We start from the raw sequence: 55,554 nt of genomic DNA, 5'->3' as shown, positions 1-55,554 counted from the left end.
ATCGTCCACGGCGGGAACTCCTCGGCTCCCCTGCCAGGGGGAGACCGTCTCGGTTGGTTTCACCGAGGAGCTTCCCTCTTTCACGCTCATCCCTGCTCGCCGACTACACACTTATAGGGACACGACCTCAGCTCGCTCGCCTCGAACTCCTCCACCAACTGCGTCCACTCATCCTGATTGGGTCGTCGCATGCCGGAGTGAACCGGCGAATCCACCCCGGTTCAGGACGCCCGCTGTCGGTCGGTTACGGACGCCCGACGTCGGTCGGTTACGACGAATCCACCCCGGTTCAGGACGCCGGCCGTCGGTCGCTTACCTCGGCTCCCTCCCATCAACCCGCTCACGCCCAGGCTTGCGACCACCGCCAAGCCCAGCTCCTGGCCGCCCTCAACCAGGACGGCAGGGCGTTCACCGGACGGATACCGAAATAATGGGGAGCCACGAAAACGTGGCCTCTCACTCAAGGGAAATAGTGATGACGCTACAGAATGCCCAGTACTTCAGAAAAATTCTGTATTGTCCGATCAGGGCGCACTTGGCGCGCATCGCGCCGCAGTTGCGTGTCTCGCGCAATATCCTCATTCGTCCAGTGCGTAATCTTGACGAGTGTACTCCACAGACTGGGACTGTAGCGCGTGCCGTATTCCGCCCAAACCGCAGTCACTCCTGCTGACTTTGCCATGAGAATGTCGCGACTGAGGCTGTCACCAACGTAGAGCACCTCAGAGGGTGGCACACCCTCGCGCTCGCAGATATCTACCAGCAGCCGAGGGTTAGGTTTTCGTTCACTGCGCGGAATCGACTGCACAACTCCGCTGGACTCCAAGACCAACATTTCTCTAGTGGGCGGCAGCGGGATTGCGGGCTCAAGGGCGTAAAGTCGGCGAAACAGAGGAAAGATCCCGAGCTTTTCCAATCGAAAAACAGCGTTTACGGCTAGTGCTTCGGTGTGTCCAATCACTGGGATTCCAAGTTGCCTTAGTTTCATCAGCGTTAATTCAACGCCGTCGTATAGCTGAAGCTCTTTATGACGCGACGAGTTGAATGCATGAAATGCCTTGTCGAGGCATCTTATCTTCTCTTCTCTGGATAACGAGCCAAGTTGCCGCTGAAGCGTTGGTAGATCAAGTACGGCAAACGGATATTCGGAGTCACCATACTTCTGATGAACCGCCTGGAATTCATTGAAAAGAGTGGCTGCATCGATGTTCAGAATCACCGACAGTTCAACAGCCATTGCTTCGAATGCCTTCGAGAAAAACGAGACCCAGTCGTAGAGGGTGTTGTCAAGATCCGTAATTACGAGTTTCAATGGGTGCTCCTCATCTATTCCTGAGCGCGATCTGTCCGAGCCCAAATGCCAATGCAGAGTCGACCCGACACCTTGTCCAGTGAAACCGGAGCACGCCAGAGTGGCGCTGGGTCAAAGGCACTCCCTGGTCGAGCTCTGAAAGGATGAAGTTCGATCGAGCCTGCTCCGATGCGCAGGAGATTGAAATGGGCGAACTGATCGGGTGTGTCAACCGAGCCTGCCGTTCCTCCGCCAACAACGGTCATCCGACCAAGGTGTTCTCCCCTTAGGTCGATATTGGGGAGTTCATATACCTCGGACTGCCATAGGAATGGCTGATGTCGATGTCCGTGGAGCGCCAAACGGACTCCTGCGGCACTTGCGAGTCGCTGAATTCGAGGCGCATCGAGTGCCATGCCGAATCCTCTGTAGTACTCTGCTTCATGCAACATGTTTTCAATGGGGACAAGATGGTGGTGGAGAATCAGTAGTCTAAGCGCCAAGCCCGACTCGGATGTCCAACCAAGCCCCTCTCGAACTTCGGTAAAGCCTCGCTCCTCGATTCGGCCGACTCCTGCCAAAAACTCTTTTCCGGTTGCGAGCGATGTTGAATTGAGAGCGCAGACGTCGACGAGAAAATTGCCACCGAGAACGTACCGACGCCCCATGCAGAGAGTTACGTGTGGATCGTGTCCAAAGAAGGCCTTGTAGAAGTTTTGATAGTTCACGATAGCGGCTGCGGGAGGAACATCGAGTTTTGCTCCTTCCGTATATGTTTCGGTCTTTGTCCAGGAGATGTCGTGATTGCCAGGAACAACAATCACATGTTCTCTTCCGATACCAAATCGGCCGAGCAGTGTCCAAATAAAGCCTGATGCCGCTCTGAATTCGGCTTCGAGGGCGGAGAATGTCAAGTCGCCACTAATTACAATTAGGCCAATTTTCTTGGTGCCAACCGCTGCCAATATTTGCTGCGCGAGAGTTGGTCGCCCGTCATCTGGTTCCGTCTCAAGACGCCAGATGTGCTTGTTTCGATTGGGGCCTACCGAAAAATGAGGATCTGTAATATGGAGAATATGGTCCCCATGAGCCAAAATTGGAGTAGCAGTGATCGGGGCCGCCGGTCCGGATGAGGCGGCGATAACCGTCTCTTCAGGATCAGTACCTTGCCGAAGGCGTACTTGCCAGATGGTGGTGTCCATCGCCCGCAGTTCATTCCCATCGATGATGGCTTTCCCTTTTAGTCGTGAGAGCAGGCTGGGAGTATAATTTGGGAGGGGTGGCGGCTCTGCGTATGACCATTTCTTGAACAGCGGGGGGGTATATTTTTTGATTGTGGTGATCCTTAGCCATGCACGACTAAACGGGCTGTCTCGATAGTACCTAGGGATGAGCTCTGATTCATCCTCAGGCACATCGACGGTGATGCATTCGTCGTTTTCGATTTCGGGCGAGATGATTTTTTCGACATAGGCCATGTATATCTTATCCGTGCCAGAGTCGAAGAGTCCGACCCAGACACCCCGATCTGCTTGGATTTTCTTGCTTAGGCTCTGCCAGATATTTAGGCGAGCGTCCTCTTGTGGGCGCTTCCACCAACCCCACCAGCAGGCACCCATGCGCGTGATGGTTTCCTGGTGGGCATCGATCGTGCTAGCAATGAGGTCTCGGAACCTAAAAAGATAATCGAAGGGCTGACTGTCGGGATCTCTTGGTAGAGCAGGTTTGCCTCGTCCTTTGGCTTGCCGCTGCACGCGAGAGGTTTGTTTCTTGGCTGGAGCTGAGCGCGATGCCATTAGTGTGCTCGTGAGTTGTGAGTGACTCGTGAACTTGACAGGCAAACGATTGCTGTTTCGGACTTCACTATAGGAAATTGCGGACGTTCCCGCTAACCCGAGGCCCCTTGCCGCGACGTGACAAATGCGGCGAGGCTCCTCACCGGGAATGGTGAAAGCAGGAAGGCCCTGCTCGATGCCGGCGATGCGGGCGGCCTCGAAGGGGCGGCCATCCACCGGTGAGCGACAGGCACCTGACGCTCAAGGCGCTGGATATGGCGCTGCGCCGTCGCTGTCCGGCCCAGGGACTCTTGCACCACACGGACGAGGGGAGCACATACGCCAGCGCGGACTACCAGCACGTTCTGGTCCAGCACGGCCTCGTCTGCAGCATGAGCCGACGCGCCAACTGCTACGACAACGCGGCCATGGAAAGCTGGTTCAGTACGCTGAAGAACGAGCTGGGAGAAGTCTTCGAGCGCGCCAACGATGCGAAGGTGAAGCTGATCAACTACATGAGGTCTTCTACAATCAACAGCGCATGCATTCGGCAATCGGCTACGCTGCGCCGGCCGAGTTCGAAAGAGCAGCGGCGTAGTCAACCTGTCCATCGAACCGGATCACTCCCACGCTCTCCGCGCCCTCGCGTGACGCCGGGCCCCACCAAGGGCGCCGGGAATGCACGGCCGGGCAGGCGCTTGCCGCCTGTGCAGCCGAGCACTCCACCTTGTGTAGCGGGCTGCACACCCGCCGGGGGCGCGGGGCGGCGGCCGGGCCCATCTCCTCGGAAGGAGGGGGCTTCCCGGCTGGCCCTGTTGGTGCATTGCTGACACTTCATGTGCCGGGAACGCGCCGCCCCCCCTTTTGACGGCCTTCGCGCCGCCCAGCCCAGCGAGCACACCCGCTGGCTGGCGGAGCCCGATGAGCCCGCGCTGCGCGAGCTGCTCCACGCGCGCTACGCCGGGAGCTACTCCTACCGCTTCCTCCATGAGCCTGGAGGGGCCTCGCGGCTCTGGAGGGCCGGCGTCCTGCTCAGCCTGGGGGAGTTCGACGCCCAGGGCACGCTCCTCTGGCACACGGGGCTGTGGTGCAAGCCGGGGCGGGACTCCCTGGACTCGGGGCTCTCCATGGCCCTGCCCATCCGGCGCACCGCCATGGACCGCTCCGAGCACGAGCGGCTGTGGAGCCACCTCCGGGAGCTGCTCAAGGCGCGCGTGGGCTTCCTGCACCAGCAGACGTCCACGCTGCACCTCATGGCGCAGCGCTACGCGTCGCGCTTCATGCGGGCCGTGCCAGTGGGCCTCATCGTCGACTACACCGAGGGGGAGAGGCTGGTGGGCGTGGAGGGCTCGGGCCTGCCGATGCAGGCGCTGGCGATGACGACGGTGCTCGCGCCGCTGCCTCCGCGTCGGCGCTTCCTGCCCGCGGGGCCGTGGGGGGAGTGGCTCGCGTCCATCCTCGCCGCCTCGGGCCTGCCGGGGACGGTGGAGCTGACGCCGCTTACGCGCCGCCCTCGCGCTGGGGGCCTCGTGCCGCGCCCGCTCGACTGGAATGAGTCCCTGCGGCTCGAACGGCGGGAGCTGGTGGGGCCCGCCTTGGAAGGGCAGGGGGCCACGGCGCTCCCGTCCTCGCGGGCGCGCGTGGACCTCGTCCACCTGTCCATGGGCGAGCCCCAACGGGTGGCCGAGGCCACGCCCGTGCTCCTCGCGGCGGGCTACCTGCCGACGGGCCTCCGCCCGCGCCTGGACGCGCCCGACGACATCGTCTTCCAGCACCTGCCGGCGCCGGAGCGGGCGCGCGAGGCGGTGGGGCGGGCGCGGCTGGACGGCGAGGCGGCCCGGGCCCTGTGGAGCGGATGGGTGGAGCGATGCGCGCGAACTTCGTAGACACGCTCCTCGCGCGGCTGGACGGCGAGGTGGCCACCATCTGGGCCACGGTGCTGCTGCGCATCGACGCGCGGCCCGACGTGGCGCGGCTGCGCGGGGCCTTGCGCGCCCTGGTGCGCGAGAGCGAGCGCCTCAACGTGGCCTGGGACGACGCACGCGGTGCGTGGGTGCCCGCGCCGCGCACGGACGAGGCGGTGGACGCGGCCCTGCTGGAAGGCGCCGAGCCGCTGGACGAGCCCGAGGCGGTGACTCGGGTCATCAACACCCGGGTGGACCTCGCGAGGGACGTGCCGCTGCGGCTGCACCTCCACCCCCTGGCCGATGGCGCGCCGGGCCCGTGGCTGCTCGCCATCCAGCTCCACCACGCGATTGGGGACGCCAAGGCGCTCGCCCACCTGTTGGAGCGGCTCTGGCTGCACTGCGCGGGGCGCGCGTCGGAGTCGCCCCCGCTGGGCCCCTCGACGCTGACGGATGGCAAGGTGCTGCTCGCGGCGCTGCGCGGGCCGGGCAGGGTGCTGGGCCTCGCGAGCCCCCGCCGCCGGCTCCTCGCACCGCGGGGCCTGGGCCTGCGCCGCAGTGGAGACACCGCGGGCGGCTCGTTGATGGCGACGGCGCGCCTGACACTCCCGGCTGGCCGCACGGACGTCCAGGCCTCGGAGGTCTTCTTCGCCGCGCTGCTGGCGGGCGTCGCGCTGCGCGAGCCCACGAAGGACGGGCTCATCCGCCTGCGGGTGCCGGTGGACCTGCGGCGCATGCTGGGGCTGGGGCGGATGCTGGGCAACGGCTGCTCGACGGTGCCGCTGGAGTTTCCCCTGCGGGAGGTCCGCGCCCGGCTGGAGGACGCGCCCGCCCTGGCGGCGCTGGTGCGCGAGGCGCTGCGGCGCGTGCTCGACGAGGGCGTGCACTGGACGACGGCGCTGGAGTGCATGGCGGTGGCGCGGCTCGCCCCGGGGCCCGTGCTGCGGCGCAACGCGCGCCCCGGGCTGGTGGCCGAGCCCCGCACCAACACGCTGGTGGCGACCTACCTGGGGCGGCTCGACAAGCACTTCGTGGACGCGCCCTTCCGCATCCATTCCATGCGCAGCCACACGGCCACCTGGGGCGCGACGGGCCTGGCCTGTGGCGACACGCTCAACATCAACACGGCGACGTTCGAGGGACTGTGGACCCGGGGCGAGCTGCGCGACTTCACCGAGCAGCTCGCGGGCTGGGCGTCCTCGGGCTTCGGCCTTCCGGCGGAGGTGGTGGGACCATGAAGGGGCTTCGCGACGCGCCCGCGCTCTACCTGGGCTTCATCTCGCTGCACCTGCTGCTGGGGCACCTGGGCGCAAGCCTCGTCTACCGCCTGCGCTTCGGCCGAAGCCCGCTGGCCTACCGGAGCACCGGGGCCGACTCCGCCCACACGCGCCTCACGCGGCGCATCAGCGGCGCCTCGCTGGTGTGGGCTGGCTCGGTGGTGGCGGCGGCGCTCTGGCCGCGCTGGTCCGAGCTGCCCTGGGGCCGGCCCCTGCTGGCCCTTCGGCCGGAGGTGGGCTGGGCGCTGGGCGTGCTCGGGCTGGTGGGCATGCTGGCGGCGCAGTACGGCATGGGCGCGACGTTCCGCATCGGCGTGGACGCGGGGGAGGCCCCGCCCGTGCTGCACGAGAGAGGACTCCACCGCTCCTCGCGCAACCCCATCTACGTCTTCTCCTACCTGTACCTCGTGGGCGCCTCACTCTGGGCTCCGTCGCTGGTGACGCTCGGGGCGTGCGCGGTGCTGGGGGGGCTGTTCCACGGGCTGGTGCTCCAGGAGGAGCGCTACCTCTCCGCCCGCCTTGGCGAGGCCTACGCGCGCTACCGCCAGCGCGTCCCCCGCTACCTCTAAAGGCCCCATGCAGCCCACCCTCGCCCCCGTCTCAACTTCACCCGCAGCCCCCGCCGGGCCGGGCCCCTCCCGCGACGAGCTGGTGGAGTTCTTGCGCATCCGCCCCGCGCGGGCCCTGGGCATGGCGGCCCTCCACCTGGGCGTGTGGGGGCTGGCCGGCGTGGGGCTCGCGCATGTCAGCGGCTTCTGGCTGAAGCTGCCCCTGTGGCTGCTGGCGGCCCAGGCCGTCATGGGGCTCATCCAGCTCGACCACGACGCGTGGCACGACACCCTCTTCACGAGGCCCTGGCAGAACCGCCTCTTCGGCAACGGGCTCAGCCTGCTCGTGGGCATCGCCTACGAGCCGATGCGGCACGACCACCTCGCGCACCACCGCTGGAACCGCACCGAGAAGGACCCTGACGCCTACAACGCGGGCCGCCGCTCGCCCGGGCTGTGGGCCCTCTTCTACTCCACCGTGCTGCTGGGCCTGCCGCTCAGCCTCGTCTACTTCAACGTCCTCTACCCGGTGCAGCACTTCGACGCCGCCCGCCTGCGCCGCCATGCGCTGGTGCTGCTCGGCTACGGGGCCTTCTACGCGCTGCTCTTCTGGCTCCTGGCGGGCCACGGGCTCCTCGGGGGCGCGGTGGAGTGCTGGCTGCTGCCGGTGCTCTTCGCCAGCCCCCTCAACGGGCTCAAGTCCATCTCCGACCACCACGCCAACGTCTGGCGCGGCGACCGCTTCCACACCGCGACGACGGTGCGCGGCACCCGGCTCGTCACCTTCCTGTGGAACGGCCTCAACCACCACCTGGACCACCACCTCTACCCGCGGGTGCCCGGCTACAACCTCGCGCGGCTGCACGCGCGCCTGCGCCCGGAGCTGCTCGCGCGCGGGGCCCCCGTCTTCGACAGCTACCTCCACGTCATGTGGCGGGCCCTCCTGGCCGGCCCCATGGTGGTGGAGGAGGACGTGCGACTCGTCACCCTGGAGCGAAAGCGCCCATGAACGCCCTGCGCCGGCTGTACGCGGACATCCGCTACGAGGACGGCCGCTGGCCGCTGTCCCGGTGGGACCTCAACCTGCGCTACCTCACCAAGAGCCTCCTGCACCTGCCGGAGCCGCGCTCGGCCGAAACCGGGGAGCACTTCGCGCGAGTCTCCCGGCACCTCGCCTCGGGGAGCTGGCGGCACGCGGGCGCGCCGGAGCTCCGGCTGAGCGCCGTGGGCGACATGATGTGGATTCGCAGCGGCTTCCACCGCGCCCTGTCTCCCGGCGTCCGGGAGGTGATGGCGGGGGACGCGGTGGCCTTCGCGAATCTAGAGACGCCGGTGGACCCGGCGCGGCCCGTGCCCCGGCTCGTCTACGAGACGCTCCACTACAACGCCCCGCCGGACTACCTCGCGGCCTGGGAGGGCACGGCGCGCCACCGCGTCTTCTCCCTCTGCAACAACCACGCGCTCGACCAGGGCGCCGAAGGGCTCAAGCGGACCCGGGGGACGGTGCTGGCCTCCTCCCAGCACCGCTGCGTGGGAGGCCCCCGGCCGGAGGACGCGGTGGCCGCCCTGGAGGTGGACGGGGTGCGGATGGGCATCGCCGCCGTGACGTATGACATCAACCACCTCGTGGGGGCGCCGCCCGCCGGGGTGCCGGTGACGCGGCTGGGCAGCCCCCTCCACGCGCCGGACTGGACGCGGCTGGGCGCGCTCATCGACGCCGCTCGCGCGGTGGGGCCGGACCTGGTGGTGCTGATGCCGCACTGGGGCTTCGAGTACGAGTACTGGCCCGAGGCCCTCCAGCGCGAGCACGCCTGGCGGCTCATCGAGCGCGGGGCGGACGTCCTCCTGGGCTCCTCGCCGCATGTCCTCCAGCCGGTGGAGTGGGTGTCCATCGACGGCGCGGACGCCACCTGCCCCACGCAGGTGCGCCGGGGCGGGCCCGCGCGGATGGGGCTCATCGCGTACTCGCTGGGCAACTTCCTGAGCATCATGCCCACGCTGGCGTGCCAGACAGGGGCCGTGCTGAAGCTCGCGCTCGCCCGGGACGCGCGGGGCGTGCTCCAGCCGGTGGATTTGCGCGCGGTGCCCACCGCCTGTGGACGGGGACTCGGAGGGGAGGGGTTCCTCGACGCGGGCGTGGTGCGCCTGGACGAGCTGCCCCGCGAGCGGGCGGCGCCGCACCTCGCGCATGCCCGGCGGACGTTGGGCGCGCTGCTTTCGGACCGGAGGGACTGAGGATGTCGTCGATTGAGGAGCAGTTGGAGGCGCTCACCGTCGGGATGGCGCGGCAGGTCGCGAGCTGGCTGCCGGCGGTGACGCCAGAGCGCTACGTGGCGTTCCTCGACATGATGTACCACTACACGCGGCGCAGCGGAGACCGGCTGCGGCTCGCGGCCGAGCGCGCCACGCTCCCCGAGCTGAAGGACTTCTTCGCGGAGCTGGCGGAGGACGAGCAGTCGCACTACCTGCTGGCCAAGGCGGACCTCGCGGCCTTCGGGCGCGAGCCCTCATCCGACACGCCTCGCGAGGTGGCCGACTTCCACGCCTTCTGGGAGGGAATCGGGCCGGAGCGGCAGCTCGCCTTCCTGGGCGCGCTGCGCGTGCTGGAGGGCGTGGCGCGGCACCTGGGCGGCGAGGCCCGCCAGGGGCTGGGGCGGCTCGGGCTGGAGCGGACGAAGGCGCGCTTCATCCTCGTCCACCTCGACGTGGACCTGGAGCACGGCGCGCGGGCCCAGGCGCTCTGCGCGGCGCTGGGGGCCGGGCACCCGGAGCCGCTGCTCGAAGGGGCCCGGCGGGCCGCCGACTTCTGGGTGGCCATTCACCGCGCGGCGCTGGCCGGCGAGGCGCGGCCCTGAGCGGGCGCGTCAGCGTACGGAGAGGACGACAGCGTCCCTCTCCGTCTGAACCTCACGTACCTGCGTCACGACCGTCGGCGTCCAAGAAGTTCAAGAATCCTGTCCCACGTTCGCGGATCGTGCTCTTCACGAGGTGGCAGTTTGGCGAGCGCGGTTTCGTTGTACTCATCAACCGCCCGCGGATCCGCCCCTTCCGCCATCAAAAGCTCGATGATGGGAACGTTGAACTTACGAGCGGCCATGCCGAGCGGCGTCAATCCGCGAAGTCCTCCCCACTCGTCCATCGTTCGTCCAGCACCATGGCGCAGGAGCAGCGCCGTGAGCTCCGGATGCTCATGTTCTACGGCCAGCTGCAAAGGTGACTCATGCGTTGATCTGCGGACGTTCGGATCCGCGCCTGCTTCGAGAAGCACCCGTGCGACCTCCAGCTCCGGAGGTTCCATGGCGCTGAGGAGCGGCGTCTCGTGATGATGGGCATCCCATTCGTTGACGTCCGCACCGTGCTCGATCAACAGCTTGATGAAGTCAATCGTTCCCCCAACGCCCATCTGGCCGATGGCGACATGCAGGGGTCGCCAGCCATCTTCCCTGGGCAGATTGGGGTCTGCACCGCGAACCAGCAGCGCACGAACACGCTCCAGATCATGCTGGACGATGGCCTCGAACAATTCGGATGACAGCATTGGGCTCGGCAATGCTCGCCTGGGTGGCGGAAAGGGAATCGTGCATCGACGGGCGGTTTTGTAACGACTCTCCTCCGCGCTGTCGACACCCTCCTTGTTGGGGCACCACCTCCGGCCCCTGTGCCCCCTGCCTCGATGCGGCCGAGGGTCTCGACGGGGCACCCGCCTGCCCAGGCCGCGCCCCCATCAGGTGTGTGGCGGGAGCCTGGACCTGTTGGCGCCTCTTGAGCCTCAACGAGGGCGCTCGTCTCCCAATCGCCGCTACCGCCGCCCTGGCGGGCCCCATCATGGGGTCCTTCATTGGGTATGAGCTGTCTCATGCCGCCAATAGCGCGACACCAGCGCCGTCGGAGGTCAGCGTGCTTCCGTCGGTGGCGGTGTCTCAGGGTGGAATGGCGTTGGGGCTGGGGGGCCGCTTCTGAGCTCCTGACCTGACGAGCCGCCGCTCGTGATTCAACGCGGCACCGAGCTGTCCTCCAGGCTCGGGCCGTGGTGCGGTGCGTCGACCTGGTGTGTGGGGATGTCGCCGTTGGCAGGTGGGACGGAGGCGTCACTTGAGATGCGGAACAGAGGACCTGGACGACCTGCTATCCTTTGAGGCGCTTCAGCCGTGAGCGAGTTGGAAGCCGCTGTCATACCAACCTGGGAGGGGACGATGCTCTGTTCCGCGAAGAAGGCTGTTCAGGTATTGCTTGCCGTTGTCACGGGGGCGGCTGTGTCGTTCGGAGCCACGCTGGCGGTCGCAGCGCCCGCGGAGCCGCTGTCCTATTGTTCTGGCAATTGCGTCAATGAGTGCATCGAGGCGGGCTTCGCCTATGGTCGATGCTCTGGCGATGTCTGCGTTTGCTTCCCCTTCTCCTGAGCCTCCGGGCAGCGCCTCGCGCGGATGTGCAGGGTACCGCGGTGCGAAGCCGGGATGACTCGCGTGCGGTTGCTCGCCCTGCTCTCGAATCCCAGCCGGAGGGAGGAGGTCAGGGCGTCGACGCGACGGGCTGCGCTCCACGGGGACGGAAGGAGGCGCCGTCATGGGAGGCAGGGACCTCCTCAGGACATGTGGACGGCGACCTTGCCGCGGGCGTGTCCCTCCTCGAGGTACGCGAGGGCCTGGGGCAGCTCCTCGAACGGGTAGGTGCGGTCGATGACGGAGCGCACGGAGCCGTCGGCCAGGCGGTCGCGCAGGTACTCCAGGTCGTCCAGGTTGCTCTTCATCGTCAGGTAGCCCAGGCGCTTGCGACCACCGAGCGAGCGCAGCGGCCCGAGCAGGAGCGCCGCCGCCATCTGCTTTCCCGCCCCGCCTGTCATCACGTAGCGGCCGCCGGGCGCGAGCGCGCGCTCGTAGGCGCTCAGCGGGTGGTAGCCGTTGGCCGCGAGGATGACGTCGTAGCGCTGGCCGCCGCGCGTGAAGTCCTCCTTCGCGTAGTCGATGACCTCGTCGGCTCCGAGCGAGCGGGCCAGCTCCTGGTTGCGGGCGCTGCACACCGCCGTCACCTTCGCGCCCAGCGCCTTGGCGAGCTGCACGGCGAAGGTCCCCACGCCTCCGGAGGCGCCATTCACCAGCACGGACTCGCCCGCCTGGAGGCGACCCTCGCGACGCAGCCCCTGCAGCGCTGTCACGCCGGCCAGCGGCGCCGCGGCGGCCTCTTCGAAGCCGAGGCTCGCGGGCTTCGAGGCGAGGACGCCCTCGGGCGCGCAGACGTACTCCGCGAAGGCGCCCCAGTTGCTGCTGCCCAGCTCGCCCATCACTTCATCTCCGGCCTTGAAGCGCGTGACGCCGGGACCCGCGGCCTCGACCACGCCGGCCAGGTCGCAGCCGAGCACGTTGTACCGGGGCTTGAAGAGTCCGACCGCGAGCCTCGCGAGGAAGGGGTCGGCGCGCAGGATGTGCCAGTCGGCCGCGTTGAGCGCGCAGGCCCGCACGCGCACGAGGACCTGGCCGGCGCCCGGCGTGGGGACGGGGCGCTCCTCGCACTTCAGGACCTGGGGTGAGCCGTACTCGTAGAAGGTGATGGCGCGCATCAAGGGATGGCTCCAGCGGTAGGGGGCGGAGGAGGGCCAGCGGGTGCTGGCGGAGCAGGGAAGCAGGACTCAGGACACCTGCACCATGGGTAACGGCCGGCCTGCCGCTACCGAAGCGAGGCGGCCAGAGCCTGGGGCTCCTCCTCCGGCGACGCAGCGGCGGCGGCGGGAAGCACCGTGGTCCCCTCGTATTGCACCGACTTGGGATAGGGAAGTTCCAGGCCGTTGGCGTTGAAGGCGTCGAACAACAGCCGGTTGAGCAGTCGCTTCACGTCGAAGTGCGTCCCTGGCTGCACCTTGGCTTCAATGCGAATGGTCATCCAGCTCTCGTCCATGCTCTCGATACCCAACAGCTTGGGCATCTCGGACACCTTGCCTGCCGACAGCATGGGCACCTGCTCGCAGACCTTTCCAATCACATCCAGCACCTTCTTCAAGTCGCACTCATAGGCCACGGCCATGTCCACGACCGCCAGCGTCCAGCCGCGACTATAATTGATGACATTCTTGACTTCGCCATTGCGGAGGATGTGAAGGCGCCCGAAGCGATCGCGAATGCGGGTGATACGAGGCGTTATCTCCTCCACCACGCCCTCGGTATCGTTGATGCGGATGTAGTCGCCGTTCAAGATCTGGTCCTCGAAGAGCAGGAAGATGCCGTTGACCATGTCCGTGACGATGGCCTGTGAGCCCAGGCCCACGGTGAGACCGACGATGCCGGCGCCAGCGAGGATGGGGGTGGGGTCCACACCCAGGTCGCTGAGCACCATCATCCCCACCAGGAAATAGACCAGGTACGTGGAGGCTCTCTGGATGAGCGCGACGAAGGTGTTGCGCCGCCGGGCCTTGTCATCCAGGTCGAGACCGTCCACCTTGAAGGCCCGGGCGATGAGCAGCCGGACGAACTCCACGACGACGCTGGCGGCGAAGAACAGGGCGATGACGCGGATGAGCACCGGCCCGTACGGAGCAAAGGACTCCAGGCCCTGGAACCGACGGATGATGAGGGTCGCCACCGAGATATAGACGATGGCCTCCAGGCTCCGCTGCCCCACCGGTAGCAGCCGGCTGAGGGCCATGAAGTACTCCTCGTACTTCGTGGCCGTGCTCTTCGTCCGCCAGGACTCGACCAGCCGAACCGACATCAGGTGCAGCAAGGACACCGCCAGGCGCCCACCGCTGATGCACAGCAACACGAAGACGGTGGTGCCAACGAGCCACTCGAGCGCGGCCGGGGGTTGCAGCGAGGTGACCGCCATGCCCACCGCGAAGTAGGCCAGCACCAGCTTGATGAAGCCGGGCCCCTGCTCCATCGCCTTCTGGGCATGTGCCTTCGGCTCCGGGCTCAGTTGCCACTCGTTCATCCTGCGCTCGAGCCGCATCAGGAGCTGGCGTGCCGCCCGATCCAACACCAGGTAGGCCGTCAGCAAGAGCACCAGCAGGCCCGCTCCGCGCCCCAGGGCCGCCAGCCCCTCCACCGTCACCCCCGCCAGCAAGGCATTGAAGGAGGGCTCCAGATCCTTCTTCGCCCACAGGGAGAAGCCCAGCACGGCGATGCCGATGATGACCACCACGAAGGACAGGAGGGCGGCGCTCAGCCGGGCGCGCTTGCGAAGAGCGTCCGCCATCTGCTCCAGCGCCTTCACACCCATCAGCCGGATGCCCTGGTACAGCAGCGCACTGGAGGCCACGAGCACGGCCCAGAGGACGAGCAGCAACAATGCCACGCTCAGTCCGACGAGCCATGCGTTGTTCAACTCGACCGTATCCGCAAGTCGGAAGATTTCCATGCGCTGGGGCATAGCACACCAGCGAACACGTCGCGCCCCGCGCCCGAGGTGGAACAGAGGCTTGCCAGGCAGGAAAGGCCGCGAGCCTTTCGCCGTGGTTCCCATCCAGTGCGGGCAAGGCAACCGTGGAGCCCGAGACAGCGGCTGGGAGGGAGTCGATGAAGGGGTAGCCGCCGTGAGCGCATAAGAGAAAGGGGGCGCAGTCCCCTATGACCGCGGTTCGTGTGGCGACGGAGTCTGCGGCTACAACGAGGAGCTCTTCTCCTGCCCGGCGGGCTGCGACATCTGCGGCAATGGGATTTGTGGTCCCACCGAGACTCCCTACGACCGCGGCGCGGACCGCGGATGGCTCCCGCCGGGTACGAACGCACATCGCGATGCCCAGCGCGGCGAAGATGCTGGCGATGCGCCCCGGCTCCTCCGCGTTCAGCAGTTCCTTCTTGCCGCCCCAGGACGCGGGAGAACAGTACGTGCAGCGGAAGCTGCGGCGGTCCGTGATGCTCAGCCGCAGGTACGTCATGCGGCGCCCCAGCGCATCCAGCAGGGGCGGGGCGAGCGGATCCGTCTGGAATGCGCACAGTGGGCGTGGCGGGCGGGAGCAGAGCGGGAGGTGAGGGACGCTGACGCGGATCCCGACGGTGCGCGGGCAACGTCGAGCGTGGTTTGGACACCATGCCTGGCGGCCTCGAAGAGCGGACCGCGGGGCCGCTTCCGACGGACGGCAGAAAAGCGCGTGGCATGAGGGCTCGCAGGCGATAGGGTTTCTCGGATGTACTTTGCTCGCGCTCTTGTCCGACTGTGCTCGGTGGTCTTGCTCTCAAGTCTCGTCATCGTGGGGGGCGCGAGTTGCGGGGATTCAGAGACGGCGTTGCCGTCGGCCGTTCTCGACGTCACTCCATCCGTCCTCTCTCTCGTCGCAGGCACGTCCGCGACCGTGAAGGCAACGTTCACGGCCGATGGCGCGGCGACCCAAGACGTGACGGAGTCAGCGACGTGGGCGAGCAGCGCTCCCGGCGTCGCCACCGTCGCGGCCGGCAAGGTGAACGCGGTCGCGGCCGGCGCCGCGACGATCAGCGTGACCTCGGAAGGACAGACGAAGACCGTCGCCGTAACGGTGACTGCCGACAACAATCCCCTCGTCTCGCTGAGCGTTACGCCGGCGGCGCCAACGCTTCCGCCCGGCGCGAAGAGGCAACTCGTGGCGACCGGCACCTACGCCGATAGCAGCACAAAAGACATCTCGAGCGCAGTCGTTTGGAACTCGGCGACGTCCACCGTGGCGACCGTCGACCCGACCGGGCTGCTCACGTCGCTCGCCGCCGGAACCTCGAAGATCACGGCGACGCTCGGCACCGTCACTGGGAGCACCGAGGTCACGGTCATCGAAGTAGAGGTCGTCTCAATCGCTGTCACGCCGGGAAGCCCGAGCATTGGCGCTGGCGCCACGCAAGCGTTCACCGCCACCGCGACGATGACCGACAACACGACCAAGGACCTGACGACGCTCGCAACATGGACGTCGGGCACGCCGACCTCCGCTTCCATCGCGAACACGGGCATCGCCAAGGGACTCGCGGTAGGAACGTCGACGATCACCGCGACGTTCAACGGCATCAATGGGTCGACGCTTCTCACGGTCACGGAGGCAACCCTCGTGTCGATCTCCCTGCTGCCGGCGAACGCAACGATCCCGGTGGGCATGAAGCAGAATTACTTCGCCACGGGCACGTTCAGCGACGGGTCGACGGAGGACCTCACGGAGACGGTTGCGTGGAGTTCGGGCGATCCGACCCACGCAACGATCAGCGATGCCGCCGACTCCACCAAAGGAGAGGCAACGGCGATCGCTCAGGGCTCAGCGGTGATCACCGCGACGTACGGCGCGATCATGGGCAGCACCACGCTCACCGTATCGCCGGCAGAGGTCATGTTGATCCGCGTCACGCCGATCGCCTCATCGGCTGTGGTGGGAGCCACTCGTCAATACACCGCCACGGGCGAGTTCACTGACGGGACGTTCCACGATCTCACGAGCGTGGTGGCGTGGGCGTCGAACAATGCCACCGTCGCGCCCATCAGCACCTCAGGGAGCACACCCGGCGTCGCCCTGGCCGTCAGCCCGGGCAGGGCCACGATCAGCGCAAAGTCGGGCGGGGCCATGGGCTCCGCGGTCCTTACCGTCACACCCTAGCGTTACTGCCGCGAGTGCGCCTGGTACGCCTGCGGCGCGTGTCCTCAGGCCCTTGCGCGGGCAGGGCGCCTCTTTTCTCCAGCAGGCGCGGCGCGCCACGAAGCGGGCACGGTCTCCGGCGATTCACGCTGGAGGCCGGCCCGCTCCGTGACAGGTTCAATCGCTCCGGGGTCTCGCGCTAGCGAGGCGTGATCGCGAACCCGGTGCAGTCCCCGCTCTCCATCGTCCAGAGCGAGGTGGCGGGACCTTCCTTCACGTAGAGTTCGCCGTTGCTCGCGAGCACCGCGATGCCCGTGCCCGAGAGCTGGAAGGCCGTCACGGACGAGCTGACCCATTCCCAGGGACCGTCCCACGCCCCTTCCTTCACGAACACGTGGCTGTCCGTCTTCAGGACGCCGATGCGGTTGCCCGAGAGGGAGATGGCCTGGACGTCACCCGTCACCATGTTCCACAGCTCGGTGAGCGCGCCTTCCTTCAGGAAGAACTGGCCATTGTTCTTCAGCATGCCCACGCGGTCGCCCTCGAGCGCGAGGGCCGTGACGTCTCCACTCATCAGGACCCAGGCCGCGTTCCATGCGCCTTCCTTCACAAAGGCCTCGCCGTTCGTCTTGATGATGCCGATGCGGTCGCCCGACAGCGAGATGGAGGCCACATCCCCGGTCACCAGATTCCACAACCCGGTGAGCGCGCCTTCCTTCAGGAAGAACTGGCCATTCTGCTTCAGCACGCCAATGCGGTTGCCCGCGAGGGCAATGGCCTTGATGTCGCTGCTCTGGACGACCCAGGCCGCGTCCCAGATGCCTTCCTTCACGTAGGCCTCGCCGTTCGTCTTGACGATGCCAATGCGGTTGCCCGCCAGCGCGACGGAGGCCACGTCCCCGGTCACCGTATTCCACAGCTCGGTGAGGGGGCCCTCCTTCAGGTAGAGCTGGCCCCCCTGCTTCAACATCCCGATGCGGGCGCCGTCCGTGGGACAGTAGCCTCCCGCCTCCAGACACTGCCCCCGGCAGGCCTGGGCCGTGGGGCAGACCTGATTGCCCTCCAGGCACGTCTGCCCCCGGCGCATGCAATAGGTGCCACAGAGGTACGCGTTGCTGCAGATATACATGCCGTTCAGGCAGGTCTCGAGGGTGGGGCGATAGCAGGCCCCACCACACTCCTCGGAGCCCAGGCCGCAGACGGTGCCATTGCTGCAATTGGAGCTGCCTGGGAAGTAACAGGCGCCGCCCAGCGGAAAACCACAGGTCGACCAACCCGTGGGGCATTGCGCGAGGGCCTCGGTCGAGACCAACGCGACGAAGAGCGACAGGAAGATGGAGAGAAGGGGCCCGTTGGAGGGCCTGAAGCGTTTCGGTGTCATGTGTCCGTTCATGGGGGTATTCGAGCTACGGCGTGGCCAGGACGAGCTGCGTGGTGGCCGTGGTCTCCCAGTTCCAGAGCCCGGTCCACGCCCCTTCCTTCACGTACCCATTGCCATCCGTCTTGACGATGCCGATGCGCCTGCCCGCGAGGGAGATGGACTGGACGTCACCCGTCACCAGGTTCCAGGCCGCGGTGAGGGCTCCGTCCCTGAGGAAGAACTCACCGTTGAGCCGCAGCACGCCCACGCGGTTCTCGGTCAGCGCGATGGCCTTGCTGTTGGAGCCCAGCGCGACCCAGGTGGCGTTCCAGGCGCCTTCCTTCACATAGGACTCGGTGTTCGTCTTGACGACGCCGATGCGCTTGCCCGACAAAGCGATGGCGGCCACGTCTCCCGTCACCAGGTCCCACTGCTCGGTGAGGGCGCCGTCCTTCAGGTAGAAATCGCCGTTCAGCTTCAGCATGCCGATGCGCTTGCCGGAGAGGCTGAGGGCCTTGACGTCGCCGCTCATCAGGACCCAGGAGGCGTTCCAGGCGCCTTCCTTCACGTAGGCCTCGCCGTTTGTCTTGATGATGCCGATGCGGTCGCCCGACAAAGCGATGGCGGCCACGTCTCCCGTCACCAGGTTCCACATCGCGGTGAGGGCGCCATCCTTCAGGTAGAAGTCGCCATTGAGCTTCAGCACGCCGATGCGGCTGCCAGACAAGGCCACCGCCTGGATGTCACCGGACTGAGGGACCCAACCGGAGGCGGCGCCACCCTCTTGTACGTGCGCTTCGCCTTGGGTCTTCAGGATGCCCACGCGGGGAAGGGGAGGGAGGGTGTCGTCCATCTTCTCCTGAAGGAAGACCGTCATGACGGCGTAGCCCGTCTCGTTGGGGTGCGCGGTGCCCGTGGTCTCGGCCTCGCTGTCCTCCGGCCCCTGCGTCGAGGACGCGTCGTAGCCGTTGTTCACCCAGCGGTTGCTGGGAGAGGCGCACAGCCCGTGGCCCACGCCACTGCCGACACCCGCGAATGCATCGGAGATGCCCGACACATAGTTCCAGCCATGGCGCTCGGCGGCGTCCTGCATCATGTTCATCAGGGGCAGCCGGACATAGCCATCCAGGTACGCCAGCTCCCCGTAGGACACGTCCGCTCCGACACCGGCGTAGAGGTTCGTCTCCTCCAGGATGGAGGAGCAGATCTGCCCGGAGTTGCCACGGGCGAAGTCCGGATACTCCATGAGGTACGTGCTCCGCACGTCGAGGCCCACCTGCTTGAGTTGCGTCTGGAGCAGGTCGTAGCTCGTGGGCAGGGCGGCCTTGAGCACGTCGACCTTGGAGCGCAGCTCCTGCCCGTCGTTGCCCTGGTGGCAATCCGTGTGCACGACACAGAACCGGAGGATGTCACCGAAACCCACGTCATTGCCGCCGGCGCTGAGGACGAGTGCGTCGATGGGGCGGTTGCCCACCAGCGTCACGAGCCGGTTGAGCTGCGAGGGCATGTAGTGCTCGGGATTCCAGGCGCCGTGCTGGTAGGCCGGGGCCTCGATGCCCACGTAGGGGCCGAGGATTCCCGAACCGCGGGGCGGCCCGTCGCTGGCGGTGGCGAAGCCGTCGAAGATTCCCAGGGGGAAATTACCGCCCCAGTTCTCATATTCGTAGGTCGTTCGCTGGATGGTCGCACCGGAGCACGCCAGCGACAGGAAGGTCACGGACGAGTGTGGGTCGCTCGACTCCAGGGCCAGCGCGGCCCGCGCCGCCGGAGACTTGAAGGAGCGATGGCATCGCGCATTCTGCCAGACCGGATGCGTGTCGGTGTCCCCCCAGTGCGCCGCGGCGTCCGGAGCCCCTTCTCCCGAGCCATAGGAGTCACCCAGGCTGACGACGAGGTAGTCACGGATCGTCACGAACCGCTGGTACTGCGCGGTCTGAATCGGCCCGCCCCCCAGGAGCTCCGAGTGGGTGATCGTCAGGCGGACGTCGTAGGCGCCTTGCGTGGGAAAGGAATGGTTGATCTTGCAGACGCCGCCCATGTCGACGGTCGTGCCGGCAATGGTCCAGGTGAAGTTGTAGCCAAAGAGGGAGTATCCGATGTCGTCGAATTCCGGGGGACAGCCATTCAACGTGCTGGTGTAGCCGCTGTGGGCCTCTGGATGGAGGTAGCTCGCGGTCTCGTTTTCTCCGCTGGCGAAGCGGGCCCCTTGAAACCAGCGAATGCCCTCGGGCAATGGATTGTACGGATCGGTGAGAGCCTTTTCCTCCGACCCCGTCTGTTGCGGCGCATCCTGGTGGTTGGCTTCAGGGGAACCACACGCCAGGGTGATACACAGGACCGTGGCGAACACGGCTTGCACACAACGATACATGAAGGATTTCCTTTGCGCGCGACAGGGAGGGCCGCGAGGAGACGGGTCGCTGATTTCACCCTGACGCGCGCTCGAACCAGTTCCCCCAACAGGGCCCTCGGCCCTCTTAGTCGTAAGTCCGATTTCGGACAAGTGTGGTTTGACGCGATGGAAAGACTGAGGGTGGCTCAACTCATTTGAACGGGCTACCTGGCATCCAGGCCATCGTGGCGAGCGCAAACTCTTGCTCACGCTCGAGGTATGGGAGCGCGTGGTGGAATGGCTTGGACTGGCCCGTGTCAGGCCACCCGATGAGCGTGTCGGGCCTCACCTGGCGGAGGCTGCGGAAACCGAACCCATCGAGTCCCTCACACGTTGGACGACGATCCGACCTTGCGCCTGAACGGCTGCCCAGTGTCTTGAACCGGTGTGGCCTGCGTCGTTCCCGGAGCGCTTCCACGGCGGGGTGTGCCTGACGCTGTCGGCGAGGGACTCGGCGCGCGAGGCGAAGGCGGGCGCCGGACTCGACAATCCCAGGCGCGCCGGACCAGCACGCCGCCGTCCTGATAGGTGCCGTGGGCGTGGCGGCCCTGTCGCGTGGCTGCACCAGGCTGAAAAGCTCCGCATGCAGTTCGTGTCACACCTGTTGCGCGGTTGTCCCAGGGGACCTGCCTGCACTGGCATTGACGGGGTGCGGGGGGCTCATTTCAAGAGTCGAGGCCATCGCGCCTGGGGCACGCCTCCCTGGCGCTGTGGCTCACGGTATGACCGCCGTCAGTGCCAGATGACCTGTCCACCACCGTCCCCATCGATGTCGCGCTTGGGAGGAGTTGCCCCACGGGTCCACGCTGCCAGACGAGTCCAGCGACACCTTCACGATGCCTCCCGCCACGAAGGCCGTCACATGGCCCGAGCCCTCGGACACGAGGTCCAGGTCCACGGCCCGGAGCGAGCGCGCCTCCAGCCCATCGCTGCCATCCAGTCGCGCATCCAGGTGACGACGAGGTGCACTTCGTCCCGCTGCCGCCGCCCACGCGAGGAAGTGGAGCGACTGGTGGCGGTGGCGCGCAGATGGGTGCTGACGGCGAGAGCTACGGCTTCGCGGCAGGAGATGGTGCTGGTTGGTAGTCGCGGACGAACTCCATCGAGGCGACCGTCCGCGACGCGCCCCCAGGGCCCACCAGGTAGAAGAACGGAACGTCGCTGCTGGCGTACCTCTCGCCGGCATCCCTGGCGAAGTCGACCACCCTCCAGACGGGGAGCGGAGCGTCTCCTCCATCTTTCACTCCGGCCTCGACCCATTCGGACCCGATGGAAACGGACGTGACCCTGAATGGGCTCATCCCCTGGACTCTACCCTGGCCGAGACGTCCATGCTGCACAATCCGCGGAAGCCGTTGACCCAGTCGATAATCTCAACAGAATGACAAGAGTTATTCAGTGGGGGGAGAGTCATGCGCCGTCTCTTTCGGAGTCTCGCGGTCTGGTCCTTGTGCACCTTGCAATGGGGTTGTGGGCAGACAGACATTTCCACGCCGGAGGAGCCACTGTCCTCCAAGCTCGAGCCCGCCGTCGCCACGCTGTTCAATCAAGATGTGGGGGTCCTCGCGGGCTCCGCGGGTTGTCCCAGTTCCGCGCCCGCCCTCTGGATGCACATGGACAACGAAGACAGCCGCGCGGCCAGCTATCTGAGGGATTGGGTGGGGAGCACCCAGTTGGATGAAGCGCGCAACACCACCTTCCGGTTCTGCCGCGTCGATGGGGCGAAGTTCAAGCCACTTGAGACTCACCCCACCACGCGCAGCGCCTATGCCGTGCTGATGCTGGGGGAGATCTGCCCCCCGGGTTCCTGGTACTTCTCTCGATTCTTCGACAACGAAGACCGAGACAACAGGAACGCGAACTCAGGCGGCATCCAGCCCAACGGCAATGCGGCCGGGGATACGATCATGTTCTTCTGTTTGTTCCATGGGGGTGGCAACCCCAGCACGCCCGCACCGAGCCTTCCGGACCTGGGGTTCGAGTATGGCGTCTTCGCGGCGCAGAGCTTCACCTTCGGCACGGCGAAGGGACAGATCTTCACCGACGACGAGGACACCCGGAACACGAACAGCTACAGCGTGTGGTCTGAGTATCGACACCTGGCCCTGACCATGGTCTCGGAGGGAGAGAACACGTACATGCACGTGGCCCGTGCGGGCGCCATCTCCTGCGGCGACAACGTCTGCAACGGATTCGAGAGCGAGCTGACGTGCCCCGCGGACTGCACCCGGTGCGGAGATGCCTCCTGCGGCCCACTCGAGAACCCGACCTCGTGCCCCTATGACTGCGGTTCGTGTGGCGACGGAGTCTGCGGCTACAACGAGGAGATCTTCTCCTGCCCGGCGGACTGCGACATCTGCGGCAATGGGATTTGTGGTCCCACCGAGACCCCCTACGACTGCAGCGCGGACTGCGGATAGCTCCCGCCGGGTACGAACGCGCATCAGAGGGAAGGGGGCGCGGTTGAGGTGGAGGGAGGGAGCAGAGGGGCGGAGGAGGGCCGTAGACGGGGCCGCCCGAAAGATGCTCCCTGCCGGAGGACAGGCCGCGTGAGCCTCCTTGGGGCACCCGCCTGCCCCGGGGGCCCCCTTCACGTACGCCAAGACCCTTGAGCCTGCCTCCACACCTCACGCAGGCGAACACGTCGAAGTCGAACGTCCTGCTGCGCACGGCGCGCGCTTCTGGTCAGGCCCGAATCTCGCCAGACGCATCATGGCGCCGCGCCTAGCGTCGCGAGCATGACCTCAGCGAACCCTTATGGCGACTCGCGCTTCGAATGCCTCGGTGGAAGAGGCGTCCTGTTCCTCGCGGCAGCGGCCGGCGTGGCCACGTCGACGAGCTACGTCGTCCAGCCGGAGCTAACCCGCATAGCCGCCGATCTCGGCGCGTCGCTCGCGACGACGAGCACGGCGGCGGGCCTGCCCATCCTGGGGTACATGTTCGGCTTGGCGCTTCTGGTGCCCCTGGTGGATCGCCATCCCGCCCGACAGCTGGTGTCCGTCCAACTCGCTGTCCTGAGCCTGTCCCTCGCGCTCGCCGCCCTCGCCACGAACGTCTACGCCTTTGGCATAGCTCTCCTGATCTCGGGGATCTGCGCGAGCACCGGCGCCCAGATGAGCACCCTGGCCGGCAAGCACTCACCAATCGAAACGCGGGGACGTGCGCTGGGAGGCGTCACGGCCGGGATATCGGCAGGCGTGCTTCTTGGCCGGGCGGTCGGGGGCGGTTTAGCCGATGGAATTGGATGGCGCGCCATGCTGGTGATCGTGGCCGGCGCCTGCCTGGTTTGCGCGGCGGGGAGCAGGGTCATTCTTCCGGGCGCGACTCAACACCGAGATCAACCCTACCTCGCCACGTTGGTCGCCATGCCGCGATTGCTGTGGACCTCCCCTGAACTGAGCGCGGCGGCCGTGTCCGGGGCTTTATGGTTTTTTGCCTTCAGCCTGATCTGGATGGGTCTGTCTCTGGCGCTCGCCTTGCCGCCGCTCAACCTGTCGCCGACCGTCATCGGCCTCTACTCGCTCGCAGGCGTGGCGGGGATCGTCGCGACCCGCGCGGCGGGACAACTGGCGGACAGGTTCGGAAGCCGCCCGGTCGTGTTCGCCGGCCTGGCGCTGGCCCTCGCATGCACATTGGCGATGGCGCCCGCCTTGAGCTTCGCTCCCTGGATGCTATTGGCCTTGGCCCTGTTCGACACAGGCCTGTTTGCCGCCCAGGTCGCCAACCAGCGCCGGGTCCTGAACATCGATCCGCTGCAGCCGGCCCGATTCAACAGCGTCTACATGGTCGTCTATTTCATTGGCGGGAGTCTCGGCACGGCCATTGCCGGCCCCATCGTCTCGCTCTTCGGCTGGCCCGCCGCTGCGGCCACCGCGGCCTTTGCCCTCGCGGCCGCCGGCGCCCTCTACCGGATGCGGGAGCCCCGCAGGGCCGACTAGCGACCTCGGTGGACGGTCAGTTCTCGACAGCATACAAAAACGAGGGGCTTGAGAAGGCAACGGACGACTTGATTGATACGGCAGTGCCGGTGGGGCAGTCCTTCAAGTCAGCGCAACACTCGCGCCGCTTTCAAATCAAACCATGATTTCAGAAGAAGGCGTTGTGACGCTTCGCGCCTTCAACACTGCGTGCGGGTCATCCTAGACAGCGAAGAGCGTCTGGGCCGCGGTTGGCGTCCGGCGCCAAGTTCAGATATCCCTGACAGATGCGTTCGATTGACAGCTTTCCGCGTCTTTCTGTCTTGCTCCAGGAAAACCACACGAAGTGAAATGGACACGACGCTGTGTGGTTATTGTGTCCGTTTGTGTCCATCAGGGCTCCCCTCTGTTTCATTGGGTTTTGATACTGTATGGTGGCGGATAATTGCGCTGACCGTGGATCATACGGGGCCAAGGTCTGAGGCTGTCCGGCCCCTCCACTATGAGTGTGATCCTTCCGGCGGCGGCACGCCACCACGGGTGCTGACGGCGGGAGTCCCCCCGAACGCTGTGTGGAGTCAACTCAATGTCCAAGCCGTGGCCCCGGTGGCCTCTGCTCCTCGCCGGTCTTTTCTCGGCGAGCTCATCCCTCGCGGCTGAGAAACTCACCCCTGTTTCACCACTCACGCTGACGCAACTCCAGGTCCGGGAACCCGCCCGTGTCGCGGAATCCCTGTCAACCCTCAAGGCGCAAAGCCTCCAACTCGGGCTCGGCTCGCGGGACGGCTTCCAACTGTCCAGCTCCAGCACGGACCGCTTTGGTCAGACGCACGCGCGGTTCGCGCAGACATACCAGGGCGTACCCGTATGGGGCGCCCTGGCCATCACCCACCAGGGACTGTCCGTGGGGGACCTCCGCATCACCAGTGAGGGTCTGCGCAAGGGCATCCGCCTGGACGTGACGCCCACGCTGGATGCGAAGTCCGCGGTGACGAAGGCCACCCAGGAACTGGCGCCCAAGGGTGAGTTCGGTGCCGCGCCGAAGAGCGAGCTCATCGTCTACCCCCAGACGCGGCTCGTGAACCGCTATCCCGGCAAGCCCGTCGCGAAGCAGAACGCGGCGGACTTCGACACGCAGGTCATGGGTTACCGGCTCGCGTACCACGTGCACACCGAGCTGGAGAACGCGAAGGACGGCGTCAAGCACACGGACTTCATCATCGACGCGCACTCGGGCGACGTGCTGAAGAAGTGGAACTCGCTCCAGACGGCCGCGGCCAAGGGCCTCGGCCGCTCGCAATACAGCGGTGACGTGCCGTTGGACGTCTTCCAGAACGCCCAGGGCCTCTTCGAGCTGCGCGACGTCACGCGCGCCGGCGGCGAGGGCATCCGGACCTATGACGTCAACCACGCCGCCGTGCAGAACGGCGTCATCCCCACGTTGACCCTCTACACGGACGCCGACAACACCTGGGGCGACGGCCAGAACTACATCGTCGGCGCCAACAACACCCTGAGCACCAACGGTCAGACCGCCGCCGTCGACGCGCACTACGGCCTGCTGACGACGTGGGACTTCTACAAGAAGATCTTCGGCCGCGACGGCGTGGACGGCTTCGGCTCGCCCACCTACAACCGGGTGCATGCCAGCAACCTTTACGACAACGCCTTCTGGAGTGATGGCTGCTTCTGCATGAGCTACGGCGACGGCTCGTACCCGGCCGCCAACGGCATGCGGTCCATGGGCGTGCTCGACGTGACGGGCCACGAGATGACCCACGGCGTCACCTCGCACACGGCGGGCCTCATCTACGAAGGCGAGTCCGGCGGCCTCAACGAGGCCAACTCGGACATCTTCGGCACCCTGACGGAGTTCTGGGTGGCCAACGGCCGCGGCAGCGTCATTGGTGACACCGGCGGCAACTGGCTCATGGCCGAGCAGCTCAGCGACATCCCGCTGCGCGTCATGTTCCGCCCGTCGCTGGACGGCGCGAGCGTGGACGCCTGGTACCCCGGTCTCGGCAACATCGACGTACACTTCAGCAGCGGCCCGATGAACCGTGCCTTCTACTTCCTGTCCCAGGGCGCGCAGCCGCTGTCCGTCGGCACCGACTACTCCAGCACCTACCTGGCCTCGGGCATGAGGGGCATCGGCAACGACAAGGCGGCGGCCATCTGGTACCGCGCGCTCACCGTCTACCTGTTCCCGTCGTCCAACTACATGTCGGCCCGCACCAGCAGCCTCCTGGCCGCGGCGGACCTCTTCGGCTCCCAGTCCAACGAGTACCGCGCGGTGCAGAACGCCTTCGCGGCCATCAACGTGGGCTACACCGCCGGAACGTATGACGACCGCACGTCCCCCACCGTCTCCGCGAGCGTCTCTGGCAGCGCGCCTGATCTCCAACTGCACGCGCAGGCCGACGACAACGTCGGCGTGGCCCGCGTGGAGTTCTTCGTCGACGGCGCCCTGACGGGGAACGTCTCCGCCCAGCCGTACCAGCTGCCGCTGGACGCCACCTCGCTGTCCAACGGCTCGCACCAATTGGTGGCCGTGGCGTACGACGCGGCCGGAAACTCCACCGCGTCCGCTCCGGCGAGCTTCACCGTCTCCAGCAGCTTCGAGCAGCTCCTGACCGACCCGGGCTTCGAGCTGGCCGGCCAGGGATGGGTGGCGGACCCGCCGGAGAACATCAACTTCCCGGTCTCCTCCGGCACGCACTCGGGCCAGGGCTACGTGTGGCTCAACGGCTGGGGCACGACGCACGTCGACCGGCTGTGGCAGGACGTCACGATTCCCTCTGGCGTCACCCAGGCCTCGCTGACGTTCTTCCTCAACCTCACCACCGCCGAGACGACAACCACCGCCGTCCGCGACACGCTGACGCTGCAGGTGCGCGACACCTCCGGCACGGTGCTGGGGACGGTGGCGACGTGGTCCAACCTGGACGCGACGCTGGGCTGGGTGCAGCAGAGCGTGGACCTGACGGCCTTCGCGGGCCAGACGGTGCGCATCTTCGTGGAGGGCAGCGAGAACGCCTCGCTCGCCAGCAGCTTCCAGTTGGATGACTTCTCGCTGCGCGTCATCCGCGCGGCGGATGCCGAGGCGCCCCGGGTGAGGGCCAACGTGGTCTTCTCCGGCACGCGCGTGGGCTATTTCGCGGACGTGTCCGACAACGGCTTCGTCAACGCGGTGGAGTTCCTCGTCGACGGCGTGTCCCTGGGCAACTCGGTCAAGTCGTTCACCCGGGTCGTCAATCTCTCCACGTTGACGGCCGGCGAGCACACGCTCGTCGCCCGGGCCACGGACGCGGGCGCCAACGCGGGGGACTCTCCCGTGGTGACGTTCTACGTGGACACCACCGCCACCCAGCGCGTGCTCAATCCCAGCTTCGAGACCTCCACGAGCTGGACAGGGGCGACGACCTTGTCGGGCTCGGCGGGCATTTTCAGCAACGCGTCCTTCGCGCACACGGGCAGCCGCATGTACGTCTTCTGGACCAACGCGGGTCCGGCGCGGCACTCCGTCCGTCAGTCCGTGGCCATTCCGGCGACCGCGACCTCGGCCATCTTCAGCTTCTGGCTGCGCATCTACAACGGTGCGTTCACCGACGCCGTGGCCCACCACACCTTCAGCGCGAAGGTGCGGGATTCCGCCGGCACCGAGTTGGCGACGCTGAGGACGCTCTCCAACGTGAATGACACCAACGCGGAGTACATCCAGCACCGCTTCGACCTGACCGCGTACCGGGGCCAGACGGTGCAGTTGTTCTTTGACGTGGACCAGACGGCAGCCCCGCAGATCGCGGACGAAGTCACCCAGTTCTTCCTGGATGACATCAACCTGATCACCTCGACCCAGGCGGACATCCAGAGCCCCACGCTCTCCGCGGCGGTCGAGGGCAGCTACGGGACGGTGCAGCTCCGGGCCTCCGTGCGCGACAACGTTTGGACGTCCACCCTCGCGTTCCTGGTGGACGGCGCTCCGGTGAGCTCGTTCACGGACGTCGATGGCGTCTACGCGACGGCGTTCGACACGAGGAGCCTGTCCAATGGCCCGCATGAGTTCAAGGCGACGGCCACGGACAAGGCGGGCAACACGACGGAGCGCACGGTGAGCTTCGAGGTGCGCAACTCCACCATCCAGGACCAGGGCGCGCCGCACATCACCGCCAGCGTGGAGGGCCTGTTCGAGACCTACACGATGCGGGCCGAGGTCACCGACGACACGGGCGTGGCCTACGTGGAGTTCTACGTGGACGGCGCACTGAAGGGGAGGAGCACGTCCGAGCCGTACACGCTGCCGCTGTTCCCGATTCCGCTGGCGCCGGGGGAGCACGTCCTCGAGGCGGTGGCGTACGACGCCTACGGCAACTGGTCCAGGGCGACCACCCCCTTCACGCTGCATCCCGTCACGGTGGAGTTCGCGGTGGCATCGCACGTGGTGCCGGTGGGTGAAACGGTCGCTCTGCGGGCGAACGTGGCGAACGCGGTGAACACGGCGGTGAGCTGGTCCGTGGTGGAGGGTCGCATCTGCGGCACCATCAGCGCGGACGGCGTCTACGCCGCGCCGGGGGGCCGTGGCCTGTGCCACGTGTCCGCGGTGAGCGTCGTGGTACCGACGGCGAAGGCCGTGGCGACCTTCCGGGTCTACACGGGCGACATCAATGGCGACAACGTCGTGGACGGAGAGGACATGGGCCTGCTCGCGCAGGACTACGGCACCCAGGGCTCCGAGGAGACGAACCTCGACGGCGTCGACTCCGTGAACGACAGCGACATCACTCTCTTCGTCAGCCAGTTCGGACGGTAATCCCCAATGAAAACGTGGATGAAGCTCATTGTTCCGCTCCTGATGGGGGCGCTGGTGGCCTGCACCGACTCCGACTCGGGGCCGGTGACGGTGACTCCGAAGAACGTCACGGTGAAGGCCGGTGAGAAGGCGACCTTCAACGCCTCGGTGAAGGACGCGAAGGACCCGCGCGTCCTCTGGTCGGTGGAGGGAGGCGACTCCCACGGCACCATCAGCAGCTCGGGCGTCTACACCGCGCCGGCCGAGGCCGGCACGTACACCGTGGTGGCCACCAACGCGGTGGACACCTCGAAGAAGGACTCGGCCACCGTCAAGGTGGAGGCAGTCCAGACTCCGACGGTCATCGTGAAGGTGACGCCGGAGGTGGTGACCATTGGCCAGGGGACCGCCACGGACCTCACGGCGGAGGTCTCCGGTTCCTCCATCACCGCGGTGCAGTGGTCCGTGGACGGGGGCGACGAGAACGGCACCGTGAGCAGCACGGGCCGGTACACGGCGCCGAACACGGCGGGCACGTACACCGTGACGGCCACCAGCGTGGCGGACCCGACGAAGAAGGGCTCCGCCTCCGTCACGGTGGAGCCTGTCGTCGTCGGGGAGGTGGCGGTGACGGTGAGCCCCTCGTCGGGCACCACCACTTGGGATGGCATCGTCCAGCTCACGGCCGAGGTCACCGGCACCAACAACCTCGCGGTGCAGTGGTCCGTGGAGGGTGGCGACGCGAACGGCTTCGTCAGCAGTACGGGCGTGTACCGCGCGCCGAACAAGACGGGCACGTACACCGTGACGGCCACCAGCGTGGCGGACCCGACGAAGAAGGGCTCCGCCTCCATCACGGTGGAGCCTGTCGTCGTCGAGGCGGTTGCGGTGGCTGTCTCTCCGAAGACGGGCACGGTGGAGCAGGATGGCTCCTTCTCCCTGTCCGCGCAGGTCACTGGGACGAACAACGTCGCGGTGCAGTGGTCCGTGGCGGGTGGAGACGACAACGGCACCGTGAGCAGCACGGGCGTGTACCGGGCGCCGCGCCGCGCGGGCACGTTCGTCGTGAGGGCCACCAGCGTGGCGGACCCGACGAAGTCCGACTCGGCCAGCCTCTCCGTGGAAGCCATCGTCGTTCCGACGGTGGAGGTGAGTGTCACTCCGAAGACCGCGACGGTGGGGCAGGCGACTGTCGTCAACCTCACGGCTGAAGTGACGGGCACCTCCGTCGTCGCGGTGACCTGGGCCGTCGAGGGCGGTTCGGCCAACGGCACCGTGAGCAGCACGGGTGTGTACACCGCGCCGAACAGGCCGGGGACGTACACCGTGACGGCCACCAGCGTGGCGGATGCGTCGAAGAAGGACTCCTCCGTCATCACCGTGCCTGTTGCTGGCACGGTGAACTACGTGGACCCCACGGGGGCGGGCTGGCGCCTGGTTCGCAACGCCAGTCTGTCTTCGGGCAACACGCTGGTGCTGGACCTGGTGGGCCCCACGGGCCAGTCCGGCCGCGGCGCGGACCTGACGCTGGGGCTGGATGCGGCCACGGCGTCGTGGTCCACCGTGGACGGCTCCGAGTACGTGGCCAACCGTGGCTATGAGCTCGGCGCCGCGCCCCAACTGCTCAAGTCGGGCGTGAAGGGCAGCACGCTGCGCGTGGGCGTGTACCAGAAGGGCGCTCCGGCGCACGCGTACGACGGCGCGCTGCTGTCCGTGGCGCTGACCGTGGAGGTCATCGCCGAGACGCCGGCCGGTATCGTGGTGCCGCTGAACGTCCTCAAGGCACACGCGCTGCCAGCCTCCGGCTCGCTGCAGGCAATCAACGTGGAGGTGGGCACCATCACCACCGCTCAGTAGTCCGGAGCCCGAAGCAGTGAGAGCGGTGGCCTCCCCAAGGGGAGGCCGCCGTTTTCATTGTGACAAGGCGGGGATGCGCCTCGAGGATTCAGCGAACTTGATTCGAATCAAGGGCCATCGAGGGCCGCACCTCGAGGCCTCCCATGCACGGGCCTTCGAATTGCCGAGCGACGGGATGGGAGGATGTCGGGGGATTGAAGAACACGCCCCAGGACGTCACGGCGTCGGCGCAGTCGACCTCACGTACGCCAAGACCCTTGAGCCTGTCTCCACACCTCACGCAGGCGAACACGTCGAAGTCGAACGTCCTGCTGAGCAACTCGGTGTAAGCCCACCCGCGGTGTCCTCTGCTTCATCCGCTCTGAGGCGCAAGCGGTTCGGTTTGCTGGCTCGGCACCGCCGACGCGGCCCCGGGCCGTCGCGACGGCATGCTCCACCGCACGACGACGCCGACCGTCAGCAGGGACGCCGCGACGTACCACGTGTGTCTCCACTCCCAGTGGTTCGCCACGGACAGCCACGCATAGAAGATGGCGACGTGGACCCCGTTCCACGCCACGAGCAACCCCAATTGTGTCGAATGCCGCGCACCGCGAAAGCGCCACGCGAGCGCCATGCCGAGAAGAGCGAAGGCGATGGCCTCCGTGGCCATCTGCCCAATGCTGCCGTTCGGGTGGTCGTAGTAGGTGTCGCAGTTCGGGTCGCTTTGCATGCCGACGCCGACCGCCACGAGGACCGCGAGGTGGGGCAGGAACTGCCATGTGGCGACCGCGCGCCACCGGAAGCTCAGTGCGAGGACCACGTTCATCCACAGCAGCAGGTTCGCCTTCGTGTAGAAGAAGAAGTTGCTCTCCCCCCAGTCGCAGCCGCCCTCCATGAAGAGCGCCATGCCCTCGTCACACAGCGGGCCGGGGGGCAGGGACAGGAGCAGACCCGTCGCGCACGTCGAGAGGAACATCGCCGGCACGACGAGTACGGCGAGGCGCGCGAGGCGAGCCTGAGCGGTCCGGGGCCTGGAGGGCTTGGCGTCGAGGAGCACCGCAGCACCTTATCGCGTTGCTCGCCGCCGGGGAGTCAACCCGCGGCTGGTGAATCAGAAGGACGCGGCCTTGAAGGCCCACAGGGCCGCGGCCGGGTCCCTCTTTCCAGCACCTGCTCGAGCACACCGCAGGCGGATGGGACAACAACAGCGCCGATGGCACGGGCGACCCGATGGCCAGCTATGCGGGCCTGACGCACGAAGAGCTCATCAACTGGGTGGTGCGGAGCGAGCCCCTCGAGTTCGCGCCTGGGACGACGTACCAATATTCGAACTTCGGCTACAGCATCCTCGGGCGCATCATCGAACGCGTCACGGGGATGACCTACGAAGCCTATATGCGTGACCAGGTGTTCACACCCAGCGGAGCCACCAGCTTCGCCGTGGGAGGCGATACGCTGAGCGAGCGTCTGCCCGACGAGGTCGTCTACCACCAGCTCGGAAAGAAGGCCTACAATCCCTACGGCATGCAACTGCGTCGCATGGATGCGCATGGCGGATGGGTCGTCACGCCCATCGACTTGCTGCGCGTCACCGTGAGAGCGGATGGGTTCTCCACCGTCCCGGACCTGCTGAGCACGACCTCACTCACCACGATGACCACACGCACCACGGCGCGCGACCCCTCGGGCAATCCCACCGCCTACGCCAGGGGATGGGTGGTGAGCAACGACTCCGATTGGTGGCACAACGGCTACCTCCAGGGCACCTTGGCCATGTTGGTGCGAACCGCTGACCGCCACGGGCCCAGCGGCTCCGAAGAGTTCACCTGGTCCGCCATGGCCAATTCCAACAACAGCCCCGCCTCGAACACCCCCGACATCAACCTCGACGAACTCATGAGGGATGTCGTGAACGGCGTCAGCGCATGGCCCGCGCACGACCTCTTCTGACAGAGGCCTCGACCGACCTTCCGGCGCGGGACACAGGACCGGCGGGGCTCGCAAGGGCCTGCGTCGGTCCGCGATGCCCGCCATCGTCAGGCGGCTCGAGCTCGCCGACGACGCGGACGCTCAGTCCACCACCTTCGCCTCGCCCTGGAGCCGCACTCCCCCGGTTTGCTGCATGAGGCTGAAGAGCGCCAAGGCCAGCGAGTACTCGTTGAAGATTCCCTTGGCCATGTCCCCCGTGCGGCTCACTTCGATGGCGTTCCCCGAGCCCTGGGTCACCGACGTGGTCGAGGTCAGGTCCACGCCTCGGTAGCTGAGCCCCAGGCCCGCGAACCGGCCCTCCTCCTTGAGCAGCGAGGTGAGCGCCAGCCCCGAGCGCTCCTCGAGCGGCTGCATGAACTTGAGAGCGACGTGGCAATGCAGCACCGAGTCCCGGGCGCGGAAGACCTGCCCCATGCCTCCCTGTCCAGCCGCTCCGTTTCTCCTCGGAACTTCGCCCCTGCTTGGAGGGTCGAAGCTGGATATAGCCGGGCACTTGCGGACGCCTGCCCGGCGGGAGGGAGCACGTGATGCGAAGACGCGCGTGGATGGGAGTGGGGGCCGCCGTGCTGGCGGCGGGCCTCGGCCTGGCGTGGAGGTGGGGCCTGCCGCCCGCCACCGCCCCAGCGCCCGTGGTCCACCGCCCTGCCACGGAAACGGAGGTGGAGCGCCTGAGGGCGCACGTGCGCATGCTGTCGGAGACGTTCCACCCGAGGGACTCGCGGCACCCGGAGAACCTGGAGCGCGCGGCGGACTACATCGCCGGCCACCTGGCGCGGGCGGGAGGGCACGTGGAGTCGCAGCACTTCCGGGTGGACGGCCGGGACTACCGCAACGTCATCGCGCGCTTCGGGCCGGAGGACGGTGAGCGCATCGTGGTCGGCGCGCACTACGACTCGGCGCGAGGCACGCCCGGAGCGGACGACAACGCCAGCGGGGTGGCGGGGCTGCTGGAGCTGGCGGCGCGGCTGGGCCGCCAGCCGCCGCTCCTGCGGGTGGACCTGGTGGCCTACACGCTGGAGGAGCCGCCGCACTTCCGCACGGGGAACATGGGCAGCGCGGTGCATGCGCGCTCGTTGAAGGAGGCGGGGGTGCGGGTGCGCGCCATGGTGGCGCTGGAGATGCTGGGCCACTTCACCGACGTGCCGGGCAGCCAGGAGTATCCACTGGCGGCGCTGAAGCTGAAGTACCCGGACACGGGCCACTTCATCGGCGTGGTGGGCACGCCGGGGGACGGCGGGCTTACGGACACCGTGGCGGAGGCGATGCGGGGGGCGAGCCCCTTGCCGGTGGAGTCGCTGAGCGCGCCCCGGGCGCTGGAGGGGGTGGACTTCTCGGACCACGGCAGCTTCTGGGCGCAGGGCTACCGGGCCGTCATGGTGACGGACACGGCGTTCTTCCGGAACCCGCGCTACCACGAGGCGGGGGACACGTGGGACACGCTTGACTACGCGCGCATGGCCCAGGCTGTCCAAGGGGTGTATGCCGCTGTGAGGACGTTGGCCGGAAGCCCCTCCCCCGCGCAGTGAAGTCGAACGTCCTCCTGAGCAACTCGGCGTCAGTCCACTCGCGGTGCCTGGGCGTGGCCCGGTTCCGTAGACCGCGGCGACTCCCTGGAGGAGGACCGCCCGGGCGCTGGGGGCGGCCCGGGCGGGAGCTCATCACCAGTCGTAGCCGTGGTAGCTCTTCAGCGAGATGACCTTGCCGCTGTTCGGGTAGTACAGAACGCCATACTCGGCGTACCTGTGGCAGTTGTGGCAGGGGATCTCCTCCCAGGCGAACCACGCCTGGATGGGGCCACCGCCCGCGAACGTGTCGAGGGCGGCCAGCAGCGGGTCGCTGCTCGAGCCGAAGAAGTAGTTGTCCACCACCATGCCGGCGCGGTCGGTGGCCACGCCCCAATCGAACGGCAGCACGGTCTGCGTCGTCTCGTGGAGGTGGTCCACCACCGTCTGGATGGTCACCGGGGTGGCCGGGCACTCCGGGGTGCTGTACGCGTCGATGCCGACCAGCCCGTACCACGTCGTGGCCGAGGCGTCGGAGTCGGGCGCCTGGAGCGGGAAGCCAATTTCGGTGAGCGACAGCGGCTGGCCGGGGAGCACCTCGCAGGCGCTCGCGTACGTGCAGCGCTGCACCTGGCGGTAGGTACCGCACGAGCTGAAGTCCAGCGTGCCCGCGGGCTTCGAGTGGTAGCAGTTGTAGACGGCCGGCTGGCATGCGGGGGACGGCCACGTGTTGTACGGGTCGTCGTTGGTGCTGATGGCCAGCCCGGTGACGCGCACCACGAGGCGCGCCGTCTCGTCCACCACGGCGCCGGTGTTCAGCGCGGCGGTGAAGGTGAGGGGAATGGTGTGCGGGTCCACGGCCTGGTGCACGGCCGGGTAGCGCCAGTCCAGGTTGAAGGTGTCCGCGTCCACGCGGGAGACCGTCGGCACGCCGTCCGGCGCGGTGACGGTGAGCGACGTGGCCGCCGAGTCCACCCGGCCGCGGTACATCAGGGCCTCGGTGCCGGCCGTGTTGCGCACGTAGACCGGGTCGACGTTCTCGAAGACGGAGATGGAGTTCGGCCCACGGAAGTCGAAGAAGCGGGGCGCGAGGATGATCTGCGCGTAGTACCGCGTCGGCGAGCCCGTGAAGGTGTCGATGGAGACCAGCAGCGGCAGGCCGGAGAGCATCGTGTTCAGCTCGTGGCCCTCCTCCAGCACCACCTCGAAGCGCCGCTCGCTGATGACGCTCGCCGTGCCAAAGGCATCATCCGGCACGAAGCTGAAGACATCGCTGATGTAGCGATTGGTGGTGCCACGAATCACGAGCACGCGGCGGTTGTTGCGCGTCTCGAAGGTGCCCAGCGTCTCGAAGCTGAGTTCGTGCGTGCCGGTGGGCTCGTACGCGTAGATGCGGGTGGCCGTCGCCGCGGCGGTGGAGACGCCCGTCTCCTCGACAGGGACGACGGGCGACTCGTCGGGAGACGTGCTGCCACAGGCAGTGACTCCGAGAGACAGAGCACAGGCGAGTACGAAATTGCGGAACTTCATGTGTTTCCTCCAAGTGAAGAATTCCGGGGGATAGCACATGTGCCTGACGCAAGCGTGACGCGGCATGTCTCAGCTGTGTGACGACACCGGTGTGGCACGTCGGCGGAGGATGGTGGGCTTGTAGCGAGGAGCTTGTTCTGCCCCATCACGCGAACAGATCCACCTGGCGCGGCATCGCTCCTTCCAACTGCAGCAGGAACTGCTTGGTCGGCAAGCCGCCGCCGAAACCGGTGAGGCTGCCGTTTGCGCCGATCACGCGATGACAAGGCAGCACGATGGGAATCGGATTGCGCCCATTCGCCGCGCCCACTGCGCGTGTCGCCGTGGGTCTGTCCACGCGCAGCGCGAGTTCGGCGTAACTGATCGTGCCGCCAAATGGAATGTTGGCGAGTTCCCACCACACCTGGCGCTGGAACTGCGTCCCCTGCGGCGCCAGAGGCAGTTCGAAGCTGCGGCGTTTGCCCGCGAAGTATTCGCCCAGTTGCTTCTGAGTGTCCCGCAGTACCGCGTGGTCGCCTTCGTGCCAATCCTCGCTACGACGCATCGGGTGGCGCGGTGCATGGAACTCGATCAGCCGCAGGCCCTCGTCATTGCCGGCAATCAGCAACGCCCCGACCGGGCTTTCGATGTGGCGATAGAACACGTTGCTTTGCATTACGCGGTCACCTTCGCCTTCTTGACGGGTGCGCTCTTGGGCGGCGTGCGCTTGAACCGCGGGGGCTTGACCGTGGTGTTCGTGGAGGACGCGTTCGCGATGGAGGTGGCCTTCGCGGGCCCCATCGAATCCTTCCACAGATGAATCACACCATAGGCGCGCCAGGGACGCCAGGCTTCCGCCCGCGCGGTCAGCGCCTTCGCGGTCATGCGCGAACCATCATTGGGTACCGCGCGCTGCAGCACCAGGTCGTCGGCGGGGAATGCATCGGGATGGCCCAATGCGCGCAGCGCGATGTAATGCGCGGTCCACGGGCCGATGCCGGGCAACGCGACCCAGCGCGCCGTGAAATCGTCCAGCGTACGCTCCGGCTTGAAGTCGACGTGGCCATCCAGAAGTGCGCGCGCCATGGTCCGTACGGTCTGCGCACGCGCGCGTGTCAGGCCGATCGCACCCAGGTCGGCGTCGGCCAGCGCATCGGGCGTGGGGAAGAGGTGGTCGAGCCCAGGCGCGAGGGGTGCGGGCAGTGGCTGACCGAAGTGATGTGAAAGTCGCGTCGCCAGCGTGCGTGCGCCTGCGACGCTGATCTGTTGGCCGATGATCGCGCGCACCGCGATCTCGAATCCGTCCCAGCCGCTGGGAACGCGCAGTCCCGCGCGCTGCTTCAGCAACGGACGCAGCCGCGCATCGGCGCCGAGCGCTTCGATGATGGCCCGCGGATCCGCGTCGAGATCGAACATGCGTCGCAGCCGATGGACGATCTCCAGCATCTGCGAAGTGCGCGCGCCGTGCAGTTCGAGCTTCAGCGCATTGTCGTCCGCCAGGCGATGCGATGCGGGCCATTGCGAAACACGCAGCCAGCCCGGCGCATCGAGCGAGCCGAAAACTCGCGAGTAACTCGTGGCATCCACCACCTCGACACCGGGCAGCGCGCGCCCGCGCAGGAAATCGAGCATCGCGACGAAGTCGTAGGGTGGGCGGTAACCCAGGCGCAGCGTCACGGTCTCACCGGGAACTTCGACTCGTTGCTTGCGCAGGTCGCGCGGAGCCATTCGATAGGCTTCGAGGAAGGCGGCGTTGAAGCGGCGCAGGCTGCCGAAACCGGCCGCAAGCGCGACTTCGGTGATCGGCAGCGCCGTTTCCGTCAGCAGCTGTTTGGCGAACAACAAGCGTCGCGTGCCATGCACCCCCGTTGGCGACACGCCGAGGCGTTCGACGAACAGCCGACGCAGCTGGCGTTCGCCGATGTCGACGCGTTCGGCGAGCGCCGACAGTGGCTGTTCGTCGAGAACGCCTTGCTCGATCAGTTTCAATGCGCGCGCCAACAGCGCATCGCCACGACGCCATGCGCCGTCGCCGGGTGACAGTTCCGGGCGACATCGCAGGCAAGGCCGGTAGCCGCCGGCTTCCGCGGCGGCTGCGCTGGCGTAATACGTGAAGCGCTTGGCCATCGGCGCCGGACAGACGGGGCGGCAATAGATCTTGGTGCTGGTGACCGCGGTAAAAAAGAGCCCGTCGAAACGCGGGTCGCGGGTGATGCGCGCCTGCTCACAGGTGTGCGCGTCAGGGATCGCGGTGGCGTTGGCAAGCGTCGACATGAGTGCAGGCTAGCACCGCGCCGGGAGGCGGACTCGCCGGATTCGGACATCGTCATGAATGTCCGTTTCGTTCAGCAAATTTGTTCAGCCGATGCCGCTCAACCGATCACTTCAGCGCGCGCATAAGAAGGAAGGGGGCCCTGTTGAAGGGGAGGGCGCATGCCCCTCGCCAGCCTGGGCTTGTTCGCCTTCACCGAGGCCAACGCCCGCGAGGGGATGGCGGGCGTCGGTGCGCGATTCACGTTCGGCTTGTAGAAAAGGGAATGAGGGGCCCCAGCAGCGCTCGACTGCGCAGCCCTTCGGGTCGCTCCCGAACACCGGGGCGTCCGTCGGACGTGCGGGCGGCTGCGGCGAAGCTCTACCCTGGCGGAACGCGCGTCTGGGCCGTCTTCGCGGGCACGTAGCACCCGCCCTCGTGGACGTAGCCGACAGAGCCGCAGTCCCTGAGCCACAACTCCACCTTCTCCCAGCACCCGCCGTTAATGCCCAGGGACCCTCCGGTGCACGGGGGCGTGGCCTGGCCCGGGAGTGGCTTCGCTGGGATTCCGAATCCGAGGAGTCCGCCCGGCTCAAGTCCGCGGTCGTCGTTCTGCCAGTCCTCCCTCCACTGGCGGATGGCAGGCACCGCCATCACGAGTCCGGCGACGCCGAGCAGGGCTGCGAGGGCAATCATGAGCTTCTTCAAGGGCACCTCCGCACGAGGGAGGCGACCATAGCCCCGCTTGCCGTCGAGCGCCCCTCTCTCATGCCGGGGCAATGGCTGGCGAGGGCGGTGCGGCGGGCCGTTAGACTTCCTGGCCCGTCCTTTACGGGCACGTGACATCCACCGGCGGGTGGCGTCCAATGATGAGGGATGACGGCTGAGAGTGACGCGCTTCTGCCGCTGGTTCCCTCGTCGGTGGCCACACCGGAGGGGGAGCCCCGATTCGGCACGTACCAGGGAGATTTGGCCGAGGTGGACCTGCCCAGTCTGCAGGGGAGGTGGGCCGTCTCCAGGCTGTACCCGCTGGCGGATGTGCGCTTCGAATATCGCGACATGGAGTTGATGCGGCCATGGAAGGTGACGACAGTGGATGGCTCGGTGGACCTGCGTTTCCAGCCTGTGTACGTCCATGCCGAGAATCGCGAGGAGGCGCTCGTCCGCAGCAAGTTCGAGCAGCCCATGGGGCTCTTCGAGGGCACGGTGACCGTGGGTGGAAAGGCGCTCCAGCTCTCCAATGTGCCCGGCGTCACCAAGAGTCAGTCCACGCGCGGCCCCCACCGGTCCACCCTGTAGGTCATGAGCGCGCTGGCGCCCCAGGCCATGGCGAGGAAGGATGGGACGCCCACAGAGGACTGGGTGTGGCTACCGCGCAGCACATTCTGAGAGTCGGGCATTGTGCAATGAATGGCGTGGGCAAACGACTGCCCCCGCTCACGAGGGGGACGTCATGGGCTGGATTCCAACTGGGCGGAGTTTGCTGTCTCGCATGGCATCCGCCGTGGTGCCGGTGGTTCGCTACGTGCGCCAGAACACACGAGGCTGGCCGGCGAAGCTCGCCGTGCTCACGGCGCTCAAGGGGCTGCGCCGCATCCATGGTCCGCGGGACTTCGTGGTGCGCACCTCCTGGGGCTTTCGGTTTGCGGGGAACACCGCGGACCTGGTGCATGGCGCTGTCTATGCCGTGGGCGTATGGGAGCCGAGCCTGACGGCGTGGCTGCAGTCACGGTTGGTCGCGGGAGATGTCTTCGTGGATGTCGGTGCGAACGCGGGCTACTTCACGCTGTTGGGGGCCGCGTGCGTCGGTGCCACGGGCGGGGTGGTGGCCATCGAGGCCTCGCCGCGAAACTTCGAGTTGCTACAAAGGAACTTGTCCCTGAACCCCGCCGCCAACGTCCGCGCTGTGAACATGGCCCTGGCGGATGAGGACTGCACGGTGAAGATCTACCCTCCCGATGCGGGCAATTCCGGCACGGCGATGACGTGGAGGGATGAGCGCAGAGGACGCGCACCCGAGAGCGAAGTGCCCGGGCGCCGGCTGGTGGACCTGCTCACGCGCGAAGAGGCTGCCAGGGCCCGTGTCATCAAGGTGGATGTCGAGGGGGCCGAGGGGTGTCTGGAGAGTGGGCTGGACGAACTGCTGGAGCGCTGTCATCCCGAAGTGGCGTTCGTGGTGGAGTTCGACCCCAAGCTCTTCCACCTGCAGGGACGGGATCCCGCGCGCTTCCTGGCGCGGTTCATGAACGCCGGGTTCGCGCTGTACACGCTCGACAACCACTCGGTGGAGCCTTACTGGGAGGGCCCTCGGGACATGGCACCGGCCGAACCCGGGCAGGTCCTGGCCGAAGGTATCGTCGACCTCATCTTCGTGAGGGACTCGGTCGCCGGTGCTTCGCGGGCTCCGCGACGCGTGGGGTGAACCGTCGCCGTCGGGACACGGCTTCGCGTCGCCCCAAGGCCGGTGTCGGAGGTCCTGGCCCAGGGAGCGGTCGAGTCCACGAATGAGTCCCGGGGGATGTTGGGTTGGCCCTGGAGAGAGGGCCAACCCACCCGTTGAATCAGTTGCGGACGGCGATGTAGCTGAGCGTTTCTCCATACCAGACGCCGCTGCCGTTATGATTCCGGTATTTGTATGAGCCGAACGCCTGCCACCTGTAGCTGTCGAAGGCCTGAACGGTGCTTTCGAACCGCAGAAGGGCATTATCGCCCTCGCTGCCCACTTCCTCGAAGCCCACGCTCGAGGGGAGCACGAGCACCGACCAGTCGCTCACGGCGGTGTTTCCCTGCGTGGCGAAGGTCTGGCCATCCGAGGCGAAGCCAGTGAAGCTCGCGTTGCGCGAGACCAGCAGGTAGTTCACCTGGCCTGCGCCTACGAACGACAGGCCCTGGTTGGAATAGCGGAACTTGTAGGGGGCTTGGAGCTGCCAGGTGAAGTTGTCGACGATGGTGTAGGACGTCGAGAACCGCAGCAGGGCATTGTCGAACTCGGCGCTTGGCTCTTCGAAGCCGGCCGACGCGGGACTGACGATGATGTTCCAGTCAGCCATCGACGTGCCCGATGGCACGGCAAGGTTCTCACCATGCGTGAGCGTACCGGCGGCGCTCAACGTCTTGCGGACCAGCAGAAAGTCGACGCTGCCGGCATACCAGGTGCCAGGCCCACTGCTGTTACGATACTTGAAACGGGCCCAGACCGACCACGCAACGTTGTTGAGAGGAGAAGCCGATACCTCGAAGCGCAGGAGGGCATTGTCGTCCTCGGAGCCGATCTCCGTGTAACCCATGTACTTGGGAACGACCAGGATGTTCCAATCGCTGACGCTTGTCCCCGGTGGCGCAGTAATGGTTTGTCCATGATACGTAGTGCCCACGACGGCATTGGCCGCCATCGCAACTGAGGGGGTGATGAGGGATAGGACTGCGACAAGAACAAGACGCACGTGGGCGGTGAGCATGGCGAGCTCGCTGAGTGGGAGGTTGGGTTCGGTCTATAGTTGACTAGCCGTGAAGTCCAGCAATTCAGGGCGTGTCATCGATAAAGTCGATTGCTGGTTGCGCGGTGCTTCAGTTTTTGGAGAGAGCGGTCGCCTTTCAGTAGCTCCAGGTGCAAGACGTAACGCGGTTTGGGGACTGCTATCGCGCACCTTGTGCGATAGGACCACGCGGTGTTCTCGCGCCCGCGGATGACCTCTATGGCTGGCTGGAGTGGTATGCGAGCGAGAGTCTTCCGGAGCATCTGAAGTGGCTGGCCGGCGGCGTACGCCCAGGTTTCACGATCCTGGCGTTCGGGTTGGCGGATGAAGACGCATCTGAAGACTCGGTATGGCCAGTCATCGAAGGCCGGCGCCTTGGATGCATCGTGTGTCAAGCCGTGGAATACGAAACCGGGATACGAGCGCGTTGATGCCGGTCGGCGGTGTGACGGCCTCAACCCGCCCGTATCCTCCTCATGGCTCCGCCGCACGCCGGGCCTGCTCCAGCCCGGTCTGGCATTCGGCGGGTGCCTCCTGCAATCTCAAGCAGCGGTGGAACGCCGCTTCCGCCTCACTGAATCGCCGCTGCTCCATCAACACCGAGCCCAGCGCCTGCCAGGCGAGATGATTCTCGGGCGCGAGCTGAGCCGCCTTGGCGAGGTTCTGGCGCGCGCCTTCCAGGTTCTGCTCCTGGTAGTCCAACATCCCGAGGGTGCGGTGGAAGTTGGCGTTGTCAGGGGCGGTGTCCCGCACCGTGGTGAGCTCCTTCCGGGCCTCCTCCCGCCGGCCGAGCTTCATGAGCGCGAGCCCCAGTCCATGCCGCGCGTCGAGCAGGTCTGGCTTCAGGCTCAGTGCCTGGCTGAAGCGCTTCCGCGCTGACTCGGGGTTCCCTTCCTTGAAGTAGGTGAACCCCAGGTTCGAATGCGCCTGTGGGTGGTTTGGGTTGAGCTTGATCGCCAGGCGGAGGTGCCGCTTCGCCGTCGCGGTGTCATTCCGCATCAACGCGATGACGCCCCTGTTGGCGCGCAGCTCGGGGTGCTGGGGACTGAACTCCAGGCCCATGTCGCAGTGAGCCTCCGCCTTGTCCAGGTTCCCCCTGGCCAGTTCCTCCACACACAGGTCGAGGTGGTTGCCCAGGAGCCCGCACTCGATGACCGGCGGGTCATGCGCGCAGGCAGCGAAGAGCAGCGTCGCGGTGGAGGAGAGGGCGAGAGCGGGCCTTCGAAAGCGCATGGAGGGTGAATCCTAGTCCGCGCGGGTGTCGAGCCTGCCGATGGCCATGACTTACCGCCGCCGCTCTGCTCGCGGGGGGATGACTGCTGTCAGGGCCCTGATGACCGTGGACATCAGGGCTCGCCCCTGGCCTGCCGAGTCCCTCCCTTCAACCTGTTGAAATCAGGGAGGCGCGTTGCCTACGTCGTGCGACTTGAGCGTGGCATGTCGGGTGCAACCAGACAGGACATCGCCGCACTGAACCACTCACCGCACTGTTTGAGGAGCCTCCCATGCGTACTCGCCGCCTTGGTTCGTCCCCCTCCCGTTCGTCGACCTTCCCTTCCTCCTCGACGTCCAAGCCCAAGCCGCCCGCGCGCGCCGACACGCTCCCCGCCTCGGCGCCCTCTTCGCAGACCCTGAAGCCCTCGCAGACGAAGCCCGCCGCGAGCACGCCGACCGCTCCGGAGTCCAAGCCGGTGAAGCACCCGGGCATGCCCGAGGGGGGGCCGTCCTACAGCCCCTGGGAGAAGACGACGGGCCAGGCCTCGGACATCATGGTGAGCGGCGGTGACAACAAGCTCACGCCGCCCCCGGGCGCAACGCAGAACATGCTCGTCGACAGGCCGGGCCGGCCCTTCGAGAAGGACACCTACGGCGGCGGCAAGCTGAGCGGCAACGTGGGCTCGATGCAGGCCTCCACGTCGAACTACAGCGGCAACGGCGTGCGCTACCAGTCGGCCCAGGCCGAGGTGAATGGGCCTGGCGCCGCCTACGAGCTGCAGAAGACGCACGCGGGCCGGTATGGCGTGACGAGCGGCCAGCTCACCGCCGATGCCACCAGCTTCAAGGGCCAGGCCCAGGCCGGGTATTCGCTGGACAGGAACTCGCACGCGTACACGGGGGCGCTGACGGCGAAGGCGGAGACGGGCGTGGGCGTGGGCGCGAGCGCGAGCCACGACTTCAACCGGCACGTGGGTGGGTACGTGAAGGGCGACGCCAGGGCCTCCGCCAACGCCTATGCCGAGGGCGTGGCCAGCCTGGACCCGAGGACGGCCACGGCGATGCTCTCGGGCCAGGTGGGCGCGTCCGCCACGGCGGGTGCGTACGGCACGGCGGGCGGGCACCTGGGCCGGCTGCATGGCTCCGTCACGGGCGGCGTGGTGGCGGGAGCCGCGGCCCAGGCGGGCGGCAAGGTGGGACTGGAGAATGGCTTCTTCAAGACGGCCGCGGACGTCAATGCCGCCGCGGGTGTGGGAACCCACCTGAAGTCCGACGTGGCGGTGGACCTGCGTCACCACATCAAGCCGGGCATCGCGTCGGGCCTGCGTCCCGCCCTGGGCACCGCCACGAGCGTGGCTTCGCCCGCGAGCACGATTCAGCCCGAGAAGTCGCGCCTCGAGAACCTCTTCGCCAGGGCCTTCCACACGGCCTGATGCCCCTCGGGGGCGGCGGCTTCGATGGCCGCCGCCTCCACGAAAACGTCCCCTACGTCAGCCCGCCGTGAAAGCGGGTGAACGCGGCCAACGCGAAGCTCGTGCAGCGGGTGTCCGCACCGCTCGCCACGCGCGACCTCCTCGACTTCGCCCGCATCGCGAAGAAGCTCATCGCCGCCCTCGACAGGCCAGACGACGAAGAAGGCACTTCGACGAGCACTTGAAGAGGACGCACCGTGCCCCACCCTGATGCGTGGGACACGGTGCGTTCAAAAGTGACTCAACGCTGGAAGCGCCCCGTGAACGCGGGGGCGGTGGCGCTCCACGGCGCGTCGAAGCGGGGACTGCTCACAGCCCCTCCGGTCCGCACGTCGGAGGTCACCTGGAGGAAGTAGTGACCCCCGGGGTAGAGGAGCTCCGGCGGAAGACGGAGCTGCGTCTCGGTCGTGCGGAAGAATGCTCGCTGGATGCGGCCCGTCTGATTCGTGCTCGTCGCGTAGAGCCCATACAAGCGCACGGTGTACGAGGTGGGCGTGCCCAGGACCGGTGCACTCCAGGTCACCAGGGGCGTCTCGCCCACGCCCTGGAGCCCATCCTCCGTGGCGGCCAGGCCATTGATGCGAAGGTCGCGCGGCGGGCCCACCGTGGGGCTGAGCCGCAGGGGCTCGCCTTCCTGGAACGGCGCATGCGTATAGACGGTGAACCGGACCGACGCCGGCACGGTGTTGCCACCCCCCTCCCGGGGCACCGAGTAGGTCATGGAGCCCGCCGCGATGTTTGCGGCGAACCGGGTCCACGATGCCGGGAAGGGGTCCGCGAACTCCAGCTCCTGGGTGACGAGCGGCTGGCCTGGAACGAGGTTGGTGCCGAAAGCCAGGTCGAACCAACTGGCGTAGCTGCCGAAGCGCATGAAGCCCGGCAGCGCTCCGACAGTCAGGTCCTGGGTGTTGCGCAGCGTGACGCGGGGATGGGCGGCGAGCGCCAGGGCCTCGAACTCGGAGGCGTTTATCCGCACCGTCCGCGACGAGGTGGCCTGGGGCAAGAGCATCCCCGTCAGGCTGACCGCGCCGCCCCCGGAGACGACGCCTCCCGGGCTCCCGCTGGAGACCTCGAAGCCCCGGCGCACCTCCCGGAGCACGTTCAGTCCCCCGGCGACTGGAGCGCGCGACACCAACTGGCCGACGTGCACCGTGTCCCCGCGCGCCAGGTCGATACGACCGACCCGGTTGCCGCAGTATTCGAGGGACGTGTTGTACCCGGTGCCGCCGGAGAGGACCGTCGAGCCCACCACGGGTCCCAGGGCCGGTGAGGCACAATCCCGCAGGCTGAGGTAGGTGAGGCCCGCTCCGAACGTGCTGATCTGGAGCTCGTCCCCGGAGGCCCATGGGTTGAGCCCGCTCAGGTTCAAGTTGAAGCGCGTGCCCTCGGGCTCCGGCTCCAGGTCGGCGCGGCCCGCGAGCGCCTGGCTGAAGTCCGGCGTACGGCTGTGCGTCCAGTAGTAGGCCGTGCCGATTTGCAGCAGGTAGGGCGTGTTCTCCACACCCTGGATGACGAAGGTTCCATCCCGCAGTCCGAGGCCGTAGTGCGACGTATAGGTCCCCTCCGCCGTGGGCACCCAGGCGACGATGAAGTTCGTGCTCAGGTCGGTGGGACGCGTGACGGTGGAGCCGTCCTCCTGGAAATAGAACGTGGAGCTGTGACCGAGGACCGTCGTCTCGTCGCAAGGAGGGGTGTTGGACCCTGGCCGGACGGTGAACGTCACCTCCGTGGAGGCGCCGCTCGCGTCGGTGATGATGGCGGTCACCTCGGCGGGGGCGTCGAAGCAGGCCGGGGCGGTCCAGTCCGCGGAGGCCGAACCCCCGCTTCCGCGAGTCGCCACGAGGGTGCCTTGCGAGGCGACCCAGGAGACGCTCAGCGCCGTTCCTTCCGGGTCATGCGCGGTGAGTTCGAACGTCACGAGCTGGCCGAGGCCCGCACGCTGGAAGGACTGGGAGACGCCGTCCACGACGGGGACCCGCTGTATGTCCACCTGGGGGCCGGGGCCCACCTGGAGGGTGAGGGTGCCGTCGTGAATGCCGCCAGAGAGGTCCGAGGCGAAGACGCTGAAGCCGCACCGGCCCTCGACAGGGGCGGCGCTCAGGGTGAACGTCGGGGTGGGGGCGTTGACGAAGTCGAAGGTGCCCTCACACGTGGAGGTCCAGTAGAAGTACAGGGTGTCTCCATCCGGGTCGGAGGCCGAGGCCGCCAACTGCGTCGGTCGACCCACGGCGAGCACGGAGGGCGCCCCCATCATCGCGCTCACCTCTGGCCAGGTGTTGAGGCGCACTGTCACCGCGGCGCGGCCTGTCGGGCCTACGTTCCGCACGGTGAGGTCGACGGTGACGGTGGCCGTGGCGTTCTTGGAGTCCCGCACCTCGAGCTGGATGCGCTGCATGCCCTCGGTGGCGGGTGCGGTCCACGTGGTGGACGCGGCGGACGGGGGGCTGAACGTGCCCCCGGGCGCGCTCCACGTATAGGTCAGCGTGTCACCCGGGTTGTTGTCGTGCGCGACCGCCGAGAGGGTGAGGGATGCGCCCGGCTCCACTTCATTGGAGGACACCGCGAGCGAGTCGATGATGGGGGCTTCGTTCTCGAAGGGCGGGAGGGGATTGGCTTGCTGCAACACCATGAAGACCGCGGCCACTCGGCCGGCATGGATGGCCATGGGACCCGCATGGCCCGCGTAGAGGAGGGTGGACGCCGCGTCGTACGCGTTCGCCGTGAAGAAGCGGTCCGCCCCCGCGGGGATGTCGTGGAGCGTGCCGTTCCACGTGTTCCCATCGCGGACGAGGTCCATCCCCAAGACGGTGGGGATGCCCGGGCCCTGGACCTCCACTCGGATGCGCGCCACGTCGTCGGCCGACAGTGCCTGGCCGAGCATGACCTTGACGTCGGCACTCGCCGCCGGAGGCAAGGCCCTCTCGTCTCCACCACAGGCCGCGAACACTCCCAGGGCAAGCACTGTCGTCACCAGGGACGCGGCACGCCCGACACAAAGAAACACAGACATTGAATCCCCCTCTTGGTTGAGCGGGCTATAGAACAGGAGGTGGCTCTCCTGCAAACCTGTCGTTCGCGGCGGGGAGGAACCTCGGATGGGACTGCGTGGGGTATCCTCGGCCCCTACCTGCCGAGTTGCTGGCTGCTTGAAGAGGCCCGGCTGTATGTGGCACCGGCGGTCAAGAACGACGTGGGAACTCCAGGACCCCAGAGGGGAGCGTGCTCACTGTTTCATCCTTCGAGTCGAGCGTGCGGTGGCTTGTCTGGCCGAATCCCGCCCAGGCTGGTAAGTCAGTTAAGTCTCGTTGTTTGATCAAGACGGCTTAATCGGGCTATGTTCTCGGAGTCGGTCATTTCGCCGGCACGCACCCCAAGGACAATCACCCGTGAAGATGAAGACCCTGATTATCAGTCTGGCGTTCGGAGGCCTGTTGGCGGCGTGCGGTGGCGCGCCGGAGGAAGTGGCCGACACCGAGATTCCTGTGGGCGAGGCGGAGCAGGGTGTTTGCGAGGGTTATGACCACGGCGCGCGGCACTGCACGTTCAAGTGCACGGCCAACGACTGGCGTCACTGGTATGGCTACAACGACGTCGCGTGGGGCCAGTGCGAGAACGTGGCGCGGCGTGACTGCGGCAGGGATCCGTACAGCGTCTGCTGGAGCATTCCCTGAGTCGGCCCCCACCCCTCTTCACCCCAGGAATCCCTCCCATGAAGAACCTGATGAATCCCCTGATGATGGCGTTGGTGTCCATGGCGTGCCTCTCCGCGTGCGGCGGAGCTCCCGAGGAGATGGCCGAGGAAGCCGCTCTGCCGGACCCCTCGACGGCCGTGTTGTCGAGAGACCGTGTTCCGGGTGAAGTCAGCGCGTCCTGGACCGCGAACTGTGCCGGCTGGGCGGACGGCGGGCGCACGTGTTCGTGGCGCTGCCGCAGCTCCAGCGAGTGGATGTGGGCGACGCAGAGCGTGGCGTATGGGCAGTGCAATGCCTACGCGAACAACTTCTGCGGGCGTGATGCCTACGCCACCTGCTGGAGCAGCAACCCGCATCCGTAGTCGCGATTGACGTCCTCGATGTCTCGGAGGCCCCGGGCTCTCTTTCGAGTCTGGGGCCTTCTTCATTTCGGGGGGTGTGCGGAGTCGCCGACCTTGTGTGTCATCTCGTGGTGCGTGTCTTTGGGGTGGCGGTTGGCTTTGCTGGACATCTGGGCCCACTCGTGTGCAGCGAAGCGCTGGCGCCTGTTCAGACTCCCAGCCGGGCGGAGATGCAGGACTGCAGGGAGTGGCGAACCTCCTCGAGCGTGGTGCCGCTGACCACGAGGCGCCCCGCGAAACCCGAGTCGCGCAGCTTGTCGGCGGCGAGCGCCTCCCTGCGGGGACTCGCGACGGTCTCGACCCCCGGCGGAGTCGCTGCGAAGCGCTGCACCTCCACCGTCACACCCTTCGCGCGCAAGGTCTCCCCGGCACGAAGTTCGTCCTCGGAGGCGCACGTCACCTGCCCCACGTAGGCGCCAGGTCCTTCGCGGAAGGGTGGGAGTGCGGGGACTCTCTCTCCCAGGTGCGTCTCGAAGACGAGCTCCGCCCACTTCATTCCGGTGGCTCTATCGACCAGCCCCGAGAGTCCCCCTCCGGAGAGGCGGAAGCCCATCTCGACGAAGAAGGCGCCTCCCTGATTGCGGAGGAGGTCCACATGGAAGGGGCCCTCGCGGTAGCCCGTGGCATCCAGGCACGCCTGGGCCAGTGCGCGCAGGGCGGGCTCCGCGCGGTCTCCATGCGTGGCGATGTGACCCGCCTCGCGAAAACCACGCAGCTCGGGTGTGCCTGGCGCTGGCTCGCGCGTGACGAGCTTCTCGCAGGTGGTGAGGAGCAGCGCCCGCCCCTCATGCGCGAGCCCCTGGATGGAGTGCTCGCGTCCCTCGATGAACTCCTCGAGCAACACCCGCTCGAAGCGCCCGCCGTCGTAGTTGGACAGCTCTCCCAGCGCCGCCAGGGCCTGGTCGCGTTGCCGCGCATCCTCGACGAGGAAGACGCCCAGGCCACCACTCCCGTTCGAGGGCTTCACCACCAGGGGAAAGCCCACTCTTGTGAGCATGGCCGAAGCACCCGGTGAGCCCAGCTCGAAGCTGACGTGGCGCGGCTGGAGCACGCGGGGACACGCGTGGGCCAGGGCCTCGCGCTGTCCCCACTTGTCGAGGGGATTGAAGGCCCCATGAGGCCACCGCTGGCGAGGCCCGTGCTCCATGACGGGCGCGAGCGCGAAGGCGCATTCCACGTACCGTTCGAAGCCCGCGAGCAGCAGCGTCACGGGGACACCGAGCGACTCGAGGAAGTGCTGGACCTCCGCGGGCTGCGAGGGGTGCTCCACCGGAAGTTCCAGGTCGAAGGGGCGGCGACCCAGGTGTTGCCGCCAGCTCAGATAGGCGGGCGTCTCCACGAGAATGGTCTGCAGTCCACGCCTGCGAGCCGCGTCGAGATAGGGCTCCAGTCCATCGCGGGTGGCGCCGAGCTGGACGAAGGCGCCCGAGGAAGTCGTCGTCATCAAGGCCATGCGAAGTGCCTCATCGCCCCGAGAGGGTTGCCAGCACCGCCGGCCCAATCGAAGCCGGGCTCGCCCCGATGGCATCCGGGCGCGGTTCACTCGCGAGGTCGGCCTTCAGCAGATCCTTCTTTCCCTCCCGGGGTCATCCCAGCGCCGAGCGTCCGTGGACCGAGCGTCCGCCCCTGGACGATGCCCATGCCGCGCCGTTGCGAGAGCGTGACCTGGAGGGCCTTGCTCTCGTCGAAGAGGGCAGGTGCATGTGTCGCCCACAGCACCTCGTCGTGGAGCGTACTCCGCGCGTCAGCGCGTCAGTCCCAGACGAACAGCCACTTGAGGCCCTTGCCCAGGCCATAGAACACCCAGCCCACGGGCCCGGGCCGCACCGGTCGCTGGAAGTCCAGGTACACGGTGGACAGCGCGATGCTGCCCTCCAGTCCCTCCAGGCGCGACTTGAGGGTCTCGTATTCGAGCGTGATTCGCTCCAGCTCCTTCTCCACCTTGAGCGTGTCCTCGACGGTGACAGCACGCTGGAGCAGCTCCAGGTAGCGCTCGCGAATCCGCGTCACGTTGTCCAGGCGCACCTTGAGGTCACGGTGCGTGTCCGTCACGTCGTCGGCCGAGACGCTCTTGTTCGCCACCGTGCCCAGGGCGGGCACCGCGGCCAGGAAACCCTCGAATCGCTCGGCGGGGATGCGCACCACGACGGCCTGGGTCATCGCCTGCTGGGCATAGCCCCCATGGGACTTCGCCAACGCGATGGCTTGCGCGGGCCCTTGCTCCGGCTCGTCGCGCTCCAACTGCACCGTGGCGCGGTGGATGATGGACCGGTTCTGCTCGGCCGCTCCCGGGGCGCCGCCCGTCGCCAGGCCGTCCATGACGTCCCCGCGCTCGTGGACACGAGAAGTGGAGCACGCGACGAGTGCGAAGAGGGGGACGAGGAGGAGCGGGCGCACGGAGTTCCTTGGAGAGAGAGGACAGTCGCGGACTTCCTCCAGGACACACCTGCGATTATTCGCGTTCCATCCTCACGCGTCAGCGCCCCCTCCTGGAGGGCACTGACGGCGGGAACCACGACTTCAGGAAACGCGGGAGGCGGGGGCGGGGAGCGGCTGCACGCCGTCACCCTCGTAATAGATGCTCGCGCACCCCTTCTCGTAGACGACGAGCACTCGATCACTCTGGCCCAGCAGGTCGGAGGCTTTCTCCGTGGCCTTGCGGACCAGGGTGTCGAACTTCACCGAGCCCTGCTTGCTGCTGCTGGCCCGGACTGTCACGACTGGCATGCGGTGTCCCGCTCCTTGGTGCCCCACGGTGGGCGGCTCCAGGCAAGGCCCGGCTCCGTATCCATCCGCAGGTAACGAACGCGTCATAGCCAACCCAACACTTCGTTGACAAGCGCTCCGCTCCGTGGCGGGAAGAAGGTTCCTATGGACCGCAAGCTCTTCGTTTTGCTGGTTTTTACGCTGGGTCTGGTTTCCACCGCCCAAGCCCAGTCACGTCCGCGCCGCGTGCACACCTCGCCCACACCCGCCTGGTTGCCCCGAGGTGTCCTCGTGGGCGCCTCTCTCCGCGAGGAGCTCCTCACCACGCGCCTGAAGGTGCAGTGGGAGTGGGCCTTCTTCCAGGACCGCAAGGACGCCTTCGTCTTCCTGCTCGAGGGTGGGGTGGGGTGGGGCGCGTCGATGCCGACCCCGGAAGCAGGCAAGCCGGAGACGCTGCTGGGCTCGTACTACGAGCACACCGCGCAGGTGGGGGTCGGCTACCGCAACCACCTGCCCCACGGCCTTCACTGGGGCTTCCAGGTGACGGGCGGACCCGTCTTCTACGGCGCCCACTTCGACGGCGGCGCCCCCGCGGACAAGAACACCGTGGGCATCATCGAGGGCCGCCTCCAGGCGGGCTACCAGTTCGACACGTTCGCGCTGGGACTCGCCGTGGGCTACGGGGAACCCTTCGGCCTGAAGAGGCGCTACCTGGGCCGGAGCTTCGTGGGTGGCCCGCTGCTCGGGTTGTTCGTGGATTGGCGGTGAAGTCCGCGTAGACTGGGTTTCGCGGGAATCTCCCCCCTCCCGCGCCCCCTGTATGCCCGAGCTGCTGAGCGCCCATGTTTCGCGGTACCTGCGCAACCGGGGCGACCTCGAGCGGCACCTGCCGCCCGGGCTGCTCGTCTTTTCGCCTCCGGCGGTGGTGGAGAGCCTGGCGGACCAGGAGGAGTACCGGTTGAAGACGGTGACCAACGCGGGGCCGCCGACGCTGGGGGCCCACGAGCCGGTGGTGTTTCCGGTGGTGAAGTGCCGGACGAACGCGTTCGGCCGGGGCGTCACCGTGGGCCGCACGGGGAACAACGACGTGGTGCTGGATGACGGCAGTGTGTCGCGATTCCACGCCTGGGTGGCCCGTGATGAAGCCCAGGCGGGTTTCCTGCTGACCGACGCGGGCTCCAAGAATGGCTCGTGGCTGAGCGGGGTTCGGCTCACCCCTCGCAAGCCCGTCCTTTTGGAGGATGGCGTCCGGTTGCGCTTCGGACAGGTGGAGCTGGCGTTCTACACGGCAAGCGGCTTTGTCAGGATGCTCGCGGTTCGGATGGCTCCCTGAGCCTTGCCACGTCTCAAGCGGCCTGCATAACGTGCGGAGTCGCCTACAGTCACACACGGGAGTGTTCGCGGTGGCCTTGACCACAGAAGCCTTCGGACTGACCGACGTCGGCCGCAAGCGGCAGCACAACGAAGACGCGATGTTGGTGGACGTGCCGCTCGGCCTGTACGTGGTCGCCGACGGCATGGGCGGGCACGCGGCGGGAGAGGTGGCGAGCAATCGGGCCACCGAGGTGGTCAAGCAGCACATCACCGCGAACCGGCATCTGCTGAAGGACCTGGGCAACAACCCCACGGCGGACAGTCGTTCGGCGGCGGCGGCGTTGGTGGAAGTGGCCGTCCAGCGGGCGTGCGCGGACATCTACCGCACGGCGATGACGGACTCGACCAAGCGGGGCATGGGGACGACCTTCGTGTGCCTGGCGGTGGGCGGCAACAAGGCCGTCATCGGCCACGTGGGCGACAGCCGCGTCTATCTGGTGCGGCACGGGCAGTGTCACCGGCTCACCGAGGACCACACGCTCGTCGCCGCCCAGCTCAAGGCGGGCACCATCACCAAGGAGCAGGCGGCGACGTCGCAGTACCGCAACGTGATTACGCGTGCGGTGGGCATCCAGGAATCCGTCCAGGTGGACACGCTCATCGTGGACCTGGTGCCCGGCGACATGTTCGTCCTCTGCTCGGACGGCCTGCACGGCTATGTCGAGGATGAGGAGATGCTGCCGCTGGTGTCGGGGCTTCAGCCGGCGGACCTGCCCAAGCGGCTCATCGACATCGCGAACGAGCGCGGTGGCAAGGACAACATCACCGCGGTGGTGGTGAAGGTGGCGGGCGACAGCGCCGCCATGGCCAACGAGGAGACGAGCGAAGCGCAGTCGCGCATGGAGGCGCTGCGCAAGATTCCGCTCTTCCGTCACCTCACGTACAAGGAGCAGACGGCGGTGTTGTCCATCGCCACCACGCGCACCTATCCCGCGGGGCGGGAGATCGTGGTGGAGGGGCAGCCGGGCGAGGAGCTCTTCGTCGTCATCCGGGGCCGGGTGGCCATCGAGAAGAACGGCGTGGAGATCGCCGAGCTGCGTTCTGGCGGCCACTTCGGAGAGATGGGCCTCATCGACAACGCGCCGCGCTCGGCGACGGTGCGCGCGACGGAGCCCACGCGCACCATGGTCATCTCCCGTCCGGACCTGATGGGGCTGATGAAGCGCGAGTCCATCCTCGCGGTGAAGATGCTCTGGAGCTTCGTGCAGGTGCTGAGTGACCGGCTGCGCGCGACCAACTCGGAGTTGAGCGAGGCCCGACAGGAGCTCGCCGTGGCGCAGGCCATCCAGCCCTTCGCTGAAGAGTGAGGAGACCGACCATGAGCCAGCGCACCCGTCGTGGTTCCGTTGTCTCGTCCGGTCCTCGTCAGACCCGCCATGTAGCTTCCCGCCAAACCATGGTGGGAGGTCGGATGGCGAGGGCGGTGGGGCGGGATGTCATGGTGCGGTTGATCGGCGAGGTCGCGGAGCTCCGGGAGGAGATGCAGACCACGCGGACGCATACGCGAGTCATGGCCTCGAGCATGGGCTTCGTGCTGAAGAGCATGGGGGTGATGCGCGAGGACATGGGCGTGATGCAGGCCAACATGGGCGCGATGCAGGCGAACATCGAATCGCTTCGCGCGAACGTGGACTCCCTGAGCGCGAGCACGGACTCCCTGCGCGCGAACATGGACGTCATGATGACGCACATGGAGACGGTGGCGGGTGAGCTTCGTGGCCTGTCCGGTGGACTCCAGCGGATGGAGACACATGCGGGCCGCATGGCTCGGCTGCTCGGCTCGTTGGCGGATACGACGAACGCGCGCTTCGAGCGGGTGGAGAAGCGACTGGACGCGCTCGAGGACGACACGAAGCAGTGACCAACGCATGACGGTGTTTCCCCGGTGGCAACGCAGGCCACCGGGTGGGAACGCGTCATGGGGGGAGCGTCCGGGAGAGGACGGGGTCCGGAATTTCCGGAGGGAATCACCCGTTCCGGGCCCGGCCGCGGGCTAAGGTCCGAGTGACGTGCGCATGCGCAACTGGATTCTCATAGGGGTGATTTCCGCCCTGGTGGTGGCCGGGGCAGCCTGGCTCTGGTCCCATTCCGAGAGTGGGCCTCGGAGCCCTGCGTCCGCCGCGTCTCTGGATTCCACGCCGAAGTCGCTGCCCGAGTTCTCCGCGGTGGAGGTCTCCTCGGGGGGCCAGGAGGGCCTGGCGCTCACCGGCCGCGTGCTGGATGCGTCGGGCAAGCCCGTGTCGGGGGCGGAGGTGTTCCTCGCGGCCAGCGCCGAGCGGACGCTGGCGGACGTGCGCTGCGACGAATGCGACCAGGCGCTCCTGTCCTGCCCGGCCCGCGAGTCCGCGTTGCACACGCTCGCCTTCTTCGAGCAGCAGCGAGGCTTTCTCAGTCCACGCGCGACGGTGCGCACGGACGAGCAAGGGCGCTTCCGTTTCGAGCACCTCGTCGGTGTGTCCTTCTCCGTGTGGGCGCGCGCTTCGGGGTTGGGGGTGGCGCTGAGGGACAGGGCGGCCCCGGGAGACCCGGTGGAGCTGTACCTCCCGCCCTTGCGCTCCATTCGAGGCCAGGTGGTGGACGAAGCGGGGCAGCCGCTCAAGGGGGCTCGCGTACACGCCGTCTCCCGTCGCGTGCCGCTGCCCTTCGAGGCGGAGTCCGGCGCGGAAGGTGCCTTCTCGCTGGATGGCCTGGGCGAAGGGCCTTTCTACGTGTTGGCGATGGCGGAGGGCTACCTGCCCGCCGTGGAGGCTCACGTCGAGGCGGGGCCGCAGGCGGTGCGGTTGCAGCTGACTCCCGCGCGCACGCTCGAGGTTCGCGTCATGCGACAGGGCCAGCCCGCGGCCGCGACGGTGCGCCTTCGTGCCGACCATCTGTCGCGTGAGCTGCGCACCGAAGGCGAGGTGGTGCGTTTCACCGGCCTGTATCCGGACGAACTGGTGGTGACGGCGGAGGCCCCGGGCCTGGGCTCGGCCCCGCGCACGCTGACGCTCGACGCGCGTGTGACGCAGGTGACGCTGGAGTTGGAGGAGGCGGGCAAGCTGCTCGTCACGGTGGTCGACGAGGCCGGACAGCCCGTCCCCACTCCGGAGCTGATGCTGCGCACCTCGCGGGGCGAACTCGTCCGGCGTGAGCGCGCGGCCACGGGCGCATTGGTGGAGCTGGGGCCACTGGCCGTGGGCGAGTACCTGCTGGAGGGCAAGGCGGAAGGCTTCCGCGACGTCCAGCTCCCCGCTCGCGTGGGCAAGGGCGAGACGACCCTGGAGCTGGAGCTGGAGCGCGCCACGCTCATCACCGGACGGGTGATGGACGAGTATGGACGTCCCGCGCCCCGCGTGTCGGTGCTGGTGCAGCCCACGGGCGA

The 55,554-nt window shown here is 67.2% G+C and carries 44 protein-coding genes and 1 pseudogene (1 of these 45 cut by a window edge); 25 read left to right on the top strand and 20 right to left on the bottom strand.

Annotated elements, in window-relative coordinates; all coding sequences use genetic code 11:
• Positions 1-481: 481 nt before the first annotated feature.
• Both HUA74_RS27045 and HUA74_RS27040 read right to left on the bottom strand, forming a co-directional pair.
• Complete coding sequence (locus HUA74_RS27045) at positions 482-1,312, bottom strand: HAD family hydrolase (RefSeq protein ID WP_174456851.1); 831 nt, start codon at positions 1,310-1,312, stop codon at positions 482-484.
• A 14-nt stretch (positions 1,313-1,326) separates the two neighbouring features.
• Positions 1,327-2,769 carry a metallophosphoesterase gene (locus tag HUA74_RS27040; RefSeq protein ID WP_174456850.1) on the bottom strand — a complete coding sequence of 481 codons (1,443 nt, stop codon included), beginning with the start codon at positions 2,767-2,769 and terminating at the stop codon, positions 1,327-1,329.
• A 536-nt stretch (positions 2,770-3,305) separates the two neighbouring features.
• Here HUA74_RS27040 and HUA74_RS46890 point away from each other — a divergent pair.
• From HUA74_RS46890 to HUA74_RS27005, 7 genes are read left to right on the top strand one after another with little or no spacing between them, the layout of a single operon-like run.
• Positions 3,306-3,896 (top strand): DDE-type integrase/transposase/recombinase, encoded by a 591-nt coding sequence (locus HUA74_RS46890; RefSeq protein WP_174456849.1) that lies wholly within the window; start codon positions 3,306-3,308, stop codon positions 3,894-3,896.
• Between the two features lie 6 nt (positions 3,897-3,902).
• Positions 3,903-4,952 carry a hypothetical protein gene (locus HUA74_RS46680; RefSeq protein WP_174456848.1) on the top strand — a complete coding sequence of 350 codons (1,050 nt, stop codon included), beginning with the start codon at positions 3,903-3,905 and terminating at the stop codon, positions 4,950-4,952.
• Positions 4,934-6,208: a hypothetical protein gene (locus HUA74_RS46675; protein ID WP_174456847.1), complete on the top strand. Its 1,275-nt coding sequence runs from the start codon at positions 4,934-4,936 to the stop codon at positions 6,206-6,208. Before HUA74_RS46680 ends, HUA74_RS46675 begins: the two co-directional genes overlap by 19 nt.
• A complete protein-coding gene (locus HUA74_RS27020; RefSeq protein WP_174456846.1) occupies positions 6,205-6,816 on the top strand; it encodes an isoprenylcysteine carboxylmethyltransferase family protein in 612 nt (203 codons plus the stop codon). Before HUA74_RS46675 ends, HUA74_RS27020 begins: the two co-directional genes overlap by 4 nt.
• A gap of 7 nt (positions 6,817-6,823) precedes the next feature.
• Positions 6,824-7,804 carry a fatty acid desaturase gene (locus HUA74_RS27015; RefSeq protein ID WP_174456845.1) on the top strand — a complete coding sequence of 327 codons (981 nt, stop codon included), beginning with the start codon at positions 6,824-6,826 and terminating at the stop codon, positions 7,802-7,804.
• Positions 7,801-9,030 carry a CapA family protein gene (locus tag HUA74_RS27010; RefSeq protein ID WP_174456844.1) on the top strand — a complete coding sequence of 410 codons (1,230 nt, stop codon included), beginning with the start codon at positions 7,801-7,803 and terminating at the stop codon, positions 9,028-9,030. Before HUA74_RS27015 ends, HUA74_RS27010 begins: the two co-directional genes overlap by 4 nt.
• Positions 9,031-9,032: 2 nt before the next feature.
• The gene (locus tag HUA74_RS27005; RefSeq protein WP_174456843.1) at positions 9,033-9,650 is read left to right on the top strand and encodes an iron-containing redox enzyme family protein; all 618 of its coding nucleotides are present in this window, start codon (positions 9,033-9,035) and stop codon (positions 9,648-9,650) included.
• A gap of 65 nt (positions 9,651-9,715) precedes the next feature.
• Here HUA74_RS27005 and HUA74_RS27000 read toward each other — a convergent pair whose 3' ends face one another.
• The 3 genes from HUA74_RS27000 to HUA74_RS46670 all read right to left on the bottom strand — a co-directional run bounded on the left by HUA74_RS27000 (position 9,716) and on the right by HUA74_RS46670 (position 14,106).
• On the bottom strand, positions 9,716-10,333 hold the full coding sequence (locus tag HUA74_RS27000; protein WP_174456842.1) for an ankyrin repeat domain-containing protein: 618 nt from the start codon (positions 10,331-10,333) through the stop codon (positions 9,716-9,718).
• A gap of 1,044 nt (positions 10,334-11,377) precedes the next feature.
• The gene (locus HUA74_RS26995; RefSeq protein ID WP_174456869.1) at positions 11,378-12,349 is read right to left on the bottom strand and encodes an NAD(P)-dependent alcohol dehydrogenase; all 972 of its coding nucleotides are present in this window, start codon (positions 12,347-12,349) and stop codon (positions 11,378-11,380) included.
• A 107-nt stretch (positions 12,350-12,456) separates the two neighbouring features.
• Entirely contained in the window at positions 12,457-14,106 is a 1,650-nt protein-coding gene (locus HUA74_RS46670; RefSeq protein WP_305794107.1) for a mechanosensitive ion channel family protein, read from the bottom strand.
• Positions 14,107-14,908: 802 nt separating this feature from the next.
• Here HUA74_RS46670 and HUA74_RS26985 point away from each other — a divergent pair.
• Positions 14,909-16,330, top strand: a complete 1,422-nt coding sequence (locus HUA74_RS26985) for an Ig-like domain-containing protein (RefSeq protein ID WP_254625262.1) — start codon at positions 14,909-14,911, stop codon at positions 16,328-16,330.
• Positions 16,331-16,508: 178 nt separating this feature from the next.
• On the opposite strand, the gene HUA74_RS26980 is transcribed toward HUA74_RS26985, so the two are convergent.
• The 3 genes from HUA74_RS26980 to HUA74_RS26970 all read right to left on the bottom strand — a co-directional run bounded on the left by HUA74_RS26980 (position 16,509) and on the right by HUA74_RS26970 (position 20,959).
• Positions 16,509-17,690, bottom strand: a complete 1,182-nt coding sequence (locus HUA74_RS26980) for a hypothetical protein (RefSeq protein ID WP_174456840.1) — start codon at positions 17,688-17,690, stop codon at positions 16,509-16,511.
• 25 nt (positions 17,691-17,715) lie between these two features.
• Positions 17,716-20,040 carry a hypothetical protein gene (locus tag HUA74_RS26975; protein ID WP_174456839.1) on the bottom strand — a complete coding sequence of 775 codons (2,325 nt, stop codon included), beginning with the start codon at positions 20,038-20,040 and terminating at the stop codon, positions 17,716-17,718.
• Between the two features lie 736 nt (positions 20,041-20,776).
• Positions 20,777-20,959, bottom strand: a complete 183-nt coding sequence (locus HUA74_RS26970) for a hypothetical protein (RefSeq protein WP_174456838.1) — start codon at positions 20,957-20,959, stop codon at positions 20,777-20,779.
• Positions 20,960-21,674: 715 nt separating this feature from the next.
• On the opposite strand from HUA74_RS26970, the gene HUA74_RS26965 reads away from it, so the two are divergent.
• From HUA74_RS26965 to HUA74_RS26950, 4 genes are all read left to right on the top strand, one after another.
• The gene (locus HUA74_RS26965) at positions 21,675-22,481 is read left to right on the top strand and encodes a hypothetical protein (RefSeq protein ID WP_174456837.1); all 807 of its coding nucleotides are present in this window, start codon (positions 21,675-21,677) and stop codon (positions 22,479-22,481) included.
• A 318-nt stretch (positions 22,482-22,799) separates the two neighbouring features.
• A complete protein-coding gene (locus HUA74_RS26960) occupies positions 22,800-23,999 on the top strand; it encodes an MFS transporter (protein ID WP_141646673.1) in 1,200 nt (399 codons plus the stop codon).
• A 565-nt stretch (positions 24,000-24,564) separates the two neighbouring features.
• On the top strand, positions 24,565-28,788 hold the full coding sequence (locus HUA74_RS26955) for a M4 family metallopeptidase (RefSeq protein WP_174456836.1): 4,224 nt from the start codon (positions 24,565-24,567) through the stop codon (positions 28,786-28,788).
• Between the two features lie 18 nt (positions 28,789-28,806).
• Complete coding sequence (locus tag HUA74_RS26950) at positions 28,807-30,624, top strand: hypothetical protein (RefSeq protein ID WP_174456835.1); 1,818 nt, start codon at positions 28,807-28,809, stop codon at positions 30,622-30,624.
• 352 nt (positions 30,625-30,976) lie between these two features.
• Here the strand turns inward: HUA74_RS26950 and HUA74_RS26945 are convergent, their stop codons facing one another.
• Complete coding sequence (locus HUA74_RS26945) at positions 30,977-31,582, bottom strand: hypothetical protein (protein WP_174456834.1); 606 nt, start codon at positions 31,580-31,582, stop codon at positions 30,977-30,979.
• Positions 31,583-31,773: 191 nt separating this feature from the next.
• On the opposite strand from HUA74_RS26945, the pseudogene HUA74_RS26940 reads away from it, so the two are divergent.
• Positions 31,774-32,556, top strand: a pseudogene (locus HUA74_RS26940) (serine hydrolase domain-containing protein); the annotation flags it as partial.
• Positions 32,557-32,676: 120 nt separating this feature from the next.
• Here HUA74_RS26940 and HUA74_RS26935 read toward each other — a convergent pair.
• Complete coding sequence (locus HUA74_RS26935; RefSeq protein ID WP_174456833.1) at positions 32,677-33,009, bottom strand: hypothetical protein; 333 nt, start codon at positions 33,007-33,009, stop codon at positions 32,677-32,679.
• Between the two features lie 113 nt (positions 33,010-33,122).
• Between HUA74_RS26935 and HUA74_RS26930 the strand changes: the two genes are divergently transcribed.
• Complete coding sequence (locus HUA74_RS26930) at positions 33,123-34,121, top strand: M28 family peptidase (RefSeq protein ID WP_174456866.1); 999 nt, start codon at positions 33,123-33,125, stop codon at positions 34,119-34,121.
• A gap of 132 nt (positions 34,122-34,253) precedes the next feature.
• On the opposite strand, the gene HUA74_RS26925 is transcribed toward HUA74_RS26930, so the two are convergent.
• The 4 genes from HUA74_RS26925 to HUA74_RS26910 form a co-directional block, all read right to left on the bottom strand.
• Positions 34,254-35,627, bottom strand: a complete 1,374-nt coding sequence (locus HUA74_RS26925) for a hypothetical protein (RefSeq protein ID WP_174456832.1) — start codon at positions 35,625-35,627, stop codon at positions 34,254-34,256.
• Between the two features lie 145 nt (positions 35,628-35,772).
• Complete coding sequence (locus tag HUA74_RS26920; protein ID WP_174456831.1) at positions 35,773-36,282, bottom strand: methylated-DNA--[protein]-cysteine S-methyltransferase; 510 nt, start codon at positions 36,280-36,282, stop codon at positions 35,773-35,775.
• A complete protein-coding gene (locus HUA74_RS26915; protein ID WP_254625261.1) occupies positions 36,282-37,880 on the bottom strand; it encodes a DNA-3-methyladenine glycosylase 2 family protein in 1,599 nt (532 codons plus the stop codon). The genes HUA74_RS26920 and HUA74_RS26915 overlap by 1 nt, the downstream gene beginning before the upstream one ends.
• Positions 37,881-38,238: 358 nt before the next feature.
• Complete coding sequence (locus HUA74_RS26910) at positions 38,239-38,565, bottom strand: hypothetical protein (protein ID WP_174456830.1); 327 nt, start codon at positions 38,563-38,565, stop codon at positions 38,239-38,241.
• Between the two features lie 168 nt (positions 38,566-38,733).
• Here HUA74_RS26910 and HUA74_RS26905 point away from each other — a divergent pair, with 168 nt between their 5' ends.
• Together HUA74_RS26905 and HUA74_RS26900 are read left to right on the top strand one after the other, a co-directional pair.
• A complete protein-coding gene (locus tag HUA74_RS26905; protein ID WP_174456829.1) occupies positions 38,734-39,156 on the top strand; it encodes a DUF2804 family protein in 423 nt (140 codons plus the stop codon).
• Between the two features lie 193 nt (positions 39,157-39,349).
• Positions 39,350-40,279: an FkbM family methyltransferase gene (locus tag HUA74_RS26900; protein WP_174456828.1), complete on the top strand. Its 930-nt coding sequence runs from the start codon at positions 39,350-39,352 to the stop codon at positions 40,277-40,279.
• A gap of 139 nt (positions 40,280-40,418) precedes the next feature.
• Here the strand turns inward: HUA74_RS26900 and HUA74_RS26895 are convergent, their stop codons facing one another.
• Both HUA74_RS26895 and HUA74_RS26890 read right to left on the bottom strand, forming a co-directional pair.
• The gene (locus tag HUA74_RS26895; RefSeq protein ID WP_174456827.1) at positions 40,419-41,315 is read right to left on the bottom strand and encodes a hypothetical protein; all 897 of its coding nucleotides are present in this window, start codon (positions 41,313-41,315) and stop codon (positions 40,419-40,421) included.
• Between the two features lie 492 nt (positions 41,316-41,807).
• Entirely contained in the window at positions 41,808-42,566 is a 759-nt protein-coding gene (locus HUA74_RS26890; RefSeq protein ID WP_174456826.1) for a tetratricopeptide repeat protein, read from the bottom strand.
• A 272-nt stretch (positions 42,567-42,838) separates the two neighbouring features.
• Between HUA74_RS26890 and HUA74_RS26885 the strand changes: the two genes are divergently transcribed.
• Positions 42,839-43,981, top strand: a complete 1,143-nt coding sequence (locus HUA74_RS26885; protein WP_174456825.1) for a hypothetical protein — start codon at positions 42,839-42,841, stop codon at positions 43,979-43,981.
• A 77-nt stretch (positions 43,982-44,058) separates the two neighbouring features.
• Entirely contained in the window at positions 44,059-44,205 is a 147-nt protein-coding gene (locus HUA74_RS26880) for a hypothetical protein (protein ID WP_174456824.1), read from the top strand.
• 56 nt (positions 44,206-44,261) lie between these two features.
• Here HUA74_RS26880 and HUA74_RS26875 read toward each other — a convergent pair whose 3' ends face one another.
• Positions 44,262-47,030, bottom strand: a complete 2,769-nt coding sequence (locus HUA74_RS26875) for an Ig-like domain-containing protein (protein WP_174456823.1) — start codon at positions 47,028-47,030, stop codon at positions 44,262-44,264.
• A gap of 382 nt (positions 47,031-47,412) precedes the next feature.
• Here HUA74_RS26875 and HUA74_RS26870 point away from each other — a divergent pair, with 382 nt between their 5' ends.
• Together HUA74_RS26870 and HUA74_RS26865 are read left to right on the top strand one after the other, a co-directional pair.
• Entirely contained in the window at positions 47,413-47,691 is a 279-nt protein-coding gene (locus HUA74_RS26870) for a hypothetical protein (protein ID WP_217442817.1), read from the top strand.
• 38 nt (positions 47,692-47,729) lie between these two features.
• Positions 47,730-48,074 (top strand): hypothetical protein, encoded by a 345-nt coding sequence (locus HUA74_RS26865; protein WP_174456821.1) that lies wholly within the window; start codon positions 47,730-47,732, stop codon positions 48,072-48,074.
• A 187-nt stretch (positions 48,075-48,261) separates the two neighbouring features.
• Here HUA74_RS26865 and HUA74_RS26860 read toward each other — a convergent pair whose 3' ends face one another.
• The 3 genes from HUA74_RS26860 to HUA74_RS26850 form a co-directional block, all read right to left on the bottom strand.
• Positions 48,262-49,566 (bottom strand): acetyl-CoA carboxylase biotin carboxylase subunit family protein, encoded by a 1,305-nt coding sequence (locus tag HUA74_RS26860; protein WP_174456820.1) that lies wholly within the window; start codon positions 49,564-49,566, stop codon positions 48,262-48,264.
• Positions 49,567-49,865: 299 nt separating this feature from the next.
• The gene (locus tag HUA74_RS26855; protein WP_174456819.1) at positions 49,866-50,510 is read right to left on the bottom strand and encodes a DUF4349 domain-containing protein; all 645 of its coding nucleotides are present in this window, start codon (positions 50,508-50,510) and stop codon (positions 49,866-49,868) included.
• Between the two features lie 123 nt (positions 50,511-50,633).
• Positions 50,634-50,840: a hypothetical protein gene (locus HUA74_RS26850; RefSeq protein WP_141649336.1), complete on the bottom strand. Its 207-nt coding sequence runs from the start codon at positions 50,838-50,840 to the stop codon at positions 50,634-50,636.
• A 270-nt stretch (positions 50,841-51,110) separates the two neighbouring features.
• Between HUA74_RS26850 and HUA74_RS26845 the strand changes: the two genes are divergently transcribed.
• From HUA74_RS26845 to HUA74_RS26825, 5 genes are all read left to right on the top strand, one after another.
• Positions 51,111-51,587, top strand: coding sequence for a hypothetical protein (locus HUA74_RS26845; RefSeq protein ID WP_254624210.1), 477 nt, complete (start codon positions 51,111-51,113; stop codon positions 51,585-51,587).
• 52 nt (positions 51,588-51,639) lie between these two features.
• Complete coding sequence (locus HUA74_RS26840; protein ID WP_174456817.1) at positions 51,640-52,152, top strand: FHA domain-containing protein; 513 nt, start codon at positions 51,640-51,642, stop codon at positions 52,150-52,152.
• A 61-nt stretch (positions 52,153-52,213) separates the two neighbouring features.
• Positions 52,214-53,500, top strand: a complete 1,287-nt coding sequence (locus tag HUA74_RS26835; RefSeq protein WP_141649049.1) for a Stp1/IreP family PP2C-type Ser/Thr phosphatase — start codon at positions 52,214-52,216, stop codon at positions 53,498-53,500.
• Between the two features lie 131 nt (positions 53,501-53,631).
• Positions 53,632-54,054: a hypothetical protein gene (locus tag HUA74_RS26830; protein WP_254614508.1), complete on the top strand. Its 423-nt coding sequence runs from the start codon at positions 53,632-53,634 to the stop codon at positions 54,052-54,054.
• A 154-nt stretch (positions 54,055-54,208) separates the two neighbouring features.
• On the top strand, positions 54,209-55,554 hold the 5' end (the start) of the coding sequence (locus HUA74_RS26825; RefSeq protein ID WP_174456815.1) for a carboxypeptidase regulatory-like domain-containing protein. The gene runs 1,633 nt beyond the window's last position; the window shows 1,346 of its 2,979 coding nt (coding positions 1-1,346); its start codon is at positions 54,209-54,211; the stop codon falls past the right edge of the window.

Source organism: Myxococcus sp. CA051A (assembly GCF_013336705.1).
In the GTDB taxonomy this organism is placed as follows: domain Bacteria; phylum Myxococcota; class Myxococcia; order Myxococcales; family Myxococcaceae; genus Myxococcus; species Myxococcus llanfairpwllgwyngyllgogerychwyrndrobwllllantysiliogogogochensis.
Note: the sequence above shows the minus strand (reverse complement) of the source record. Positions and strands in the feature narration are given on the sequence as shown.

What these genes read in the sequence shown, in the direction of transcription:
- HUA74_RS27040 (WP_174456850.1), bottom strand. Translation starts at nt 2,769, where the DNA reads ATGGCCTATGTCGAAAAAATCATCTCGCCCGAAATCGAAAACGACGAA.
- HUA74_RS46680 (WP_174456848.1), top strand. Translation starts at nt 3,903, where the DNA reads ATGTGCCGGGAACGCGCCGCCCCCCCTTTTGACGGCCTTCGCGCCGCC.
- HUA74_RS46675 (WP_174456847.1), top strand. Translation starts at nt 4,934, where the DNA reads ATGCGCGCGAACTTCGTAGACACGCTCCTCGCGCGGCTGGACGGCGAG.
- HUA74_RS27020 (WP_174456846.1), top strand. Translation starts at nt 6,205, where the DNA reads ATGAAGGGGCTTCGCGACGCGCCCGCGCTCTACCTGGGCTTCATCTCG.
- HUA74_RS27015 (WP_174456845.1), top strand. Translation starts at nt 6,824, where the DNA reads ATGCAGCCCACCCTCGCCCCCGTCTCAACTTCACCCGCAGCCCCCGCC.
- HUA74_RS27010 (WP_174456844.1), top strand. Translation starts at nt 7,801, where the DNA reads ATGAACGCCCTGCGCCGGCTGTACGCGGACATCCGCTACGAGGACGGC.
- HUA74_RS27005 (WP_174456843.1), top strand. Translation starts at nt 9,033, where the DNA reads ATGTCGTCGATTGAGGAGCAGTTGGAGGCGCTCACCGTCGGGATGGCG.
- HUA74_RS27000 (WP_174456842.1), bottom strand. Translation starts at nt 10,333, where the DNA reads ATGCTGTCATCCGAATTGTTCGAGGCCATCGTCCAGCATGATCTGGAG.
- HUA74_RS26995 (WP_174456869.1), bottom strand. Translation starts at nt 12,349, where the DNA reads ATGCGCGCCATCACCTTCTACGAGTACGGCTCACCCCAGGTCCTGAAG.
- HUA74_RS26985 (WP_254625262.1), top strand. Translation starts at nt 14,909, where the DNA reads ATGTACTTTGCTCGCGCTCTTGTCCGACTGTGCTCGGTGGTCTTGCTC.
- HUA74_RS26980 (WP_174456840.1), bottom strand. Translation starts at nt 17,690, where the DNA reads ATGACACCGAAACGCTTCAGGCCCTCCAACGGGCCCCTTCTCTCCATC.
- HUA74_RS26975 (WP_174456839.1), bottom strand. Translation starts at nt 20,040, where the DNA reads ATGTATCGTTGTGTGCAAGCCGTGTTCGCCACGGTCCTGTGTATCACC.
- HUA74_RS26965 (WP_174456837.1), top strand. Translation starts at nt 21,675, where the DNA reads ATGGACAACGAAGACAGCCGCGCGGCCAGCTATCTGAGGGATTGGGTG.
- HUA74_RS26960 (WP_141646673.1), top strand. Translation starts at nt 22,800, where the DNA reads ATGACCTCAGCGAACCCTTATGGCGACTCGCGCTTCGAATGCCTCGGT.
- HUA74_RS26955 (WP_174456836.1), top strand. Translation starts at nt 24,565, where the DNA reads ATGTCCAAGCCGTGGCCCCGGTGGCCTCTGCTCCTCGCCGGTCTTTTC.
- HUA74_RS26950 (WP_174456835.1), top strand. Translation starts at nt 28,807, where the DNA reads ATGAAGCTCATTGTTCCGCTCCTGATGGGGGCGCTGGTGGCCTGCACC.
- HUA74_RS26945 (WP_174456834.1), bottom strand. Translation starts at nt 31,582, where the DNA reads ATGTTCCTCTCGACGTGCGCGACGGGTCTGCTCCTGTCCCTGCCCCCC.
- HUA74_RS26935 (WP_174456833.1), bottom strand. Translation starts at nt 33,009, where the DNA reads ATGGGGCAGGTCTTCCGCGCCCGGGACTCGGTGCTGCATTGCCACGTC.
- HUA74_RS26930 (WP_174456866.1), top strand. Translation starts at nt 33,123, where the DNA reads ATGCGAAGACGCGCGTGGATGGGAGTGGGGGCCGCCGTGCTGGCGGCG.
- HUA74_RS26925 (WP_174456832.1), bottom strand. Translation starts at nt 35,627, where the DNA reads ATGAAGTTCCGCAATTTCGTACTCGCCTGTGCTCTGTCTCTCGGAGTC.
- HUA74_RS26920 (WP_174456831.1), bottom strand. Translation starts at nt 36,282, where the DNA reads ATGCAAAGCAACGTGTTCTATCGCCACATCGAAAGCCCGGTCGGGGCG.
- HUA74_RS26915 (WP_254625261.1), bottom strand. Translation starts at nt 37,880, where the DNA reads ATGTCGACGCTTGCCAACGCCACCGCGATCCCTGACGCGCACACCTGT.
- HUA74_RS26905 (WP_174456829.1), top strand. Translation starts at nt 38,734, where the DNA reads ATGACGGCTGAGAGTGACGCGCTTCTGCCGCTGGTTCCCTCGTCGGTG.
- HUA74_RS26900 (WP_174456828.1), top strand. Translation starts at nt 39,350, where the DNA reads ATGGCATCCGCCGTGGTGCCGGTGGTTCGCTACGTGCGCCAGAACACA.
- HUA74_RS26895 (WP_174456827.1), bottom strand. Translation starts at nt 41,315, where the DNA reads ATGCTCACCGCCCACGTGCGTCTTGTTCTTGTCGCAGTCCTATCCCTC.
- HUA74_RS26890 (WP_174456826.1), bottom strand. Translation starts at nt 42,566, where the DNA reads ATGCGCTTTCGAAGGCCCGCTCTCGCCCTCTCCTCCACCGCGACGCTG.
- HUA74_RS26885 (WP_174456825.1), top strand. Translation starts at nt 42,839, where the DNA reads ATGCGTACTCGCCGCCTTGGTTCGTCCCCCTCCCGTTCGTCGACCTTC.
- HUA74_RS26875 (WP_174456823.1), bottom strand. Translation starts at nt 47,030, where the DNA reads ATGTCTGTGTTTCTTTGTGTCGGGCGTGCCGCGTCCCTGGTGACGACA.
- HUA74_RS26870 (WP_217442817.1), top strand. Translation starts at nt 47,413, where the DNA reads ATGAAGACCCTGATTATCAGTCTGGCGTTCGGAGGCCTGTTGGCGGCG.
- HUA74_RS26865 (WP_174456821.1), top strand. Translation starts at nt 47,730, where the DNA reads ATGAAGAACCTGATGAATCCCCTGATGATGGCGTTGGTGTCCATGGCG.
- HUA74_RS26860 (WP_174456820.1), bottom strand. Translation starts at nt 49,566, where the DNA reads ATGGCCTTGATGACGACGACTTCCTCGGGCGCCTTCGTCCAGCTCGGC.
- HUA74_RS26850 (WP_141649336.1), bottom strand. Translation starts at nt 50,840, where the DNA reads ATGCCAGTCGTGACAGTCCGGGCCAGCAGCAGCAAGCAGGGCTCGGTG.
- HUA74_RS26840 (WP_174456817.1), top strand. Translation starts at nt 51,640, where the DNA reads ATGCCCGAGCTGCTGAGCGCCCATGTTTCGCGGTACCTGCGCAACCGG.
- HUA74_RS26830 (WP_254614508.1), top strand. Translation starts at nt 53,632, where the DNA reads ATGGTGCGGTTGATCGGCGAGGTCGCGGAGCTCCGGGAGGAGATGCAG.